The organism is Bradyrhizobium sp. SZCCHNR1017 (assembly GCF_032381375.1).
GTDB lineage: Bacteria > Pseudomonadota > Alphaproteobacteria > Rhizobiales > Xanthobacteraceae > Bradyrhizobium.
Window position 1 is genome coordinate 275,369 of the sequence record NZ_JAUHIR010000008.1, and the last position, 57,543, is coordinate 332,911.

52 protein-coding genes (2 of these 52 only partly in view) are annotated in these 57,543 nt (G+C 65.4%); 18 read left to right on the forward strand and 34 right to left on the reverse strand.

Translation table 11 applies throughout. The features are described from left to right. A protein-coding gene (eat, locus tag QW863_RS21365) for an ethanolamine permease (protein WP_315717307.1) crosses the window boundary here: on the forward strand, positions 1–997 show its 3' portion. It extends 410 nt beyond the left edge of the window; only the last 997 of its 1,407 coding nucleotides appear in the window; its start codon lies off the left edge, out of view; the stop codon is at positions 995–997. 149 nt (positions 998–1,146) lie between these two features. Next, positions 1,147–2,208, forward strand: coding sequence for an AraC family transcriptional regulator (locus QW863_RS21370; RefSeq protein ID WP_315717308.1), 1,062 nt, complete (start codon positions 1,147–1,149; stop codon positions 2,206–2,208). A gap of 16 nt (positions 2,209–2,224) precedes the next feature. On the opposite strand, the gene QW863_RS21375 is transcribed toward QW863_RS21370, so the two are convergent. The 3 genes from QW863_RS21375 to QW863_RS21385 all read right to left on the reverse strand — a co-directional run bounded on the left by QW863_RS21375 (position 2,225) and on the right by QW863_RS21385 (position 4,979). Then, positions 2,225–3,397 carry a M20 aminoacylase family protein gene (locus tag QW863_RS21375; protein ID WP_315717310.1) on the reverse strand — a complete coding sequence of 391 codons (1,173 nt, stop codon included), beginning with the start codon at positions 3,395–3,397 and terminating at the stop codon, positions 2,225–2,227. Positions 3,398–3,475: 78 nt separating this feature from the next. Next, the gene (locus QW863_RS21380; protein ID WP_315717311.1) at positions 3,476–4,408 is read right to left on the reverse strand and encodes a glycosyltransferase family 2 protein; all 933 of its coding nucleotides are present in this window, start codon (positions 4,406–4,408) and stop codon (positions 3,476–3,478) included. A gap of 49 nt (positions 4,409–4,457) precedes the next feature. Beyond that, positions 4,458–4,979, reverse strand: a complete 522-nt coding sequence (locus QW863_RS21385; RefSeq protein WP_315717312.1) for an NUDIX domain-containing protein — start codon at positions 4,977–4,979, stop codon at positions 4,458–4,460. 127 nt (positions 4,980–5,106) lie between these two features. On the opposite strand from QW863_RS21385, the gene QW863_RS21390 reads away from it, so the two are divergent. After that, positions 5,107–5,991, forward strand: coding sequence for a metallophosphoesterase (locus QW863_RS21390; protein ID WP_315717313.1), 885 nt, complete (start codon positions 5,107–5,109; stop codon positions 5,989–5,991). A 15-nt stretch (positions 5,992–6,006) separates the two neighbouring features. Here QW863_RS21390 and QW863_RS21395 read toward each other — a convergent pair whose 3' ends face one another. Continuing rightward, the gene (locus QW863_RS21395) at positions 6,007–6,555 is read right to left on the reverse strand and encodes a hypothetical protein (protein ID WP_315717314.1); all 549 of its coding nucleotides are present in this window, start codon (positions 6,553–6,555) and stop codon (positions 6,007–6,009) included. 232 nt (positions 6,556–6,787) lie between these two features. Then, positions 6,788–6,994 (reverse strand): hypothetical protein, encoded by a 207-nt coding sequence (locus tag QW863_RS21400; protein WP_315717315.1) that lies wholly within the window; start codon positions 6,992–6,994, stop codon positions 6,788–6,790. Between the two features lie 194 nt (positions 6,995–7,188). On the opposite strand from QW863_RS21400, the gene QW863_RS21405 reads away from it, so the two are divergent. Then, positions 7,189–8,634 (forward strand): short-chain fatty acyl-CoA regulator family protein, encoded by a 1,446-nt coding sequence (locus QW863_RS21405; RefSeq protein ID WP_315717316.1) that lies wholly within the window; start codon positions 7,189–7,191, stop codon positions 8,632–8,634. A 921-nt stretch (positions 8,635–9,555) separates the two neighbouring features. Here the strand turns inward: QW863_RS21405 and arsA are convergent. Continuing rightward, on the reverse strand, positions 9,556–11,325 hold the full coding sequence (gene arsA / locus QW863_RS21410; RefSeq protein WP_315717317.1) for an arsenical pump-driving ATPase: 1,770 nt from the start codon (positions 11,323–11,325) through the stop codon (positions 9,556–9,558). A 588-nt stretch (positions 11,326–11,913) separates the two neighbouring features. Here arsA and QW863_RS21415 point away from each other — a divergent pair. Both QW863_RS21415 and mdoH read left to right on the forward strand, forming a co-directional pair. Continuing rightward, positions 11,914–13,419, forward strand: coding sequence for a glucan biosynthesis protein G (locus QW863_RS21415; protein WP_316167427.1), 1,506 nt, complete (start codon positions 11,914–11,916; stop codon positions 13,417–13,419). Continuing rightward, positions 13,407–15,536: a glucans biosynthesis glucosyltransferase MdoH gene (mdoH, locus tag QW863_RS21420; protein ID WP_315717319.1), complete on the forward strand. Its 2,130-nt coding sequence runs from the start codon at positions 13,407–13,409 to the stop codon at positions 15,534–15,536. The genes QW863_RS21415 and mdoH overlap by 13 nt, the downstream gene beginning before the upstream one ends. Before the next feature lie 18 nt (positions 15,537–15,554). Here mdoH and QW863_RS21425 read toward each other — a convergent pair whose 3' ends face one another. Further along, the gene (locus tag QW863_RS21425; protein ID WP_315717320.1) at positions 15,555–16,853 is read right to left on the reverse strand and encodes a TadE/TadG family type IV pilus assembly protein; all 1,299 of its coding nucleotides are present in this window, start codon (positions 16,851–16,853) and stop codon (positions 15,555–15,557) included. A gap of 348 nt (positions 16,854–17,201) precedes the next feature. On the opposite strand from QW863_RS21425, the gene QW863_RS21430 reads away from it, so the two are divergent. From QW863_RS21430 to QW863_RS21440, 3 genes are all read left to right on the forward strand, one after another. Then, positions 17,202–17,609: a hypothetical protein gene (locus tag QW863_RS21430; protein ID WP_315717321.1), complete on the forward strand. Its 408-nt coding sequence runs from the start codon at positions 17,202–17,204 to the stop codon at positions 17,607–17,609. A gap of 110 nt (positions 17,610–17,719) precedes the next feature. Beyond that, on the forward strand, positions 17,720–18,895 hold the full coding sequence (locus tag QW863_RS21435) for a zinc-dependent alcohol dehydrogenase (RefSeq protein WP_315717322.1): 1,176 nt from the start codon (positions 17,720–17,722) through the stop codon (positions 18,893–18,895). 13 nt (positions 18,896–18,908) lie between these two features. Then, complete coding sequence (locus tag QW863_RS21440; RefSeq protein ID WP_315717323.1) at positions 18,909–19,448, forward strand: hypothetical protein; 540 nt, start codon at positions 18,909–18,911, stop codon at positions 19,446–19,448. 26 nt (positions 19,449–19,474) lie between these two features. On the opposite strand, the gene QW863_RS21445 is transcribed toward QW863_RS21440, so the two are convergent. Next, positions 19,475–20,305, reverse strand: a complete 831-nt coding sequence (locus QW863_RS21445; protein ID WP_315717324.1) for a hypothetical protein — start codon at positions 20,303–20,305, stop codon at positions 19,475–19,477. A gap of 367 nt (positions 20,306–20,672) precedes the next feature. Here QW863_RS21445 and pgm point away from each other — a divergent pair, with 367 nt between their 5' ends. From pgm to QW863_RS21465, 4 genes are all read left to right on the forward strand, one after another. Next, positions 20,673–22,313: a phosphoglucomutase (alpha-D-glucose-1,6-bisphosphate-dependent) gene (gene pgm / locus QW863_RS21450; RefSeq protein ID WP_315717325.1), complete on the forward strand. Its 1,641-nt coding sequence runs from the start codon at positions 20,673–20,675 to the stop codon at positions 22,311–22,313. Between the two features lie 217 nt (positions 22,314–22,530). Then, the gene (locus tag QW863_RS21455; RefSeq protein WP_315717372.1) at positions 22,531–23,766 is read left to right on the forward strand and encodes a lytic murein transglycosylase; all 1,236 of its coding nucleotides are present in this window, start codon (positions 22,531–22,533) and stop codon (positions 23,764–23,766) included. 438 nt (positions 23,767–24,204) lie between these two features. Next, complete coding sequence (locus tag QW863_RS21460) at positions 24,205–24,708, forward strand: DUF1993 domain-containing protein (protein ID WP_315717326.1); 504 nt, start codon at positions 24,205–24,207, stop codon at positions 24,706–24,708. Positions 24,709–24,866: 158 nt separating this feature from the next. Next, positions 24,867–25,964, forward strand: a complete 1,098-nt coding sequence (locus tag QW863_RS21465; RefSeq protein ID WP_315717327.1) for an alkene reductase — start codon at positions 24,867–24,869, stop codon at positions 25,962–25,964. Between the two features lie 174 nt (positions 25,965–26,138). On the opposite strand, the gene QW863_RS21470 is transcribed toward QW863_RS21465, so the two are convergent. Further along, entirely contained in the window at positions 26,139–26,555 is a 417-nt protein-coding gene (locus tag QW863_RS21470; protein ID WP_315717373.1) for a hypothetical protein, read from the reverse strand. Positions 26,556–27,071: 516 nt separating this feature from the next. Beyond that, entirely contained in the window at positions 27,072–29,444 is a 2,373-nt protein-coding gene (locus QW863_RS21475) for a TonB-dependent receptor (RefSeq protein WP_315717328.1), read from the reverse strand. A gap of 312 nt (positions 29,445–29,756) precedes the next feature. Here QW863_RS21475 and QW863_RS21480 point away from each other — a divergent pair, with 312 nt between their 5' ends. After that, complete coding sequence (locus QW863_RS21480) at positions 29,757–30,392, forward strand: response regulator transcription factor (protein ID WP_315717329.1); 636 nt, start codon at positions 29,757–29,759, stop codon at positions 30,390–30,392. A 126-nt stretch (positions 30,393–30,518) separates the two neighbouring features. Here the strand turns inward: QW863_RS21480 and QW863_RS21485 are convergent, their stop codons facing one another. Next, positions 30,519–30,875, reverse strand: coding sequence for an EF-hand domain-containing protein (locus tag QW863_RS21485; protein WP_315717374.1), 357 nt, complete (start codon positions 30,873–30,875; stop codon positions 30,519–30,521). A 957-nt stretch (positions 30,876–31,832) separates the two neighbouring features. On the opposite strand from QW863_RS21485, the gene QW863_RS21490 reads away from it, so the two are divergent. Then, positions 31,833–32,675: a hypothetical protein gene (locus tag QW863_RS21490; RefSeq protein WP_315717330.1), complete on the forward strand. Its 843-nt coding sequence runs from the start codon at positions 31,833–31,835 to the stop codon at positions 32,673–32,675. Positions 32,676–32,724: 49 nt separating this feature from the next. Further along, on the forward strand, positions 32,725–33,066 hold the full coding sequence (locus tag QW863_RS21495; RefSeq protein WP_315717331.1) for a hypothetical protein: 342 nt from the start codon (positions 32,725–32,727) through the stop codon (positions 33,064–33,066). 43 nt (positions 33,067–33,109) lie between these two features. On the opposite strand, the gene QW863_RS21500 is transcribed toward QW863_RS21495, so the two are convergent. The 19 genes from QW863_RS21500 to QW863_RS21590 all read right to left on the reverse strand — a co-directional run bounded on the left by QW863_RS21500 (position 33,110) and on the right by QW863_RS21590 (position 53,402). Next, complete coding sequence (locus tag QW863_RS21500; RefSeq protein ID WP_315717332.1) at positions 33,110–34,030, reverse strand: TonB family protein; 921 nt, start codon at positions 34,028–34,030, stop codon at positions 33,110–33,112. Beyond that, a complete protein-coding gene (gene exbD / locus QW863_RS21505) occupies positions 34,027–34,452 on the reverse strand; it encodes a TonB system transport protein ExbD (RefSeq protein WP_315717334.1) in 426 nt (141 codons plus the stop codon). Before exbD ends, QW863_RS21500 begins: the two co-directional genes overlap by 4 nt. A gap of 3 nt (positions 34,453–34,455) precedes the next feature. Beyond that, entirely contained in the window at positions 34,456–35,232 is a 777-nt protein-coding gene (gene exbB / locus QW863_RS21510; RefSeq protein WP_315717335.1) for a tonB-system energizer ExbB, read from the reverse strand. 336 nt (positions 35,233–35,568) lie between these two features. Further along, positions 35,569–37,311: an ABC transporter substrate-binding protein gene (locus QW863_RS21515; RefSeq protein ID WP_315717375.1), complete on the reverse strand. Its 1,743-nt coding sequence runs from the start codon at positions 37,309–37,311 to the stop codon at positions 35,569–35,571. A gap of 123 nt (positions 37,312–37,434) precedes the next feature. After that, on the reverse strand, positions 37,435–37,764 hold the full coding sequence (locus tag QW863_RS21520) for a DUF2160 domain-containing protein (protein ID WP_315717336.1): 330 nt from the start codon (positions 37,762–37,764) through the stop codon (positions 37,435–37,437). 187 nt (positions 37,765–37,951) lie between these two features. Continuing rightward, positions 37,952–38,758, reverse strand: coding sequence for a carbohydrate ABC transporter permease (locus QW863_RS21525; protein WP_315717337.1), 807 nt, complete (start codon positions 38,756–38,758; stop codon positions 37,952–37,954). Continuing rightward, positions 38,758–39,660: a sugar ABC transporter permease gene (locus tag QW863_RS21530; RefSeq protein WP_315717338.1), complete on the reverse strand. Its 903-nt coding sequence runs from the start codon at positions 39,658–39,660 to the stop codon at positions 38,758–38,760. Before QW863_RS21530 ends, QW863_RS21525 begins: the two co-directional genes overlap by 1 nt. 3 nt (positions 39,661–39,663) lie before the next feature. Continuing rightward, entirely contained in the window at positions 39,664–40,746 is a 1,083-nt protein-coding gene (locus QW863_RS21535; RefSeq protein WP_315717339.1) for an ABC transporter ATP-binding protein, read from the reverse strand. A gap of 12 nt (positions 40,747–40,758) precedes the next feature. Then, positions 40,759–41,841: an ABC transporter ATP-binding protein gene (locus QW863_RS21540; RefSeq protein ID WP_315717340.1), complete on the reverse strand. Its 1,083-nt coding sequence runs from the start codon at positions 41,839–41,841 to the stop codon at positions 40,759–40,761. Beyond that, on the reverse strand, positions 41,838–43,391 hold the full coding sequence (glpD, locus tag QW863_RS21545) for a glycerol-3-phosphate dehydrogenase (protein ID WP_315717341.1): 1,554 nt from the start codon (positions 43,389–43,391) through the stop codon (positions 41,838–41,840). Before glpD ends, QW863_RS21540 begins: the two co-directional genes overlap by 4 nt. Positions 43,392–43,544: 153 nt before the next feature. Beyond that, a complete protein-coding gene (locus QW863_RS21550; protein ID WP_315717342.1) occupies positions 43,545–44,378 on the reverse strand; it encodes a DeoR/GlpR family DNA-binding transcription regulator in 834 nt (277 codons plus the stop codon). Positions 44,379–44,522: 144 nt separating this feature from the next. Next, positions 44,523–44,714, reverse strand: a complete 192-nt coding sequence (locus QW863_RS21555) for a hypothetical protein (RefSeq protein ID WP_315717343.1) — start codon at positions 44,712–44,714, stop codon at positions 44,523–44,525. Positions 44,715–44,873: 159 nt separating this feature from the next. Then, the gene (locus tag QW863_RS21560; RefSeq protein ID WP_315717344.1) at positions 44,874–45,116 is read right to left on the reverse strand and encodes a hypothetical protein; all 243 of its coding nucleotides are present in this window, start codon (positions 45,114–45,116) and stop codon (positions 44,874–44,876) included. Between the two features lie 403 nt (positions 45,117–45,519). Continuing rightward, positions 45,520–45,948, reverse strand: a complete 429-nt coding sequence (locus tag QW863_RS21565) for an acyl-CoA thioesterase (RefSeq protein ID WP_315717345.1) — start codon at positions 45,946–45,948, stop codon at positions 45,520–45,522. A 46-nt stretch (positions 45,949–45,994) separates the two neighbouring features. Beyond that, complete coding sequence (locus QW863_RS21570) at positions 45,995–46,618, reverse strand: flavin reductase family protein (RefSeq protein WP_315717346.1); 624 nt, start codon at positions 46,616–46,618, stop codon at positions 45,995–45,997. 65 nt (positions 46,619–46,683) lie between these two features. After that, positions 46,684–47,295, reverse strand: coding sequence for a TetR/AcrR family transcriptional regulator (locus QW863_RS21575; protein WP_315717347.1), 612 nt, complete (start codon positions 47,293–47,295; stop codon positions 46,684–46,686). Between the two features lie 21 nt (positions 47,296–47,316). Continuing rightward, positions 47,317–50,457 carry an efflux RND transporter permease subunit gene (locus QW863_RS21580; protein WP_315717348.1) on the reverse strand — a complete coding sequence of 1,047 codons (3,141 nt, stop codon included), beginning with the start codon at positions 50,455–50,457 and terminating at the stop codon, positions 47,317–47,319. A gap of 266 nt (positions 50,458–50,723) precedes the next feature. Next, complete coding sequence (locus QW863_RS21585) at positions 50,724–51,830, reverse strand: efflux RND transporter periplasmic adaptor subunit (protein WP_315717349.1); 1,107 nt, start codon at positions 51,828–51,830, stop codon at positions 50,724–50,726. 225 nt (positions 51,831–52,055) lie between these two features. Beyond that, on the reverse strand, positions 52,056–53,402 hold the full coding sequence (locus QW863_RS21590) for an MFS transporter (RefSeq protein ID WP_315717350.1): 1,347 nt from the start codon (positions 53,400–53,402) through the stop codon (positions 52,056–52,058). A gap of 35 nt (positions 53,403–53,437) precedes the next feature. On the opposite strand from QW863_RS21590, the gene QW863_RS21595 reads away from it, so the two are divergent. Further along, positions 53,438–53,626 carry a hypothetical protein gene (locus tag QW863_RS21595; RefSeq protein ID WP_315717351.1) on the forward strand — a complete coding sequence of 63 codons (189 nt, stop codon included), beginning with the start codon at positions 53,438–53,440 and terminating at the stop codon, positions 53,624–53,626. 36 nt (positions 53,627–53,662) lie between these two features. Here the strand turns inward: QW863_RS21595 and QW863_RS21600 are convergent, their stop codons facing one another. The 4 genes from QW863_RS21600 to QW863_RS21615 form a co-directional block, all read right to left on the reverse strand. Further along, positions 53,663–54,625, reverse strand: coding sequence for an alpha/beta hydrolase (locus tag QW863_RS21600; protein WP_315717352.1), 963 nt, complete (start codon positions 54,623–54,625; stop codon positions 53,663–53,665). 48 nt (positions 54,626–54,673) lie between these two features. Then, positions 54,674–55,231: a TetR/AcrR family transcriptional regulator gene (locus QW863_RS21605; protein ID WP_315717353.1), complete on the reverse strand. Its 558-nt coding sequence runs from the start codon at positions 55,229–55,231 to the stop codon at positions 54,674–54,676. Between the two features lie 125 nt (positions 55,232–55,356). Then, entirely contained in the window at positions 55,357–56,529 is a 1,173-nt protein-coding gene (locus QW863_RS21610; RefSeq protein ID WP_315717354.1) for a winged helix-turn-helix domain-containing protein, read from the reverse strand. A 74-nt stretch (positions 56,530–56,603) separates the two neighbouring features. Next, positions 56,604–56,834 carry a hypothetical protein gene (locus QW863_RS21615; protein WP_315717355.1) on the reverse strand — a complete coding sequence of 77 codons (231 nt, stop codon included), beginning with the start codon at positions 56,832–56,834 and terminating at the stop codon, positions 56,604–56,606. 385 nt (positions 56,835–57,219) lie between these two features. On the opposite strand from QW863_RS21615, the gene QW863_RS21620 reads away from it, so the two are divergent. After that, positions 57,220–57,543, forward strand: the beginning of a protein-coding gene (locus QW863_RS21620) for an OmpA family protein (RefSeq protein WP_315717358.1). It continues 327 nt past the right edge of the window; the window shows 324 of its 651 coding nt (coding positions 1–324); the start codon lies at positions 57,220–57,222; its stop codon lies beyond the right edge, outside the window.

Sequence of the window (57,543 nt, forward strand, 5' to 3'; positions counted from 1 at the left end):
GGCCCTCAACATCGCCGGCGTATCGATCGCCGCGACGTTCGAGCTGTTCGTCACGGTCCTGGCGATTGCCGAGCTCCTGGTGTTCATGGGCGTCGTGTCGCCCGGTTTCTCCTTCGCCAACTTCGCCGCCAACGGCTGGGCCGGTGAGAATTCGTTCTCGCTGACGAGCATCGGCGGCATCGTCGCGGCGATCCCCTTCGCAATCTGGTTCTTCCTGGCGATCGAAGGTGCGGCCATGGCCGCGGAGGAGACCAAGAATCCGACCAAGACGATTCCGCTCGCCTACATCGCCGGGATTCTGACGCTCGTCGTGCTCGCCTTCGGCACCATGATCATGGCCGGCGGCGTCGGCGACTGGTCGAAGCTCGCCAACATCAACGATCCGCTGCCGCAGGCGATGAAGATCGTGGTCGGCGAAAACTCCGGCTGGCTGCACATGCTGGTGTGGATCGGCCTGTTCGGACTGATCGCCTCGTTCCACGGCATCATCATGGGCTACTCGCGGCAGATCTTCGCGCTGTCGCGCGCCGGCTTCCTGCCGGCCAAGCTCGCCGCGCTGCACCCGACCTGCCGCACGCCGCATTGGGCGATCTTGGCCGGCGGCGTGATCGGCATCGCCGCGATCTACTCCGACGAGCTCATCCAGTTCGCCGGGCAGACGCTGACGGCGAACATCGTCACCATGAGCGTGTTCGGCGCGCTCGTGATGTACATCATGAGCATGGCCGCGCTGTTCCGCCTGCGCGCCACCGAGCCCAACCTCATCAGGCCGTTCAAGGCGCCGCTCTATCCCGTGCTTCCGGCCGTGGCGCTGGTGTGTGCGACGCTCTCGCTGCTCACGATGATTTGGTTCAACCTGCAGGTGTTCGCGGCCTTCGTGGTGCTGTTCGCCGTCGGTCTGCTGCTCTATCGTCTGACGGCCGGCAAGCGCGGCAACGCGGCGAGTGACAACCTGCTCGACATCGCCTTGACCGAGGCCCGCGCCATGGCCGACTGATCCGCGAGGACTCGCGAGATCCAGGATCAAGGCAAGCCCTCCGCGTCCCTGCGCGGGGGGCTCTATCGATAGCCCGCTTCGGCAGGCACGTGACTTGCATAACTACGAGGTGTCAACCGACGGCGTACGTCCTCAAAGGCGAGGATTTCATGGCACAGCCTCCCGCAGCCGAACACCAGCATCCGCGCGACCGCAGCCGGAACATTCTGGCCGCTGCTGCGACCGGTGTCGCCGATTTCATCGCCCTGACGGGAGGCCGCCCCGAGGCGGTGTTCGAACGGGTGGGCATCGATGCCGAATGCCTCGGCCAGACCCGCCGCGCGCTCGACCTCGCCGACTACGTCGCGATGATGGAAGATGCCGCGCAGGAGACCGGTAACGACAATTTCGGACTGTGGTTCGGCCAGCGCTACCAGCCGCAGATGCTCGGCCTGATCGGCGAGATCGCACTCGCGGCGCCGACGCTGGGCTCTGCGATCGAGCATCTTGCGCTGTGGTTTCCCTGGCATCAGCAGGCGACCGAAACCCGTCTCACGCGCCATGACGGTTTGCTCCGGCTGGAATATCGCATTCTCGACGGCTCGATCGTCGATCGCCGGCAGGACGCCGAATTGACCATGGGCATGTTCGCGAACGTCTTCCGCGCCTGCCTGCCATCGGGCTGGGCGCCCGACATGGTGCTGTTCGAACATGCCCGGCCGGCTGCCTGGCGCGATCATGAGGCAGCCTTCGATGCCGACGTCGGCTGGTCACAAGGCACGAATGCGCTGGTGTTTCGCGACCGCGGCCTGGACCGCGCCATGCCCCAGGCCAATCTGTCTCGCCTGCAGCGGCTGACGACAGATCTTGCCGGTGTCGCCGGCTCCTGCGGCACGCCCGCGTTCCTCGATCTGGTCCGTGGCGAAATCCGGCGGCGGTTGTCGGCCGGCGCGCTTCATCTCGAGGAGGTCGCCGAGGCGCTGTCGACCACGTCGTGGACGTTGCAGCGCCGGCTTGCCGAGTTCGGCGCCACCTTCTCCGACCTCGTCGAGGTGACGCGGCTCGACCTCGCCCGCCACTATCTGCGCCAAGCGCATCTGCCGCTCGGCGACGTCGCCTTCCTGCTCGGCTATTCCGAGGCGTCCGCATTCTCCCGTGCGTTCTCGCGCTGGAGCGGCTGCAGCCCGCGGCAGTGGCGCCAACGGTCATTGCAGGCGACCGCTCGCAGCTAGCGCCACGCCGCCGGCATCAATCGGCCGGCATCGTCTTCTCGACCAGCCGCACCCAATAGGACGCGCCGTGGCCGAGAATGTTGTCGTTGAAGCGATAGGCCGGGTGGTGGCAATCCTTGCCGTCGCCCATGCCGAGGAAGACGAAGGCGCCGGGACGGGCCTGCAGCATGAAGGCGAAATCCTCGGCCCCCATCAGCGGCGGCGCATTGTCGACCACCCGCTCCGCGCCGACAACGTCGCGAGCGACGTCAGCGGCGACGCCGGTCTCGCGCGCATGGTTCATCGTGATCGGGTAGAGCCGCGTGTATTTCGTCGTCGCCTCACCGCCATAGGTGCGGGCGATGCCGTCGGCGACCTCGGCAATGCGGCGCTCCACCAGGTCCTGCACCTCGGGATCGAGCGTGCGCACGGTGCCCTTCAATTCGACGGTCTCCGGAATGACGTTCATCGCCTTGCCGGCCTCGACGACGCAGATCGAGATGACCGCCGACTTGATCGGATCGACGTTGCGCGACACGATCGACTGCAGCGCCGTGATGATGTGCGCGGCGATCAGCACGCTGTCGACCGCCTTGTGAACGCCGGCGCCGGCATGACCGCCCTTGCCGCGGACGGTGATCTCGAGCTGGTCCGATGATGCCAGCATCGGACCCGGCCGCAGCGCGAACACGCCTTCGGGCACGCCCGGCGCATTGTGCAGACCGTAGACCTCCTGGATGCCCCAGCGGGTCATCAATCCATCGTCGACCATCGCCTTGCCGCCGGCGCCGCCCTCCTCGGCGGGCTGGAAGATCACGATCGCGGTGCCGTCGAAATTGCGCGTGTCGGCGAGATGCTTGGCGGCACCCAGCAGCATCGCGGTATGGCCGTCATGGCCGCAGGCATGCATCAGGCCCGGCGTCTTCGACGCATAGGGCACGCCCGAGGCTTCCTCGATCGGCAGCGCGTCCATGTCGGCGCGCAGGCCGATGGTGCGACCTGAACTGGTCCGACGGCCGCGGATGACACCGACCACGCCGGTGCGCCCGATGCCCGTCACCACCTCGTCACAACCGAATTCGCGCAAGCGCTCGGCGACGATGCCGGCGGTGCGGTGCACCTCGTACATCAACTCCGGATGTTCATGGAAATCATGGCGCCAGGCGGCCATGTCGTCGGCGAGCGCGGCGATGCTGTTGAGGATGGGCATGGAGGCGGTGTTCTCGTTCAGGACATTGACGCCCGAACCATGACCGGAACGGCGGACGGACACAAGCTTCCGCCTGCATCAGCCCTCGATCGGGGCGTGTGACAGGTAGGCCAGCAGCTTCATCTCGCGGCGGCCGCGGGTGACGGTGTCGAGCACCAGGCCCGACGAGGCCGACAGCAACGCCATGATCATCAGGCCCATCGACAACACGGCGGTCGGCAGCCGCGGCACCAGTCCAGTCTCGATATAGGTGACGAAGATGGGAATCGCGAAGCCGATCGAGACCAGCGCGAGGAAGATGCCGATCGCGCTGAAGAAGCGCAGCGGCTTTTCCGAACGATAGAGCTTCAGGATCGTGCCGAGGATGCGGAAGCCGTCGCGCCAGGTGTTTAGCTTGGAGACGGACCCTTCGGGCCGCGCGTAGTATGGCGTCGCGAGCTCAGCGACCGGCAGCGCCAGCTCCAGCGCATGCACGGTCAGCTCGGTCTCGATCTCGAAGCCGTCGGAGAGCACCGGGAAGGATTTGACGAAACGGCGCGAGAATACGCGGTAGCCGGACAGGATGTCCTTGAAGGCCTGGCCGAACACCTCGGCGAGGAAGCTCGTCAGCATCCAGTTGCCGGTGCGATGGCCCATGCGGTAGGCGGCCTGCTCCTGGTCGACGCGCAGACCCACCACCATGTCGAGCCGCTCGCTCACGAGACGCGCAACCATGCCGGGCGCGCTCGGCGCGTCATAGGTCGCGTCACCATCGACCAGCACGTAGATGTCAGCATCGACATCGGCGAACATGCGCCGGACGACGTGACCCTTGCCCTGCCGCCGCTCAGAGCGCACCTCGGCGCCGGCCGCGCGCGCGACCTCGATGGTGCGGTCCTTGGAATTGTTGTCATAGACGTAGACGGTGGCCGTCGGCAGCGCCTGCTTGAAATCGCGGACCACGGTGGCGACCGCGGCCTCCTCATTGTAGCAGGGCACCAGCACGGCGATCCGCATCGAAGGTGATATCATCGACCCCTCTCCCACGGGACGGGAGACTGCCCTCATTCGGTGCAGAAATTCATAATGATCCGGCGGCAACGTGCTGTTCCGGCCGCCAGGTGGGAATGATCTTAACGCCGTCTAGCACCTCGCGCAGGCGGGACAGCGTGCCGAGCGTGGTTCCCTCCGGCAGCGCGTCGCGGGCGAAGAAGCCGGTCTCCACGATCTCGAGGTTCGGCTCCGGCGGCCGGTCCTGCGTGAACCTTTTGATAACGAAGACGGCGACGTGGTCGCGCGGCGAGACGTGGCCGTTGAGGAAGATGCCGTGCAGCTCCGGCTCGCCTTCGAGCGCGATCCGGCCCTCCTCGAACAGCTCCCGCGTCAGTGCCTCGATGAACGTCTCGCCGACCTCGACGCCGCCGCCCGGCAGGTGCCAACCCGAGACATAGCCGTGCCGGACCAGGAACACGCGGTTCTCGGCATCCAGCACCACGCCGCGGACGCCGAGCGTCATGCCGCGGGCGAAGCGCCAATAGAGGTGGAAGCCGCGCCGGAGCGCGGGCTCGAGCCGGATCCGCAGCCGGCTCAGATATGTCGTCATCGCTGTCGTCGTCCTGGTTGTTCTTGCGCTCGCTGGCAGGGCTTGTCATGAGAGCCGGGCACCACGAGGGATAGCACGAGATGACATCTGGGCGCGCTTGCATCCGCCATCGGCACCGAGGGGCATAATGGCTGCCTTCACGCTCGCCCATCTGTCCGACCCGCATCTCGCGCCACAGCACAAGCCGCGCCTGTCGGAGCTCGCCGGCAAGCGCGCGCTCGGCTATCTCAACTGGACGCGCAATCGCTACAAGTACCATCGCCGCGACATCCTCGATCTGCTGATCTCCGACCTGCACACGCAGATGCCGGACCAGATCGCCGTCACCGGCGATCTGGTCAATTTCGCGCTGGAATCCGAATTCCCCATCGCCCAGGCCTGGCTCCGGACGGTGGGGCCGCCGGACAGGGTCACCGCGATTCCCGGCAATCACGACGCCTATGTGCGCTCGACCCGGCTGCGCTTCGCCGAGAGCTTTGCCGACTATTTCGGCGGCGATGCCGAGGGACCGGCCACGTTTCCGTCGCTGCGCCGACGCGGGCCGCTCGCGCTGATCAGCCTGTCCTCTGCCGTGCCTTCGGCGCCGTTCATGGCGACGGGACGGCTCGGCCGCGCACAGCTCTCCGCGCTGGAGCAGATGCTCGAATCGCTGGCGCACGAGCAGCTGTTCCGCGTGCTGCTGGTGCATCATCCGCTGCGCTCGACCCACCGGATGAAGCGGCTGACCGACGCCGGGAAGCTGGTCGGCCTGCTCGCCCGCCACGGCGTCGAGCTGATCCTGCACGGCCACGACCACGTGCATTCGACGATCTGGATCGACGGCCCGGAGCGCAAGATCCCGGTCGTCGGCGTGCCCTCGGCCTCCTCGATCGCACATGGCCACTATCCGGCCGCGGCCTACAACATGTTTGCCATCAGCAGCGACGGCAATCACTGGCGCTGCGACATGACCGTGCGCGCGGTCAACGAGGCGCTGCGCGTGCGCGAGATCCGCGAGGTCCGCCTGCTTTGAGTCGCGGCCAGGCCGTCAGATCTGCTGCAGGCTCGCATAGAATGCGACCCCGAACAGCGACAGCGCGCCGAGCACGAAGCCGAGCACGAACGGCCAGATCCCACCGCGCCGGCGCGGCGCCTCGGCGATCGTCCTCGCCTGAGCCCGCGCGACGCTGAAGGCGCGCTCGCGCTCGACCATGCGGCGGGCGACGTAGTCGGTGACGGCTTTCACGATCGCAGCGATGTCGTGCGACTCGGCGAGCACGATGCGGCCGTTGCGGGTGTCCTGCACAAAGCGGTACTGCCGCTTGTCGCGTCCCATCACGACATGGGCGACGACGTCGATCCACAGCCGCGGCGTCTCACCCTGGCTGATGCCGCGATCGAACAGATCGAGCTGACTCGGGATCTCCGCGAACAGCGGGTCGAGCGCATCGTTGAGGATCTCCAGCCGCGCCACCTCGGCGTCGCGCAGGTCGACCACCACGCCTGTTCGGTCTGCGGCCTCGATCCGGGCCTGGCGCAGCGCTTCGCGCAGGCGCACGGGGCGGGAGTCTGTGCTGCTATCGGCGGCCTCGGACATCGCTCACGCTTTCACGGTTCGGCCCTGGTTTCGCCAGGTTCCCACCGTGTTAACCTAGCAGTAACCCAGTATTCTGCAATCCCCTTTCATCTTCAATGGGTTATAAGCACGCCGTCGTAACCACAAACGGACGTGGGCGGCCCCCTCCGGAATGACCCGGCTGAGACCGCCCCGTCCTTGGGCTCTTCCTCGAGCTTATTCAAATACCCGGCAATGCATTCCTTATCGGCGGTCAGGCCGCCGGAGCGCGCTGCGGCTCCTCGACGATCGAGAAGCGGACGCCAGCCTTGTGGCGGTTCTCCTCGGACACCTCGCGCCAGCAGTCCTCGGCTTCCTTGCGCGACTTGAACGGACCCTTCACCTGGGCCGAGCCTTCCACCAGCTTGTGGAAATTCATCGAGCCGAACTCGCCGCCGATCACCCAGAAATTGCTGCTCATGAGACTCTCCTTGAACCGTCACAACTTTGACAGTGCATTGCGAATTGCGTGACAGGAGATAAACGCGAATCCGGCTGTTTCGTATAGAGCCCTTGTTTTCGAATGGTGATGTCATGTAACATCATCACTTGTCATAAATGTCATTTTGTAAAATTTGTCACAATCCAGGGCTGGCTACCCCCAAGGAGATCAAGATGCCCGGCGAATCCGGAAAGAAGCTGTTCGTCGGCCCGCGCTTCCGGCGCATCCGCCAGCAATTGGGGCTGTCGCAGACCCAGCTCGCCGAGGGCCTCGGCATCTCGCCGAGCTATGTCAACCTGATCGAGCGCAACCAGCGCCCGGTGTCTGCCCAGATCCTGCTGCGGCTGGCCGAAACCTACGACCTCGACCTGCGCGACCTCGCCAGCGCCGACGAGGACCGCTTCTTCGCCGAGCTCAACGAGATCTTCTCCGATCCGCTTTTCCGCCAGATCGAGCTGCCCAAGCAGGAGCTGCGCGATCTCGCCGAGCTCTGCCCCGGCGTCACCCACGCGCTGCAGCGGCTGTACGCGGCCTACACCGAGGCGCGCCGCGGCGAGACGCTGGTGGCGGCGCAGATGGCCGACCGCAACGAGGGCGCCCGTTTCGAGGCCAACCCGATCGAGCGGGTGCGCGACCTGATCGAAGCCAACCGCAACTATTTCGCCGAGCTCGAGCAGCAGGCCGAAAGCCTGCGCGACGCGCTCGACGTGCCGGCCGAAGGGCTCTATGCGGCGCTCGCCGCCCGTCTGCGCGAAAAGCATTCGGTGCAGACGCGGGTCATGCCGGTCGACGTCATGCGCGAGACCTTGCGCCGTTACGACCGCCATCGCCGCCAGCTCCTGATCTCCGAACTGGTCGACGGGCCCGGACGCACCTTCCAGCTCGCGGTGCAGCTCGGCATGGCCGAATGCCTGCCGCAGTTCGAACTCATCATCGGCCGCGCCGGCGCCATCGACGACACCGCGCGCCGGCTCTACCGCATGACGCTCGCGAGCTACTTCGCCGCCGCCGTCATGATGCCCTATGCGCCGTTCCTCACTGCTGCGGAGGCGCTGAGCTACGACATCAACGTGCTGGCGCAGCGCTTCAACACCGGCTTCGAACAGGTCTGCCACCGCCTCACGACCCTGTCGCGCCCGAACGCCCGCGGCATCCCGTTCTTCATGCTGCGCGTCGACAATGCCGGCAACGTCTCCAAGCGCTTCTCGTCGGGTACCTTCCCGTTCTCCAAGTTCGGCGGCACCTGCCCGCTGTGGAACGTGCATTCGACCTTCGACACGCCCGACCGCCTCCTCAAGCAGATCATCGAGCTGCCCGATGGTTCGCGCTATTTCTCGATCGCCCAGATGGTCCGCCGCCCGGTCGCGCCGCATCCGCTGCCGCAGCCACGCTTCGCCATTGGCCTCGGCTGCGAGATCAGGCATGCGTCGCGCCTCGTCTACGCCGCCGGCATGGATCTGGAGAAAACCGAGGGCACTCCGATCGGCGTCAACTGCCGGCTCTGCGAACGCGAAAACTGCGCCCAGCGCGCCGAGCCGCCGATCACGCGCACGCTGATCCTGGATGAGACGACGCGGCGCGTCAGCTCGTTCGCGTTCAGCAATGCAAGGGAGCTGTAGAGCCAACGCTCTCCTCCGCGTCATTCCGGGGCTTGCGCGAGCCGCGCCCCGGAATGACACCGAGTTTGCAGCTCCTCTCTCTGCGTCATTGCGAGCGAAGCGAAGCAATCCAGAGTCGCGCGCTGAGCCCTGGATTGCTTCGGCGCAAGGGCGCCTCGCAATGACGTGGAGAGACATAAGATCACCTTCTCGCGGCGCATCGGCGCCCGAGCTTTGCTGTTCGTTTGCCCCCTTGAATACAGAGGGCGCAGGGAAGACCGGGAGCTCGCCGCCCCCATGGCCCCCGTGCGAAAGAAATGCACGGGGCAGGAACCACAGGTTCGGCTGGGACATCCCGGCCTTCCCTGCGCGATGGCTTTACGGCTTACTCCGTGCTCTCCCCAGGGACCGGCTGTCTTGCCCCTGTCATCAGCGCCATCGTCGGCGCGAACTTGATCTCAGCACCGGGAGATCAGGACCACACGGCTTGATCGTGCGCATCAAACCGTTCGTCGGCACGATCGCTCGCGCTGCGGTTCGATACGCCCATCGCATCCCGCACCCCACGTTCGTGACGACCGCGATACGCCCCTCAGATCGAGGCGGGACGAGCGGAGTGAACATCAAATTCTGAAAAATGGAAACAAGAATATTTTTGCCGATGGGACTGGACACGAGTGATCCAGCTGAACTGGCTGACGAAATCAGTCCATCGGCGCACATAGAATTGACAGCTCGACAGGCCATGAGAGGAGAGCGCGCGCCGCGAATCCAACAAAACTGAGCGGCCGATTTGCCCGACGGGCGGGCGGGGATTTTCGCCGTCGCTGCGTCGCAACGACCGCAACAAACTCGGCCCCTGATCTCGCCATATCCTGCGATCGGGCAATGAAGACGTGATCCCGATAGGGGGAGACCAGATCGCGATCGAGCTGAACGTGATCAAGAACTCGGCATCGATAACGTCTCCAGCTCCTCGATGCCGATGGGAGGCTTGCTTCGCCACGCCATGATGAAAGCGCGCTTGGCCAAGCCGTCCTGAACACGAGCGATCTGCATCCGCTCTCTGGCAATCCGCGCCCGCAGCAGGGGATCGCGAGTTCCGGAGGCGGCGAGGCATTTGTTGATCACCCAACCGAACGGCTCGATGCCGGCGCGCCGCAGGTCCTCCTGGAGAGCGGCGGCCTCCGAAACGGGCGTCGTTTCCGGCAGGGTCACCAGGATGATCTGCGTGTAGGTGGAATCCTGCAACCGCATCAGCGGCGTGATCACCCGGCCGGCACCGCCCGGCTCCAATTGGCTCGTCAACTGGCGATGATAGGCCCCGGTCGCATCGAGTAGGAGCAGGGTATGACCGGTCGGCGCCGTATCGAGCACCACAAAGGCGCTCCGAGCCTCCGCAACCACGTGCGAGAAGGCATGGAAAACGGCGACTTCCTCCGTGCAGGGCGAAGCCAGGTCCTCAAGCAGGAGCGCCTTGCCCTGCTCATCCAGGTCGCGGCCGCGGCTCGCTAGTATTTTCGCGACATAGCGCTCCGTCTCGCGCCGAGGATCGATCCGGTCCACCGTCAGCCCTGGGCTCGCGGCGTCAACGACATCCGTGACGTGGGCCGCTGGATCGGTCGTGCTGAGGTGGACGGCATGCCCGCGCCTCGCGAGGCCGACAGCGATGGCAGCCGCAATCGTCGTCTTCCCGACGCCGCCCTTACCCATGACCATGATGAGGCCGCGATTGCGGTGAGCGATGTCATCGACCAGACGGTCGAGTCCCTGCACGTCAACCGGCACTCCAACTTGTTCGCCAGTCGACGTCTCAAGCCGTGGACCGGACGACGACAACACTGCCCTGAGCGCCGCGAGACCCACAATGTCGAACCCAACCAGTGGGATTTCGTCCCGCGGCAGCTTACGCAGCGAGTCCGGCATCGAGGCGAGAGCCTCATCCTGATCCCGCTCGAGTGAACTTGCGACCGCGTCAGTAGGGTCAGTGGCGTGAAAGCGTCCGTTCACGGCGAGCGTCTGATTGGTGAGATTGAGCCCATCAAGTTCGCTCGACGTTCGCGCCGCCTCCCGGATTGCGCTCCGGTCGGCGCGGGTCACCAGGACCACGGTCGTCCGCCTCGGATCGCTCAGCGCCTGAAGCGCTTGTCGAAAACGATCCTCCTGCATCTTCAAACCGGAATGCGGGCCGAGGCAGGAGGCGCCGCGGCTGTTGTCCTTCAGAAAACCGGTCCAAGCCTTCGGCAGGCTCAGGAGCCGCAGGGTGTGGCCGGTCGGGGCCGTATCGAAGATGATATGGTCGTAACCCGCTCTGTCTCCGTCGAGCAATCCGACGAACTCGTCGAATGCGGCAATCTCGGTGGTGCATGCGCCGGAAAGCTGCTCGCGTATGGTCGATCTCTCCTGATCGGTCACCGTGGGCTCGAGCTGTTCAAGCACGCGAGCTCGGTAGCTCTCGGCTGCGGTCTCAGGGTCGATATTCATCGCGAAGAGCCCTGCCGCGTTCGGCACCGGCACTGGACTGTCAGTTAGTTCAACTTCCAACATCTCGTCGAGGTTCGACGCAGGATCGGTGCTGACCAGAAGGACACGCAACCCACGGTCCGCGAGACTGATGGCGGTCGCACAAGCGAGCGACGTCTTGCCCACACCGCCCTTGCCAGTGAAAAAGAGAAATGGCGTCGGAGCGTTCAGCGCACGCAATCGAAGCATTCAAATCCCTTCCAAGTGATTGTGTGCGACATTGCCGACCCGGGAGCCAATACGATTTTTGTCGCCGACGTTCGTTCGATCCTGTGCATAACCCTGGAATGCCCGACTGACTTTGACGTCCTTTCGGGTGACCAGTCATCCTCCCCGCCTGGATCGGCTGCTGCAGACCAATCGACTGGTAGAGCCTCGGCCGGATTCCTTAATTGCGATAAGTCAACAATCGTGCCGCGGAGCGCAACAGTCGTCGGCATTGCGGCAGCTGCTGTCTGCGATTCCACGACGTGGAAGACCGGCGGCCCGGCCCCGGATGCAGCCCCAAGCCTTCCAGCGTAAGCCACGAGAAGCGAAATTGCCGTGGCTGGCGAGCAGGTCGAATGTTCACGTCTCGGCTCCAAGTTTGTCACGCAGGTCCGTCGCTCACGTTGCGTTCAGAACGGCGCGCCCATGATCTGCACGCGCCGGCGGGATCGCCGGTGGCGCGTTCAGCAGGAAGGGACTCCAAAGCAGCCCCCTCTCGTTGACTTCCGATGGAACCCGACGCCTTCAGAAATGTTGCTCCGCAGTTCCATGCAGCAAAGCGAGAATAAGTTGAATCGCCGTCAGTTCATTCAATCTGCGGCTGCGATCCCGGTCGCCGCATCCTTGACGCGGAGCGCATCAGCCGCGCCGCCTGCGGCGCAGCCGTTCAATGCGGCCTATGTGCGCGACCTCGCGCGCAATCTCGCCGCCAAGCCCTACGCTGCGCCGGATGACAAGCTGCCGGACGCGCTGGCGAAGCTGAACTACGACGCCTACCGCTCGATTCGGTTCTTGCCGGACCATGCGCTGTGGCGCAGTGAGAACCTGCCGTTCCAGGCGCAGTTCTTCCATCGCGGCTCGATCTACAAGGACCGGGTCGAGATCTATGAGGTTGCGGACGGCAAAGCCAGCCCCGTGGCCTATCGACCCGAGGACTTTGCATTCGGTCAGCAAGTCCCGGCCTTCCCGGCGGCCGATCTCGGCTTTGCCGGCTTCCGCGTCCACGCGCCGATGAACCGGCCGGACTACTACGACGAGGTCTGTGTGTTCCTCGGCGCGAGCTATTTTCGCGCCGTCGCCAAGGGCGAGATTTACGGACTGTCGGCGCGCGGGCTCTCGATCGACACCGGCGAGGCCAAGGGCGAGGAGTTTCCGGTGTTCAAGGCGTTCTGGCTGGAGAAGCCGACGCAAGGCGCCACCGCAATGGTGGTGCATGCGCTGCTCGACAGCAAGAGCGCGACGGGCTCCTACCGGTTCACGATCCGCCCTGGCGAGACCACCGTATTCGACGTCGAGGCATCGCTGTATCCGCGCGTCGAGATCGCTCACGCCGGACTGGCGCCGATGACCAGCATGTTCTTCTTCGGACCCAACGACCGCAACGACGTCGACGATTTCCGCCCCGCCGTGCACGATTCCGACGGGCTTGCGATGTTCAACGGCAAGGGCGAGCAGTTGTGGCGCCCCCTGAGCAATCCGCGCGACCTGCAGGTCAGCGTGTTCAACGACCTCAATCCGCGCGGCTTCGGCCTGATGCAGCGGGAACGGACATACACCGCCTATCAGGATCTCGAATCGCATTTCGAACGGCGGCCGAGCCTGTGGATCGAGCCGATCGGCGACTGGGGTGACGGCGCGGTGGTGCTGTTCGAGATCCCCACCAACCAGGAAATCCACGACAACATCGCCGCCTTCTGGCGGCCGAAGACGCCGCTCGCGGCCAAGGGCGAGCACAACATGACCTATCGCCTGCATTGGGGGCCCGATGTGCCGAAGCCGAATACGCTGGCGCGCTTCACGCGCACTGGCGTGGCCACCCGCGGCGAAGGCCGGCTGTTCGTTCTCGAGCTCCAAGGCGACGCCTTGAAGAGCCTCGATCCGAACATCGTCAAGGGCGTGGTCAGCGCGGCGAAATCCGAGGTGACGAACATCGTCGCGCAGCCGAACCCGGAGACGCAAGGTTGGCGGCTCAGCTTCCAATGCGCGGTCGGCGATGCGCCGGTCGAGCTCAGGGCCGAACTGGTTGCCAACGACAAGCCCGTATCCGAAACCTGGGTCTATCGATGGACGCCATGACCGCAGCGCAGCCGCGTCCGACCTATGAGGCTAGCGACGCGAGCTTTCTCCCGGCCGAGGCGCCGCTCGCGATGGTGCCGTCGCCACTCAATCATGCCGCGCCCGGCCGACGTGCCATCACGAGCGGCGGCCGCATCGCATTCCGGCGCGCTCTCATCTTCGCCGGCACCGCGGCGCTGACGCTGGCGGGCTGCTACAAGATGTACGAGGTCGTCGAGGTCGGTGGCGTGACCGTGCTGGAAGGCATGGTACTCGTGCTGTTCTCGATCCTGCTCGCGTGGATCGCCTTTGCCTTCGTTTGCGCGCTGGCCGGCTTCTGCGCCCTGCTGGGGCGGCGGCGCGATACGATCGCGATCGACATCGACGGTCCCCTGCCCTCTTTGTCCGGCCGCACAGCCATGCTGCTGCCGACCTACAATGAGGATCCGGACGCGGTGATGGTGCGGCTGCGCGCCATGATCGAATCGGTCGCCGGGACGGGACAGGCCGAGCGCTTCGACTGGTTTCTGCTCAGCGACACCACCGATCCCGACATCTGGATCGGCGAAGAGGCTGCGTTCGTCGATCTGCGCCAATCCTGCGGCACAGATCGGGTGTTCTACCGCCACCGGGCCGACAATGTCGCCCGCAAGTCCGGCAACATCGCCGACTGGGTGCAGCGCTTCGGCGCGGCCTACGACTATATGATCATTCTTGATGCCGACAGCCTGATGAGCGGCGCGACCGTGGTCCGGCTGGCCCATGCCATGGAGAACGCGCCGCAGGCGGCGCTGATCCAGACCCTGCCCGTGATCGTCAACGGCACCAGCCTGTTCGCGCGGCTGCAGCAGTTCGCGAGCCGGCTGTACGGCCCGATGATCGCGGCCGGCAATGCGTGGTGGTACGGCGCGGAAGGCAATTACTGGGGCCACAATGCGATCATCCGGGTCGCGGCCTTCGCGCAAGACGCGGCGCTGCCCGAGCTCCCCGGGCGCAAGCCGTTCGGCGGACATATCCTGAGCCACGATTTCATCGAGGCCGCCCTGATGCGCCGCGCCGGCTGGGGAATCTACATGACGGTCGATCTCGACGGCAGCTTCGAGGAGGTGCCGCCGTCGCTGATCGATCACGCCGCGCGCGACCGGCGCTGGTGCCAGGGCAATCTGCAGCATCTCGCCGTGCTGCCGGCGCGCGGCCTGCACTGGGTGTCGCGGCTGCACCTGCTGATCGGCATCGGCGCCTATGTCACCGCGCCGTTGTGGTTTGCCTTTCTCGTGCTCGGCATCCTCATCTCGCTGCAGGCCAACTTCGTCAGGCCCGAATATTTCCCCAAGGGCTTTGCGCTGTTTCCGACCTGGCCGGCTCAGGACCCGGTGCTCGCCGCCCAGGTCTTCGCGGCGACGCTCGGCCTGCTCATGGTGCCGAAGCTGCTCGCCTGCCTCGTCACGTTGTTCACGCCGACGCGACGCCGAGGCTTTGGCGGCGGGTTGCGCCTCTGCGTCGCCGTGCTGGCGGAAACGCTGCTCGCGGCCCTGATCGCGCCTTCGATGATGATCTTCCAGTCGATCGCCGTGATCGAAATCCTGATGGGGCGCGACGCCGGCTGGCAGGTGCAGCGCCGCAGCGACGGCGGCGTGAGCCGGCAGGAGATCCTTCGCAAATTCGCGCTGCCGACGGTATGCGGCCTGGTCATGGCGGCGAGCGCCTATGCTGTCTCCGTCCCCCTGCTGGCCTGGATGTCGCCGGTCATCGCCGGCCTCGTGCTGTCGATTCCGATCGGTCTGCTCACGGGCGGCCGCAGCACCGGCGCGCGCCTGTTCACGACGCCCGAGGATCGCGCTCCGCCGCCGGTGCTGGTCCGCGCCAAGCAGCTTGCGGAGAATCTGCGGCCGGATCGCCGGGCGGCGCTGGTCGAACTGCGCCAGAACGCCGGTCTCTGCCGCCAGCACGTTGCGTCCCTGCCGCCGCCTCGGCGTCGCGAGCCGGGCGACATCGACGTCGACCTCGCCACCGCCAAAGCGCGGATCGCGGGGGCCGGCTCGTTCACGCAGGCGATCCGCTTCCTGTCGCGCCGTGAGATCCTGGCCGTGCTCAGGGATGGCGCGACGCTGGAGCAGCTCGTCGCACTTCCCGCATGAGCGCCTGGACGACCTGCCCTATTTGGTCAGATGCGCCGATGCGATCGCCTGCTGGAACAGCGCGGTAAGCGCTGCGCCGATGCTGCCGCTCGAATCGACCTCGTAGTAGTAGCCCGGGCTGGCGCACGATTTCATGATGCCGCTGATCGAATCCCGCCATGGCGCGATATAGGTCGTGTACCAGCTGTTGTTGGTGATCGCGAGATAGGTGGTGTAGAGCACGGCGATCTTGATGCCACGAGCCTTCAACGCATCGCAGGTCGTCGTGTTCAGCGGTTCCTGGCAGCGGCCGCCCGAGAGAACTGTCTTGCTGCAGGTGGTCGGATAGGAATAGTCGGCGACGCCATCGGAGACGAAGAACAGCCATTTCTGCGGGCTGGTCGACGAGCCATCGCCCTGGGTCGGGATGACGCCGTTCATCGCGGACATCGCACCGTCGAAATCGCTGCACATGTCGTTGTTGTAGCCGCTGTAGGGGATCGTCATCAGGTCGAGCGAACCGACCGACGATTTCACCGAGGACATGCTCGAGGACAGGCTGGCGATGGTCGTCAGGCCGAGCGAGCCGCAGTCGCTGCCCAGGCTGTACACCGCCATGCGGTACTGGTTGCTGACGACCTGGCTGGCGGTCGCCGTGTCCGTGAGCGACTGCGTCGCGCTCCGGACGACGTCGATGCGCATCGTCACGCCCTTCTTCTTGGCGATGGAATAATAACTGTTGGTCTGCAGCGTCTTCTTCGAGCTGGACGTATAGGTGTCGTGGCAGGCGAAGGCGCACTTGTCGGACGTCGCATTCTGCAGCGTCGTCATGTCGGCCGTGGTCGCGCCGAGACCCTGCGACGGCGAGTTGTCGAGCAGAACGTAAAAGTCCATGTAGGTCGGGAACGAGGCCGAAGCCGACGACGAGGCCGAGACCGTCATGGTCGGGTAGCCGAACATGTGCATGAAGGCCGTCTTGACCACCACGGTGGCGCTGCCGGTCACGGTCCGCGCGGTGACGCTATCGCTGATATCGATGTTCAGCGAGTCCGCCGCCAGATTGTGCGCCGACATCTGGCCGTTGAACATGTTGGTCGCCGCCGTCTTGGCGTCCGACGCGGCGCCGCGCATGGCGGTGTAGCCGGTCGCGGCCAGCATCGCGGCGTCCATCGAAGCCGACAGCTTCGCCTTGGCGCGCACGGCCATCGAATAGTCGATCGCCGAGCCGACGAAGGCGAGGATCGGGAGCAAAGCAAGCGCGAAGATGATCGCGATGTTGCCGCTCTGGTCGCGACGGAACCGCGACAATAGCCTGAGGTATCTATTTCCGGCCAGCACGGCCACACTCCAACGAACACGGTGATGTTGCCGGGAATGTTGCGGATCAAGCGTTGCATTGGAATTGATGGAATTGCCGAGAATTGGTTACGTTGCGTTTCCGATTGTCGTAAGCGGCCTTTCTGCGGTGCCGTTGCACCACTCGGAGCGACATGACCGCCATGCGGACGCTTTTTTTTGGCGGGCCCCGGCATCGAATGCCGGACGGATCTCATCGGCCCGCCGCCCCTGATCGGCGCGGCACCCCTCCTCTGGTACCCCGATTGCAAAGCGGCGGCACCGATTGCATAGTCCGCGCGGTTTGCAGCGCCGGGGCGCGCTGATTCTCTGGGGGAGTTGGGGACGACGATGGCGGATGCCGATCTTGATGCCGTGATCCGGCAACTGGCCAAGCAGCAGAACAAGGCCATTCTGGCAGCGGCGAAGAAGCGCAAGGACCGCTTCAACGGCATGGCCGTCAAGGCCAAGGACAAGGACGCCAAGGAGCGCTTCAAGCTGCTCGCCCGCGAGGCGGTCGAGCAGGCCAATGCCGCTGCCCGACGGCTCCTGATCTCCGCCGACAACGTCGCCGACAGCTACGCTCGCGCGATGCGCCAGGCCGCCGCCGCGGAGCTGCCCAGGAAGCCGGAGACCAAGCAGCCGGAGAAGAAGGCCGACGGTGCGGCGGCCAAGCCGCAAGGCGGCAAACAGGCTGGCAAGGCTGCCAGGAGGGATCCTGCGAGGCCCGCGCCGAAGAAGGCCGCCCGGAAGGCCTGAGCCGGCCATCGAGCGCGGGACGCCGCGCCACTCCGGAAAATTCCGCGCTCGATAGCAACCATCGCCGCGCCCTTCGACTTGCCTCCGCAACATTCTGTCCGGAGGACCGTATGAAGGCGCTGGTTTGGCATGGCAAAGAGGACATTCGCTGCAACACCGTCAGCGATCCCGAGATCGAGCATGACCGGGATGCCATCATCAAGGTGACGAGCTGCGCGATCTGCGGCTCCGACCTGCATCTGTTCCACAACTACATCCCGGCGATGATGCCCGGCGATATCATGGGCCACGAGACCATGGGCGAGGTCGTCGAGGTCGGTTCCGGCGTCAACGGCAAGCTCAAGAAGGGCGACCGCATCGTCGTTCCCTTCACCATCATCTGCGGCGAATGCGAGCAGTGCCGGCGCGGCAATTTCTCGGTTTGTGAGACCACCAACCGCAACAAGCATCTCGCCGAGAAGGTGTTCGGACACACCACCGCGGGCCTGTTCGGCTACACGCATCTCACCGGCGGCTATCCGGGAGGCCAGGCCGAATACCTGCGCGTGCCGTTCGCCGACGCCACGCACATCAAGGTTCCCGACGGCATGACGGACGAGCAGGCGCTGTTTCTCAGCGACATCTTCCCGACCGGATGGCAGGCAGCCGCGCAATGCGACATCGAGCCGGACGATACGGTCGCTGTGTGGGGCTGCGGCCCGGTGGGACAGATGGCGATCCGCAGCGCCATCCTGCTCGGCGCCTCCCAGGTGATTGCGATCGACCGCATTCCGGAGCGGCTGGCGATGGCCGAGGCCGGCGGCACCATCCCCATCAATTTCGACAAGGAGAGCGTGGTCGGGCGGCTGAACGAGCTGACCGACAACAAGGGCCCGGAGAAGTGCATCGATTGCGTCGGCTTCGAGAGCCACGTCACCCTTGCGCAGCCCGACAGCGTGATCGATCGCGCCAAGCAGATGTTCATGCTCGAGAACGACCGGCCGCACGTGCTGCGCGAGATCATCTATGTCTGCCGTCCCGGCGGCATCGTCTCGATCCCCGGCGTCTACAGCGGGCTGTCCGACATGGTGCCAATGGGCGCGCTGATGAACAAGGGCCTGACGATCCGCACCGGCCAGACCCACGTCAACCGCTGGACGGACGACCTCGTGCAGCGCATCGAGGATGGCCAGATCGACCCGTCCTTCGTCATCACCCACACCGTGCCGCTCGCGCAGGGACCTGAGATGTACCGCGCCTTCCGCGACAAGCAGGACAGCTGCGTCAAGGTCGTGCTGAAGCCATAAGGGATCGCATCGCATGTTTCATTTCTCGAATCTCGTGAGATCCAAGGGCGACCCCAAGATCATCTCGACCGGCCCCAGCTCGCTGACGCCGGCCGATCGTCTGGCCCGCGGGCTCGGCTGGTTCAGCATCGTGCTCGGCACGCTGGAGCTGCTGGCGCCGCACCGCGTCACGCATGCGCTCGGCATGGAGGGCCGCGAGGGACTGGTGCGGGCCTATGGCGTGCGCGAGCTGTTCGCCGGCGTGCTCACGCTGTCGGTGGAGAAGCGGGCCGGCCTGCTGAGCCGCGTCGCCGGCGACGGGCTGGACATGCTGACGCTGGCCGGTGAGCTCAGGCCGAGCAATCCGCGCGCGGGCAGCGTGCTGGCGGCGCTGGTCATGGTCGGAGGCATCACGGCGCTGGACTACATGTGCGCCCAGGACGTCAAGAGGCAGCACGATCCGCGGCGCGGCCGCAAGCGCCTCTATAGCGACCGCAGCGGCTTTCCCAGGGGAATCGCGGCCGTGAAGGGCGCGGCGCTGCCGCGGCCGTCGCGCAGCACCGCCGCGACCTAGCCGGCCTGTGACAAAGCGTCCTGAAGCTACGGCTTCAGGACGACAGAGAACAGGCGAAAGCCCGCGACCTTCGGAAACGCCTCCGCGGCCTCCGGCGAGACCAGGGCCACCACGGCCGCGCTCACCTCGCCATTGTTCAACCGGGTGATCGCGGTGGCCTGCCCTTCCAGCAGCAGCACCTCCGTCGCACCGGCCGCATTCATGGCCGCGGTGATCTTCGCGTTGGACTTGGCGTAGCGCTCGTCGATCGCGATCACCTTGCCGCTGAGATCGCCCAATCCGCGCACGGTGGGACGCGCCAGCAGCACCGCGACGAGATGACTGTCGGCGGGCCCCTCTGGGACACGCAGCGCGGTCATCCGCTCGGCCAGCTCGGCCGCCACCGTCACCGCAGCCACCATGACGTCGCTCTGGACCTTGGCCGGATTCGGCATATCCGTCGTGACGGAGGGGGTCTTGATCACCGGCGCGGGCGGGCCGTCAGCCGGCGCGACCGGATCGGGCCGCGGCGTGCGCGCCGGCGCCGCGAGCGGCTTTTCGATCGGCTTGTCAATCGCCTTTTCAATCGGCTTTTCAATCGTCTTGGCGGTGGCGATTGGCGACTTGACCCGGCGCTTTGCGGCGCGGGCGTGCTTGTGCTGCAGAGTCGCGCGGCGCGCGACCGCGGCTGCAGGCTTGTGGATCGTGTCGGCAGGCTCCAATGATTGCGGCGACTGGTCGGCGACGGGACCGTCCACGCAGGGCCTTCCGCTCAGATCGACGCAAGGCGAGGCCACCTGCGGCGTCACCTGGTGGCTGCAGCCGGCCAGGGCCAAGGTTGAAACGACGGCCAACGCGCCGAGACAAAGCGCTCTCACTTTTCCGCTCCTGACGACTCTCCCGCGCACGAGACGCGCCTCTGCTCCGGCCTGCTATTTCAACGGCCATCCGTTAAACTCAGGCTTAAGCGCCGGTCCCGGCACGCGGACTCAGTGAGGCGTGGTTAATGTCGCGCGCACAAGGCGGCGACATTGGCCGGCCTCGGCCGCGAGAATCCGGCATTCCCTCAGCGGATATCAAATAGACTTCACGCCGCCGCGGGGGGCGTGCACGAATTCCGTTGATCGGATCACCGCGCGCCGCCATGTTGCGGCAGGTTCGTCGCGACGCCCCGCGTTCCCTGCGCCCGCCGCGGCGGAACGAAGCGCCGCCGCAGATGTTTCTCGAACTTGCGAAGGATGCTCCATGGCCAAGACAGACCCCGCAGCCGGCAAGCCGATCGCCAATGCCGCGCTCGCCAACATTCCGCGGCTGATCACGGCCTATTATGCGCTGAAGCCCGACCCGCACGAGCCGACCCAGCGCGTCGCTTTCGGCACGTCGGGGCATCGCGGCTCGTCGTTGAAGACCGGCTTCAACGAGAACCACATTCTCGCCACCAGCCAGGCGCTCTGCGACTACCGCCGCCAGCAGGGCCTCGACGGCCCCCTCTTCGTCGGCATCGACACCCACGCGCTGGCCGAGCCGGCGCTTGCCAGCGCGCTCGAAGTGTTCGGCGCCAATGGCGTCGAGGTGATGGTCGACAAGGACGGCGGCTACACGCCGACGCCGGTGATCTCGCACGCCATCATCTCCTACAACAAGGGCCGCACGGCGCATCTCGCCGACGGCGTCGTCATCACGCCGTCGCACAATCCGCCGGAGGATGGCGGCTACAAATACAATCCGCCGCATGGCGGCCCCGCCGACACCGACGCGACGGCCGAGATCGAGCGGCAGGCCAATGTGTATCTGGCCAACGACCTCGATGGCGTATCGCGCATCAGCTACAGCCAGGCCAAGCAGCGCGGCTCGTTGCACGCTTACGACTACATCACGCCCTACGTCGCCGATCTCGCCAACACCGTCGATCTCGACGCCGTCAAGGCGGCCGGGATCAAGATCGGCATCGATCCGCTCGGCGGCGCGGCGATCGCCTACTGGGCGCCGATCATCGAGCGCTACGGTCTCAACGCTGAAATCGTCAACGACGTCGTCGATCCCACCTTCCGCTTCATGACCGCGGACTGGGACGGCAAGATCCGCATGGACTGCTCCTCGCCCTACGCGATGGCGAGCCTGATCGGCATGCGCGAGCGCTTCGACGTCGCGTTTGCCAACGACACCGACGCCGACCGCCATGGTATCGTCACCCGCTCGGGCGGGCTGATGAATCCCAACCACTATCTGGCGACGGCGATCTCCTACCTGTTCGCTCACCGGCCCGGTTGGCGAAGCGATGCCGCGATCGGCAAGACCATCGTGTCGAGCTCGATGATCGACCGCGTCGCGCGCAAGCTCGGCCGCAAGCTCGTCGAAACCCCCGTCGGCTTCAAATGGTTCGTCGAGGGCCTCGGCTCCGGCAGCTTCGGCTTCGCCGGCGAGGAGAGCGCAGGCGCCTCGTTCCTGAAGCGCGACGGCACGGTGTGGACCACCGACAAGGACGGCCTGATCCTCGGGCTGCTCGCGGCCGAGATCATGGCCAGGCGCGGCCGTGACCCGAGCGAGCTCTACAAGGAGCTGACGGCCGAGCTCGGCGCGCCGGTCTATGAGCGCATCGACGTGCCGGCGAGCCCGCCGGCAAAGGCGGCGCTGAAGGCGCTGACGCCGGAAATGCTGAACCTGAAGGAGCTCGCCGGCGATCCCGTTCGCATGGTGCATACGAAGGCTCCGGGCAACGGCCAGTCGTTCGGCGGCATCAAGGTCGAGACCGACTACGGCTGGTTCGCGGCGCGCCCCTCCGGCACCGAGGACGTCAACAAGCTCTATGCCGAGAGTTTTCGCGACGCCGAGCATCTCAAGCGGATCCAGAGCGAGGCCCAGGCGGCGCTGGCGAAGGTGGGATGAAAGGGCGAGTAGCGAATAGGGTTCTTGCCGTTTCCCATTCGCCATTCGCTGTTCGCCCCTGCCCCTTCCCTCCCGCCCCCCGCATCGGATATCGATGGCTGGACAACGACCTGACAGCCATCGGTGAGACCGGATGCGAAGCTCTTCGACTGCCTTGCGCGTCACCTTCAGCGCGCTCGCAACCTCGTTCACGCTGGTTGTCAGCGCCGCGGCGCAAATGGCGCCGGAGGCGGCCGCACCACGTCCGAAGCCGGCGCCATCGATGCGCGCCGCGGCCTGCCATAACGGCCAGAGCTTCGACCGGTTTCTCGCCGAGCTGAAGCAACGCGCCATTGCCGAAGGCGTGTCGCAGCGCGCGATCGCGGCCGCCTCGCCGTACCTCACCTACAACCAGGGCATCGTCAATCGCGACCGCGGCCAGCGGGTGTTCGGCCAACTGTTCACCGAGTTCGCCGGCCGGATGGCCGCGCCCTACCGGATGCAGAACGGCCAGCAGCACATCCGGATGCATGCGGCAGCGTTCGCGCGCGCTGAGAAGGAGTATGGCGTGCCCCCGGCGGTCATCGCCGCGTTCTGGGGCCTGGAGAGCGATTTCGGCGCCAACATGGGCAATTTGCCGGTGCTGCCGTCGCTGGTGTCGCTGGCCTATGATTGCCGCCGCAGCGAGCGCTTCCAGAATGAGACCATCGCCGCGCTGAAGGTCATCGACCGCGGCGATCTCGCGCCGGAGGAGATGATCGGCTCATGGGCCGGCGAGCTCGGTCAGACGCAGTTCCTGCCGACCCACTACGTCACCTATGCCGTCGACTATGACGGCGATGGCCGCCGCGACCTCTTGCGCAGCGCGCCCGACGTGATCGGCTCGACCGCGAACTACATCGCGACCGGACTGAAATGGCGCCGCGGCGAGCCGTGGCTGGAGGAGATCCGCGTGCCCCAGGCGTTTCCGTGGGAGCAGGCCGATCTCACCGTCAAGGCGCCGCGCAGCAAATGGGCCGGCCTCGGCGTGACCTATGCCGACGGCCGACCGCTGCCGAACGATGCGCTCGAAGCCTCGGTGCTGCTGCCGATGGGCCGCAACGGCCCGGCGTTCCTGGCCTATGCCAATTTCGCCGCCTACACCGAGTGGAACAATTCGCTAATCTATTCGACCACCGCGGCCTATCTCGCCACCCGCATCGCCGGCGCGGCGCCGATGCGCAAAGCCAGCGGCCCAGTCGCGCAACTGCCGTTCAACGAGATCAAGGAGCTGCAGCAGCTCCTGGTAAAGGCCGGTTTCGACGTCGGCAAGGTCGACGGCGTGCTCGGCCAGCAGAGCCGCATCGCGGTCAAAACGATGCAGTTGCGGCTCGGGCTGCCGGCCGATTCCTGGCCGACGGCGGAACTGCTCGTACGCATGCGGGGCACGCCGCGGGCGCAGGCGGCGCCGGCTTCAGCGACAGCGACACGGTAGGTGAGCCGACATCATCGCGCGGCGCTCCTCGTCTCTCGATTGCAGATGACTTATTGTCCGACTTCATGCGACCGTGTCGTCCGCTCTTCGCTATTCCAATTTATCACCTTGGAATTGGACGGCCAGATGATCGCTCAGGACAAAAGCGCGAGCAGACGGACAATTGAAGCCCAATTTGGCTTGTAGCGCCGATCTTCATCCTGACCCTGTTCGGCCACCCAGGCTCGTCGTTCTCCACGACCTCGATCCGGCATTTCGGCCACGGCTTGGGGAAATCCTCCAGGGGACGCGTCCACAATCGCCGTGACCTCAGCGTGAACGACTGGAATGCACGGCGACCGCAAAAACCAGAAAGATGCAGTTGCATTCTCTTGGACGCCGCCCCATCTCCGAGGGCGCGCGCTTTCGTCGCGACGTCTCCTGCCAAAAGAGAGCATCATGTCCTTTTACGATTCGACCGTGCCGGCCTACCTCCAGATCCTCGGCAGCCTGTCCGGCCTGCTCAGCAAGGCCGAGGCCCATTGCGAAGCCAAAAAGATCGCCCCCGAGGTGCTGCTCGGCGCACGGCTGTATCCGGACATGCTGCCGCTCTCCAAGCAGATCCAGCTCGCCTGCGACTTCGCCGCCAAGGGCTGCGCGCGGCTTTCCCATAGCGAGGTCCCGAGCACGCCCGACACCGAGACGACGTTCGCCGAGCTTCGCCAGCGGCTTGCCAGAACCATCGATTACCTGAAGACGTTCCAGCCGGCGCAGTTCGAAGGGGCCGATAGCCGCGACGTCACCTTTCCAAGCGGGCCCAACACCACGCTGACCCTGAAGGGGCAGGACTTCGTCAACCGCGTCTCGTTTCCGAACTTCTATTTCCACGCCGCGATCGCCCACGGCATCCTCCGCCACAACGGCGTCGAAATCGGCAAGCGGGACTTCCTGGGCGTCGCCTGATCCCTTTCGTCTATTGCGACAGGCTATCCAACGGATGGCCCGTTGCGGCCGCTCCATCGCGCGGCACGTCTGCGCCGGACGGATACCTCGCGGCATTGCGCTGTTCGCGGCAATGCACAACTGACCACGATCCCCTCCCCTCTCCTGGAAAGATCCCGATGAGTGCATCCAAACTGTTCGCGCCATATCAGCTCGGTCCGGTCACCCTCGCCAATCGCGTCGTGATGGCGCCGTTGACCCGCAACCGCGCGGTGGACGGCCTCGCGCCGGGTCCGCTGACGGCCGAATATTACAGCCAGCGCGCCTCCGCCGGCCTCCTGATCTCCGAGGCCAGCCAGGTCTCGCAGCAGGGCCAGGGCTACCAGGACACGCCTGGCATCTACTCCAAGGAGCAGATCGCCGGCTGGCGCAAGGTGACCGACGCGGTGCATGCCAAGGGCGGGCGCATCTTCATCCAGCTCTGGCATGTCGGCCGTATCTCCCATGTCTCGCTGCAGCCGAATGGCGGTGCGCCGGTCGCGCCCTCGGCGATCGCGGCCAAGACCAAGACCTTCGTCGGCGGCGCGTTCACCGACGTCTCGACGCCACGTGCGCTCGAGCTCGCGGAAATTCCCGGCATCGTCGCGGCGTTCAAGCAGGCAGCGCTGAATGCGATCGAGGCCGGCTTCGACGGCGTCGAGATCCATGGCGCCAACGGCTATCTGCTCGACCAGTTCGCCAAGGACGGCGCCAACAAGCGCACCGACGCCTATGGCGGGTCGATCGAGAACCGCGCAAAGCTGATGCTCGAGGTTGCCAAGGCCGTGTCGGAGGCGATCGGCGCCGACAGGACCGGCATTCGGCTATCTCCGGTGACGCCGGCCAACGACATCTCGGATTCCAATCCGCAGGCGCTGTTCGACTACATCGTCGACCAGCTCGCGGCGCTGAATCTGGTCTACATCCACGTGATCGAGGGGGCGACCGGCGGCCCGCGCGACGTTGCGCCGTTCGACTACGCGTCGCTGCGCAAGCGCTTCAAGGGCACCTACATCGCCAACAACGGCTATGACCTCGCGCTCGCGAACAAACAGCTCGATGCCAACGCGGCCGACCTGATCGCCTTCGGCCGGCCGTTCATCGCCAACCCGGATCTGGTCGAGCGGCTCAAGGTCAGCGCGCCGCTCAACGAGCTCGACCGCGCCACCCTCTATGGCGGCGGCGAGAAGGGCTACACCGACTATCCGACGCTGAAGGCGGCGCAAGCGGCGGAGTAGTCGCCATCACGTAGGGTTGGCACAGCAGCCGCTCGCAGGGCGGCCGCGTGCCCACCATGCCTCCGCGAGAGCGGAGGGAGCGGTGGGCACGGCGCACGAGAGGCCGCGCCTGTCGCAACATCTCGCTTCGCGCCTTTGCCCACCCTGCGCTTCTGCGATCCGGCACATCCCCACCTACATCATGCTGCCGGGCAGGAAGCACCGCACATCGATGCGCAGGCCCGTATTCAGCTCGCGATAATACACGGGCCATACCATCGTCCGGCCGGCGCGATTGGGCTCGGTCACCACGGCCTCCTCCGGAACGACCCACCATTGGCCTTCAATGCGAACACGGTAGCGGCCATCCTTCGTGTCCCAATCCGTGTCCGAGAGCGCGGTGCCATCCGCATCCGAGCAGCACGGCCCCTTGCCCGAACGCAAACTCTCGAACCAGCCCTTGAGCGGAGAATTGGCGTAACGCCCATCGAGATCGCGCGCCGCCGCATCGCCAAGCAGCAGAGAATGCGCCCCCAGACTGCCAGCGAGAAGCACGACAGAGATTGTCGCTCGTATCCAAGGAGGCACGTGGGGCCGGTGAACGGCATCCATCGATGACGCGATGATCGATACAAGGCTTGAAGATCTACGGCTCATGTGCACCACCTCGCTGCTCGATACGATGCGCAATAGCTGGTCGGGTTCTGTGGCGGAAGTTCGTAGTTGGCGGAAGCCGTCAGCAACTAATCGCGATGCTTCGTAAATTCCACAGGCGCACAGCGATCTCGTTCACGAGGTCAGCGGGATAATTGCCCAAAATCCATCGTGAGCAGACTCATCGACGATTCATACCGGTTGCGTAGGGTGAGCAAAGCAGCTGCCCGCAGGGCGGTCACGTGCCCGCCGTGCATCCGCGCAAGCGGAAGGAATGGTGGGCACGGCGCGCGGTGGAGTTGAGCTCGTGACATGCAGTATCGCACACGCGCCTTTGCCCACCCTACGGCAGCGGAGACACGTCACGCTTTTAGTCAAGCAACAAGAAGGCCGGGATTTCTCCCGGCCTTCCTGCCACGGTGGGGGCTGCCGTGGCGCGGCGCGGATGCGCCTATGGTCGTCAGGATGCGAAGCTCAGAACTTCGCCCGGATGCCGGCATAGGCCGCGAGCGGCATCCCCGGAACCATGCTACGCGGATCGTTCAGCGCGAACGCCGTTCCGCCACCGGCGGTGTTGAAGCCGGCGGGGTCGAACACGGTACCTGCCGAGTAATAGCGCTGATTGAACAGGTTCTGGATCAGGCCGAACACCTCGACGTTCTTGGTCACCTGATAAGATGTGTTGACGTTCACGACCCAATAGGCCGGGACCTTCGGGTAGACGTTGGTGTCGTCGTGCAGCAGGTACTGGCTGCCGACATAGTTGACGCTCGCCCCGACCTTCCAGGCGTCGGTCACGGCATATTCTGCGCCGAGCTTCAGGCGGTGCGCCGGAATGCCGGGAATGTGGTTGCCGGAGACGACGCCGACCGGCACCCGCAGGAACGGATCGTTGACGTCGAAGGCGCTGCGGAAGGTGGCGTCGATGAAGGTGTAGTTGGCGTAGGCGGTCCACCGGTTCCAGGCCAGGTCGAGCTTGGCCTCGACACCCTGGCGCAGCGTGGTGCCGGCGTTCTTGAAATAGCCGCGCACCGGGTTGGCCGGGTCGACGACTTGGATGATGTCGTCGGAATTCTCGGTACGAAACAGGCTGAGGCCCCAGCGCAGCCGCCAGCCATCATCGACCGCCGATTTGATCGGGGCCTTGCGGTAGGCCGGCAGATCGGCGGCGTAGGCCGAGCGGCCGCCGGAAATCTCGCCGCGCAGGCCGCCTTCGACGGTGCGCGACACCACCTGCTTGAGCGGCGGATCGGCGATCAGGAAGTTGTCGATCAGGCAGGGATTGGCCGGATCGGAGCAGCCGAGCTCGAGCGGCGTCGGCGCGCGGTTGGCTTCGGAGTATCCGGCATAGGCGGTCATGTCAGGCGTGATCTTGTAGGTCAGGCCGATCACCGGGTTGAAGCGCTGGAAATTGTTGTTGCTGTTCAGCAGCGGCGCGAAGCCGGTCTGGTCGCGCAGGTTGATCTGCGCCCAGTTGAAACGGCCGCCGGCGGTCAAGGCGAGCTGCGAGGTGATGTCGAAGGTGTTGGTCGCGTAGACGCCGAGATAGGTGTTCTTGGCATTCAGGTTGACCGGGGCGAGGCCGGCATTGGGCTGGTCGATGTAGACGCCGAGGCCGGTGACGAACAGGTTGTTGTCGATGGTGCCGAGCTCGGATGTGGCCTGGAAGTTGGTATTGCCGTGATCGACGCTGGCGCCGACGACGAAGTGGTTGTCATGGCCGAAGAGCTGCGTCGTTGAGGTCGCCTGCAGCGAGCCGCCATAGCTGTCGGTCTTGACGGTATTGCGGTCGATCTGGCCGAGCGCCGCATCGGCGGCCAGCGTGTTGGCGGTTGGGCCGTTGCGGTTGATGTCCCACGGGGTCCCCGCGGCGTCCTCAAGGACGAACACGCCGCCCCCGTCCCGCACTTCGGTGCTATTGCCATCGACGCGCGCGGATTTGTAGTTGCGGTAATAGCCGTTGGCCTGGATCGACAGCGTGTCGGTCGGCGTCCACTTTGCGCTCGCCTGCACCATCTGCATCTGCAGATGCAGCGACTGGGGCCAGGTATAGACGCTGGACCAGCGCTGGTTCAGCATCTCGATCGGTGTCGCGGCGACCGAGCCGAGCTTGTTGTCGGCACCGGTGAAGGAGAGATGGAATTCGGTGTTGTCGCCGCGCGCGCCGAAATCGGCATACATGCGCCGGATCTGCGAGGCCGACGAGTAGTCGCGCCAGCCGCGGTCATAGGCGCCTTCCGCCGCGATATAGGCCGAGTAGGTGCCGTTGTTCCAGCCGTATTGAGCGCCCGACTGGATCCGGCCGAACGAGCCGCCGAACAACTGCGCTTCCCCGCCCTGGTAGTTGAAGCCGTTCTTCATCTCGATCGACAGCGCACCGCCGGTGGCGTTGAGGCCGAACAGCGGATTGTTCGGCATCAGGGTCATGCGTGCGATCGCCATTTCCGGGATCAGGTCCCAGTTCACGACGTCGCCGAAGGCCTCATTGATGCGGGTGCCGTTCTGGTAGACGGCGATGCCCTGCGGCGTCCCGAGCACCGGCGAGGCAGTCTGACCGCGATAATTCAAGTCGCGCTGGAACGCGTTCCCGGTCTGGTCGCTGAGGGAGACCCCGGGCACCGATTGCAGGATGCTGTCGAGCAGCGTCGGCGCGCGGCTGTGGTCGAGCTCCCGCGCCCCGATGGTTTCGACATTGGAAGGAATCTTGTCCTTCGCGATCTCGCTGCCCTGAACGGGCGAGACGCCGACCACCTCGATGGTCTGCAGGGTTTGCTGCGCGAACGCAGCCGCAGGCAGCAACGCACAGGTCGCGAGAAGCGCGCTCTTCAGCGCCGACAGTCTGGTCAAGACGTCCCCCAGTTTCTTGTCGACCGGTTCCGGCAACAGCCCACGCCCCTGAGCCTTTACCCGCACCAGAACTGGCCGATTTACCCGTCTACGAACGTTAACATTCGTAAACAGCCCTCCAGTTCGTCGCAACGGGCAATATTCTTCGGCCCCTAGGGACAATCTTCCCGGATCCGGAAAGTGGCGATCGATTCGCCGAGCTATCTCCCAGCCTCGGCCGCACTGTTGCACCCGATCCTGGTTTGCAAGGGAACTCACATGGTAGAGAAAGCATCGGCGCCGTCGGCGCCCTAAGGGCAAGACCTTCATCGGATGTATCGCGTTCTGCTCGTCGATGACCACCCGGTCGTGATCACGGCCTGCCGCTGGCTGCTGAACGAAGCCGGGATCCGCGCGCTGTCCGAGGCACACGATGCCGACAGCGGGTACCAGGCCTATGTTCGTGACCGGCCGGATGTCGCGATCGTCGATCTGCGCCTGCCCGGGCAGGAGCTCGGCGGCATCAATCTGATCGAACGCATGCGGTCGCACGATCCCCGCGCCCGGATCCTGGTCTTCAGCATGCATGCCGATCCGCGCATCGTCCGCTCGGCGATCGACGCCGGCGCCAGCGGCTATCTGCTGAAGGACGCGCCGCCGCACGAGCTGCCCAAGGCGTTGGAGCAGGTTCGAGCCGGCGGCACCTATCTCGATCCGCAGCTCGCCACCCGCATCGCCCTGCTCCGCGCTGACCCGGACGGCATGGCAGCCCCTGCGCTGACCCCGCGCGAGCGCCAGGCCCTTGCGCTGCTGGCCCAGGCGAAATCCTATCAGGCGATCGCCGACCATCTCGGCATCAGCTACAAGACCGTCATCAACCTGACCTACCGGCTGCGTCAGAAGCTCGGGGCCCGCAGCCTGCCCGACCTGGTTCGTCTCGCAGTGGAAATGTCCCGCCCAAGCCTGTGAGGGCCAATCGCCTTCCTGCTGGCCCGCCACGAGCATCCGCCTGAAAGACGAGGGCCTGCGACGGTCTCCCGTCACAGGCCCTCGAGCTCATGTCTATGTCGCGTCGGTCCAGTGCGGACCGATGTCTCACTTCAGCAGCTTGGCCACCGACTTCAGCTCTTTGGAATCGAGCGTGCCGTCACCGTCCGGATCGGCCGCCTTGAAGCGGCCTTCCACCAGCGCGAGATACTCGTCCTTGGTCAGCGTGCCGTCATTGTCTGGATCAGCGGCCTTGAGATCCTTGGCCGAAACGCGGCCGCGCAGCTCCTTGGCGTCGAGCGTGCCGTCGTGGTCGCGATCGAGACGATCGAACAGCGCGCCGGCGGCCGTGCGGACCTCGTTCATGTCGGCGGTGCCGTCCTTGTCGGGGTCGATCGAGGTCAGCAGCTTGGAACGGGCCGGTGCACTGACAGCGATCGTCGACGTGCCGACGATCGCGGCCATGCCGACGGCAGCGGCCGTCATCATCAGTTTCCAATTCATCGAATTGATCCTTTGTCTCCGCCGTCCGAGGGGCGGCGATGAAGCGCACGAAAACAACGTATGCGAGCGTCGGCGGTTTCACCGGCAACGCGCCGCACATCGCTTTGACCTATGGGAGGCCTTGTCATTTCGCAAGTGCAAGAACGCGACGCCCGGGAAATTCCCTCAAGAGCGTCGGGACTAGAACCTCGGTCCGTGCAGAAAATATCTCCCCGGACGGTCACGACGCGGACCGCTATCGTGGTCGAAGACACCTCCTCCTGCCTCGGCCCGAGCATTGGCGACGTGGCGTCCGCGCTTGGCGACATGCCTTGCGGTTCTGGCACCGCTCCCCGATGACGCCTGTCGGACTTGCCCAACCTGATCTCTCTTGCCGGCCTGGGTTTGATTCCACCAGGCTTCCAGCTGGTCCCGCAGCGGCTCCTCCGCGAAGGCGCGTCCATCCGGCAGCAGCGTGGACAGAAGCAGTGTGAGCACCAGTCCAAGCCGCATCGGCCGAGCGGACAAGCGGCGATGATGACCGGGTGTGTGAAGCACGGGCGTGTCCATTCTCTGGCTGATCCGGCGATCAGCAATGCATGCTGCAACACATGTTTTCCTCGCTCTATGACCTCAATGTGTTTGCAGCACGCCACATTCATCACCGCGTTGAGATTCACTCGCGAAATGGCCGCCATATTGTCCCGGTCAAAATGTCCCGTTCGACTTGCCAAAACATCCCTATTCCTCATCGAAACAGCAAGGGCCGGAGCAATTGCGGCATTCGACGACTGATCGTTTCCCGATCGCGTCATCTTTCAGCCGACAGGCCCGCATGTTTTCGCCCAGCCGACTCGTTAGCTCATTAGTTGAAGGGAGCGCGGGGACATGCAGCCGAACGGCATCGCCAGGAGTACAAAAAGACGATCGCGATTGTACATGGCTGCCGGTGCTCTCGTGCTCGCGCCGTTCGGTGCAGCGGCCGAGGAGATCCAGGGCAATGACCCCGCCTCGCCCGGACATTTCCAGGTCGAACAGCGCTTCGGCTATCTGACAACCTTCAATCCGCAACAGAACGGCGGACGCCGCGTGCCGCAGCGTGCGGTCACCGGCGAGACCGAGATCGGCTACTCGCCAACCGAATGGTACGAGATCGCGTTGACCTCGCCTTACGCCTTTGCCCGCACCAATGTGCCGATGGCGCTGGGCAACGTGATGGACAATGGCGTGCCCGGCTATTCATTCCAGTCCGGCGGCGTCACCATTCGCCAGACCTTCATCCAGGGCGACCGGCTCGAGCGCACCGTCTTCCTCGGCCTGGTGTCACGCACCATCCTGGCGCCGCAGGGCGGCCTGACGCCGGACCTGTGGGTCGCCAACAAGGCCGGCGCCGGCCAGCCCGGCGCGCCGCGCTTCGTGCAGGAGGCGACGCCGCGGGTGGCGCAGATGTTCACGCCGATCATCGGCGTCAACCTGCCCAACGACTATCAGCTCATCTTCAACGCGAACATGACCTTCGGCATCGACGGCGCCGGCTCGGCCTTCGAGCCCTCGGTGCGCTTCGTCAAGCGCCTCAGCGATCGCTGGACCGTCGGTATCGAGCATTTCTCCAATCTCGGACCGTTCGGCTACATCCTGCCCTGGAATCAGCAGATGCAGACGCTCTACGCAGTCGCCGACACCCGCTTCAAGGGCTTCGAATTCAGCTTCGGCGTCGGCTACGGCCTGACCAACGCCTCGCGCGGCCTTGCCGTCAAGACCAGCATCGGCAAGGATTTCTGACCCCGCGCGCCCTCATCCCATGACCAATCATAAGAAAAGGACACTCGTCATGCGTCGCCTCGTCACCGCCTGCGCGCTTCTCATGCTGGCCGGCTCCGCCGCGTCCGCCGAGGACGGCCCGCGCTTCCTCAACCGCACCGGCCAGACCATCGTGAAAATGTACCTGGCGGCCGCCGGCACCAAAACCTGGGGCGCCGACCAGTGCAAGAACGACGACGAGGGCGAGGTCGACCACAATGAGCGCATGACGCTGGTCGGCGTGAAGTCCGGCCGCTACGACATCAAGCTGTCCGAAAAGGGCGGCCGCACCTGCGTCGCCAAGAACATCGAACTCAAGGAAGGCGCGCAGTTCGTCGTGCGCGATACGGATCTGACCGAGTGCAGCAAATAAGCGGCACGCGGCGGCACCGATATCGCCCTGGATGGCGCCGCGCTCAGCGCGGCCTCAGATGGAGAGGGACCGTGCGCGAGACCTGCGCCTGAGCCATCGCCGGCGGAAAGCGCGGGAACGGCGCGGCGCGTTCGATGATGCCCATCGCCGCGCGGTCCAGCGCCGGCGAGCCCGAGCTTCCAGCGAGCCGCCGCGACAGCAGCCGGCCGTTACGATCGATCACGACGTTCAGCATGACGGTGCCGCTCGCGCCATTGCCGTCGGAGGGATAGGTCGCGGCGCGGCGGATCTGCGCCACCACCTCGGCGTTCCAACTGGCCTGGCCCTCGCGCGCCCCGACGCTGTCCTCGCCGGGATTGGGCGCCGACGCGACACGTGAAGGCCGGGCCGCCGGCGCCGCAGCCGGCTTCGGCGGTGCGGGCTTCCTCTCGGCCCTCTCCTTCGTTTCCTTCTTCTCCACCGGCTTGCGCTCGACACGCTCGGGCACGGGAACGGGCTTCGGCTCCGGCGGTTTCGCCTCGATCGGTTTCGGTGGTGGCGGCGGCGGCAAGACGACATCGTCTGCACGCGGCGGCTCGGGCGCGAGGGCGACCTGTGGCGCGGGCTCCGGCGAGGGAACGACATCCGGCACCGGCTCCGGCTCGGAGGGAGCCGGGACAGGCTCAGCGACGGCCTCGCGCGCGACCGGGTCGTCCTTCACCGGCTCATCCTTTGGCGGCTCCACCGGCGGCGGCTCGGACGCCGGCGCATCCTGCGCCGTCGGCGCCGGCTCGCTCACCACCGCCGGGGTGAACACGACGTCGAAGGCCGGCGCCTGGGCACGCCCCTGCGGCGCGGGACGCAGCAGCAGATAGCCGACGGCGAGCCCGACGTGCAGCCCGCCCACCACCAGCGCGGCGATGGTCCACAGCGTCCGCTCCCGGCGCTGCTCGTGTTCGAACGGATCGAGCGTCAGAACGCTCACTGCGCGCCCCGGTCTTCCAGGGCAACGAGCGCGACCTTGGTGTAGCCGGCGCGGCGCAACGTGTTCATCAGCGCCATCACCTCGCCATAGGGCAGCGTCTGATCGGCGCGCAGCAGCACGCGCTGCTCGTGATCGGACTTGGTGGCGGCATCGAGCGAAGCGGCGATGTCGGCCTGCGCCACGCTCTGGTCGCCAACGGCGAGCGAGCGGTCGGCCTTGAAGGTGACGAAGACCGGCGTCTCCGCGCGCGGCTGCGGCTCGGCCGAGATCGCCGGCAGGTTGACCGGGACGTCGACCGTGGCGAGCGGTGCCGCCACCATGAAGATGATCAGGAGCACCAGCATGACGTCGATGAACGGCGTCACGTTGATGTCGTGCGTCTCCTCGAAGTCGTCGGGGCGCCGGGCAAGCTTGACGGCCATGGCTCACTCCGCCGGATTGGCGATCGACAGCAGCGGCGCGTCGACCGCGCGGATGGCGCTGCGCCGCACCTCTGTGGGCCCCGCGTGCTGCCGGTCGAGATCACGGCTGAGCAGGCGCATGACCGCCACCGATGCATCGGCGATGACGGCGCGATAGCCGCCGGTGGCACGCGCGAACAGGTTGTAGATCACGACCGCGGGAATCGCCGCGGCGAGGCCGAAGGCGGTGGCGAGCAGCGCCTCCGCGATGCCCGGCGCCACCACCGCGAGGTTGGTCGTATGCGCATGCGAGATGCCGATGAAGCTGTTCATGATGCCCCAGACCGTGCCGAACAGGCCGACGAACGGCCCGACCGCGCCGACCGTGGCGAGAATGCCGATGCCGCGGCCGATGCGCGCCACCGCCGCCGCCTCGATCCGCTCGAACTGCCAGGAGACACGCTCCTTGATGCCATCGGCGGGGAGGCCACGCGACTTGTCGATTTCGTCATCGGCGACGGCCAGCAGCCGTCCGACCACACCGTCGTCGGCGGAAATGCGTCCCGTCGCATCCGACAGCGCGCGCGCGGCCAGCGCGATGCCGAGCGCGCTGCGCGAGGTGCGCAGTGCCGCGCGGAGCTGGATCGTCTTCACCACCAGAACGGTCCAGGTTGCGACTGAAGCCAGCGCCAGCCCGATCATCACCGACTTCACGACGATGTCGGCCTGCATGAACATGGTCCAGGGCGACAACGCCTCCGGCAGCGTGCTCGCGATATTGGCGATGTGCGCCTGATCCATGGCCGTACTCCCTAGGTGGCCCCGTGGGTTGGCGATCACGATCCCGGCGTGGATCGCATGAGGCCATGCCGGATCGTGTCGAGGCCTTGTTGTTTCGTGTCGTTGGGGCAAAGTCACGGCGAAGATCGCGACAATCCCGATCGTCAAAGAGTGCCGCCTGTCCCCACCGGCTTCAAGGCACTTGCTGCGTGGAAGTTGTCCCCGGCGACACGGGAATAATTCCCGAATGGAACGGGAAGCCCCTCACCTCTGGGCCAAAAGAAAAGGCCGGGATTGCTCCCGGCCTTCGTGATGGGATCGCCCGGTCGAGCCGGGCGATGACTTCAGAGCGTTGGCTCACTTCGCCTCGGCGCGCTTCGGCGGGGTGGCCGGCCACGACTTGATCAGGGTGTCGTAGTCGATCGTCTCGCCCTTCGGCTTCTCGTTCGCGAGCTTGCGCTGCGGAGCGATGTTGCCGTCCTTGGCCGACTTGTTGAACCAGAACTCGGCCGATTCCTTTTTATTCAGCTTCGGACCGCACTCGCCCTGGACCTTGGACTTCTCCAGACGCTCGAGGACGGAGTCCTGAGCGGCCGCGAGCGCGTCCATCGCCTGCTGCGGGGTCTTCGCACCGGACGACGCATCGCCGATGTTCTGCCACCACAGCTGCGCCAGCTTCGGATAGTCGGGCACGTTGTTGCCGGTCGGGGTCCACTGCACGCGCGCGGGCGAGCGGTAGAACTCGATCAGGCCGCCGAGCTTCGGCGCACGCTCGGTGAACGACTTGTCCCAGATGTCGGATTCACGGATGAAGGTGAGGCCGACATGGCTCTTCTTCAGCGACACCGTCTTGGAGACGATGAACTGCAGGTACAGCCAGGCGGCCTTGCGGCGATCCGGCGGGGTCGACTTCAAGAGCGTCGCAGAACCGGCGTCCTGGTAGCCGAGCTTCATGCCCTCCTTCCAGTACGCGCCATGCGGCGACGGGGCCATGCGCCACTTCGGCGTGCCGTCCGCATTCACGACCGGCAGGCCGGGCTTCACCATGTCGGCGGTGAAGGCGGTGTACCAGAAGATCTGCTGAGCGACGTTGCCCTGCGCCGGGACCGGACCGGCCTCGGAGAAGGTCATGCCCTGCGCCTGCGGCGGCGCATACTTCTTCATCCAGTCGAGATACTTCGCGATCGAGTAGACGGCCGCCGGGCCGTTGGTGTCACCGCCGCGCTCGATCGACGAGCCGACCGGACGGCAACCTTCCATGCGGATGCCCCATTCGTCGACCGGCAGGCCGTTCGGGATGCCCTTGTCGCCGTTGCCGGCCATCGACAGCCAAGCGTCGGTGAAGCGCCAGCCGAGCGAGGGATCCTTCTTGCCATAGTCCATGTGGCCATAGACCTTGACGCCGTTGATCTCCTTGATGTCGTTGGTGAAGAACTCGGCGATGTCCTCATAGGCCGACCAGTTCACGGGCACGCCGAGGTCGTAGCCATACTTGGCCTTGAACTTGGCCTTGTAGTCCGGATTGGTGAACCAGTCGTAGCGGAACCAATACAGGTTCGCGAACTGCTGGTCGGGCAGCTGGTAGAGCTTGCCGTCCGGAGCGGTCGTGAACGACTTGCCGATGAAGTCGTTGACGTCGAGCATCGGATCGGTGACGTCCTTGCCCTCGCCCTTCATGTAGTCCGACAGCGCGATCGTCTGGCCGTAGCGGAAGTGGGTGCCGATCAGGTCGGAGTCGTTGATCCAGCCGTCATAGACGTTCTTGCCGGACTGCATCTGGGTCTGCAGCTTCTCGACGACGTCACCTTCCTGGATGATGTCGTGCTTGAGCTTGATGCCGGTGATTTCGCTGAACGCCTTGGCGAGAGTCTTCGACTCGTATTCGTGAGTCGTGATGGTCTCTGAGACGACGTTGATCTCCATGCCCTTGAAGGGCTCGGCGGCCTTCGCGAACCACTCGAGCTCCTTCTTCTGCTCTTCCTTCGACAGCGTCGAAGGCTGGAATTCGCTGTCGATCCACTTCTGGATCGTGGCGTCGTCCGCACGTGCCGGCACGGACAGCGTCATAGTGGCGGCGAACAGCGCAGCAGCGCTGGTCATCGCGAGATAGCTCGCCTTGGTCAGGTGATGCTTCCTAGGTTTCAAGTGTCGCATGCTTTCCTCCTTGAGCGACAGACGTATCCAGGTCCGGGTTGTCCCCGGATCTGCCCCTTTTCACCTGCGTCAGACGGTGCGGAAGATCGCAACGGCTGATGCAAGCGAAATTGCGGTCGCGAGCCACAGGCTCGAAACCTCAAACCCTTCCTCGCCGATCGGCAAGGTCGCAATCGTGTCGGTGCCGACCAGACCGATCCATACGAGATGAATGACGGCGGCCGAGATCAGCGAGATGAACAGCCGGTCGCCGCGCGTGGTCGGGATGCGCAGCACGCCGACCCGCTCGGCCTCCGGGTAGCGCGCGGCGAGCACGATCATGACGCCGAGCGTGCATGCGAGCGCAGCAAAGAAGATCGCGGTCGGCAAGGTCCATGCCATCCATGCGATGCTGTTCATGGCTATCGGCTCCAGGCGGTAATGGGCCCCCTCCCCCGCTTGCGGGGGAGGGTTGGGGTGGGGGCGCCGCGCGTCGGAGCGCCCGAGAGGAGAGATGCCCCCACCCGTATCGCATCTGACGATGCGATACGGCCTCCCCCGCAAGCGGAGGAGGCGGAACGGAGGCCGTGGCAACAAGCGTGCGTCATCACACCCGTCCCAGCGCGAAGCCGCGCGCGATGTAGTTGCGGACGAACCAGATGACGAGCGCGCCGGGGATGATCGTGAGCACGCCGGCAGCCGCGAGCAGACCCCAATCCATGCCGGACGCCGAGACCGTGCGCGTCATCACCGCCGAGATCGGCTTGGCGTCGACGGAGGTCAGCGTGCGCGCGAGCAGCAGTTCGACCCAGGAGAACATGAAGCAGAAGAAGGCGGCGACGCCGATGCCGCTCGCGATCAGCGGCACCAGGATCTTCACGAAGAAGCGCGGAAACGAGTAGCCGTCGAGGAACGCCGTCTCGTCGATCTCGCGCGGCACCGACGACACGAAGCCTTCGAGGATCCAGACCGCGAGCGGGATATTGAAGATGCAATGCGCCAGCGCCACCGCCCAGGGCGTATCGAACAGGCCGATCGCCGAATACAGATTGAAGAACGGCAGCGCGTAGACCGCAGCCGGCGCCATGCGGTTCGACAGCAGCCAGAAGAACAGGTGCTTGTCGCCAAGGAAGCGGTACCGCGAGAATGCATAGGCCGCCGGCAGCGCCACGAGAATCGAGATCACCGTGTTGATGATCACGTATTTCAGCGAGTTGATGTAGCCGGAATACCAGCTCTCGTCGGTGAAGATGCGCATGTAGTTGGCCAGCGTCGGCTGATGCGGCCACAAGTTCATCGTGGTGACGATCTCGTTGTTGGTCTTGAAGCTCATGTTGACGAGCCAGTAGATCGGCAACAGCAGGAAGACCAGGAACAGCGAGATGATGATCCGACGGCCCGGAATGGTGTTCATCACGCGCCCCCTTTCACCGGCCGCCGCTCGGCGCCGGCATTGGTCATGATGGTGTAGAACACCCAGCAGACGATCAGGATGATCAGATTGTAGACCAGCGACAGGGCAGCCGCCTTGCCGAGATCGAACTGGCCGAGCGCGATCTTGACGAGCTCGATCGAGATGAAGGTCGTCGAATTGCCCGGCCCGCCGCCTGTGACGACGAACGGCTCGGTGTAGATCATGAAGCTGTCCATGAAGCGCAGCAGCACGGCGATCAGCAGCACGCGATGCATCTTGGGCAGCTGGATCGCGGTGAACACCGCCCAGCGCGAGGCGCCGTCGATCTGCGCAGCCTGGTAATAGGCGTCGGGGATCGACTTCAGGCCGGCATAGCACAGCAGCGCTACCAGGCTGGTCCAGTGCCAGACGTCCATCAAGATGACCGTGAACCAGGCGTCGGCGTCGTTCGAGACGTAATTGTAGTCCAGGCCGATGGCGTTGAGCGTGTAGCCGAGCAGGCCGATGTCGGAGCGGCCGAAGATCTGCCAGATCGTGCCGACCACGTTCCACGGAATCAGAAGCGGCAGCGCCAGCACGACGAGGCAGAACGCCACGGTCCATCCGCCCCGCGGCATCGACAGCGCCACGACGATTCCGAGCGGAACCTCGATGGCCAGGATCGCGAGCGAGAAGATCAGGTTGCGCCCGAGCGAGGCGAGGAAGCGGCCGCCGAGATCGGTCGAGGGATCGAGCAGCTCCTTGAACCAGCCGACGCCATTCCAGAAGAACTGGTTGTTGCCGAACGTGTCCTGCATCGAATAGTTCACCACCGTCATCAGCGGCAGGACAGCGGAGAACGCCACCAGCAGGAACACCGGCAGCACCAGGAACCAGGCCTTGTTGTTGATGGTCTTGTCCATCACTCAGGCTCCCTCGACGAGACGGCTGTCGGCATAGACGTGGACATAGGCTGGATCGAACTTCAGCCCGATCGCCGAGCCCTGCGGCGAGAAGCCGGCCGGCAGGCGCGCGGCGAACTTGACGTCGCCGACGCGAACGCGGGCGAAACGGATGCGGCCGAGATCGTCGACGCGTTCGATATTGGCGTCGAGCAGGCCCGGTCCGGGTTGAGCGACATCGACGAATTCCGGGCGGACGCCGATCTCGATCTTGGCGCCGGCCGGCAGCGCGTCGTAGCTGCGCGACAGCGTCAGGGTGTGGCCATCGATGCGGGCCTCGCGTCCCTTCACCTCGGCGGAGAGGATGTTCATGCCGGGCGAGCCGATGAAGTAGCCGACGAAGGTATGCGCCGGCTTGTCGAACAATTCCGCGGGCGTGCCGCTCTGCACCACGCGGCCGTCATGCATGACGACGACGGTGTCGGCGAAGGTCAGCGCCTCGGTCTGGTCGTGGGTGACGTAGATCATCGTCAGGTCGAGCTCGCGATGCAGCGCCTTCAGCTTGGAGCGCAGCTGCCATTTCAGCTCGGGATCGATCACGGTCAGCGGCTCGTCGAACAACACGGCGGCGACGTCGGAGCGCACCAGGCCGCGGCCGAGCGAGATCTTCTGCTTGGCGTCGGCGGTGAGCCGCGTCGCCTTGCGATGGAGGTCCGGCGTCAGGTCCAAGAGCCGCGCGATCTCGGCGACGCGCTTGTCGATCTCCGCTTTCGGCACGCCGCGGTTCTTGAGCGGAAAGGCGAGGTTCTCGCCGACCGTCATCGTGTCGTAGATCACCGGAAACTGGAACACCTGCGCGATGTTGCGCTCGCGGGTCGAGGCTTTGGTGATGTCGGTGCCGTCGAACAGGATCTTGCCGTGCGAGGGCGTCAGAATGCCGGAGATCAGGTTGAGCAGCGTGGTCTTGCCGCAGCCGGACGGGCCGAGCAGCGCATAGGCGCCGCCCTGGCGCCAGGTCATCGTCACCGGCTTCAGCGCGTAGCTCTCGATATCGCCGCTGTTGCCGTTGTAGGCGTGGGCGAGATCGACGAGGTCAATGCGGGCCATGCGGCATCTCCCTCAGATCGCCGGCGCGGCGACCAGGCGGTCGCCGGCGTCGAACACGAACACATTGGACGGATCGAGCACCGCGTCGAGGATCTCGCCGGGCTCGTATTCATGGACGCCGTGCAGCACGGAGACCCAGTTCATGCCGTCGCGCGTCAGATGCACGAAGCTCTCCGATCCCGTGATCTCGGTGACCGAGACGATCGCAGGAAAGGCATGGCGGCCGTGGCTGCCGTCGCCTTTGCCAAGCCCGAGCTGATGCGGGCGGAAGCCGACGCGGTAGGCGCCATCGGGCAGATCAGCATAGAGGCCTACCGCCGGCGCCTTGACCCCGCCGGCGTACTCCACGCTCTCGCCGCGCTTCTGGATCTCGACCGTATTCATCGGCGGGTCCGAGAACACCTGGCCGACACGCAAGGTGTCGGGTCGGCGATACACGGCCGCAGTATCGCCGGCCTGCAGCGCCTGCCCTTCCCACATGCAGATGGTGCGGCCGCCGAGCAGCAGCGCCTCCGACGGCTCGGTGGTGGCGTAGACGAAGATTGCGCCGGATGCCTCGAAGATGCGCGGCAGCTCGGTGCGCAGCTCCTCGCGCAGCTTGTAGTCGAGATTGGCGAGCGGCTCGTCCAGCAGCACGAGGTCCGCACCCTTCACCAGGGCGCGCGCGATCGCGGTGCGCTGCTGCTGGCCGCCGGAGAGCTGCAGCGGCGTACGCTTCAGATAGGGCTCGAGCCGGAGCAGCCGGGCTGCTTCCGCCACGCGCTTCTCGATCTCCTGGCGCGACTTGCCTTGCACGCGCAACGGCGAAGCGATGTTCTCATAGACCGAGAGCGAGGGATAGTTGATGAACTGCTGATAGACCATCGCGACCGAGCGCTGCCGCACGTCGGCGCCGGTGACGTCCTTGCCGTCGACCAGCACCCGCCCCGTGGTCGGCCGGTCGAGGCCGGCGAGCAGCCGCATGATCGAGGTCTTGCCGGACAGCGTCGGCCCGAGCAGCACGCTCAGCGTACCGCGCTGCAACGTCAGCGAGACGTCGCGAATGGTGGTCACGCCGTCGACAATTCGGGAGACGTGATCGAGCGTCACGCTCATGCGCGCCCTCCCGCCTCACGCGCCGGCACGGCGGAGCGCTCGCGATTGGCTGTGATCCACGCATCGAGCGCGGCGATCTCAGCCGCCGACATCCGCAACCCCAGCTTCGATCGCCGCCACACGATGTCCTCGGCCGTCAACGCCCACTCGTTCGTCATCAGGTACCTGACTTCACGCTCCGTCAAGGTGCCACCGAAATCCTGGCCGAGATCGGCCAAAGATGTCGCACCGGCGAGCATGGCCGCAGCCCGCGTGCCATAGGCATGAGCGATCCGCTTCGCATGTGCATCCGACAGGAACGGATAGGTCTTGCGGAGATCCGCAATCAACGGCGCAACGGCCGAAACCTTCATGTCGCCGCCGGGCAGCGACGCCTTGCCGGTCCATCCCTCCTCCGCCTTGCCCCCTTTCACATAGGGCGCGAGACGCTCCAGCGCCTCTTCCGACAGGCGCCGGTAGGTGGTGATCTTGCCGCCATAGATCGACAGCAGCGGCAAGCCGCCGGGCGTATCGAGCTCGAACACGTAGTCGCGGGTCGCCGCCTTGGCCTCGCTGGCGCCGTCGTCATAGAGTGGCCGCACGCCGGAATAGCTCCACACAACGTCGGCCGGCGTCACCGGCTTGGCGAGATATTCCCCGAGCGCGGCGCAGAGATAGGCGATCTCCTCGTCGGTCGCCTTCACCTTGGCCGGATCACCCTGATAGTCGCGATCGGTGGTGCCGATCAGCGTGAAATCCTGCTGATAGGGAATGGCGAAGATGATACGGCCGTCGGCGTTCTGGAAGATGTAGGCGCGATCGTGATCGTAGAGCTTGCGCACCACGATGTGCGAGCCCTGCACCAGCCGCACCTTGGCCTTGGCATTGACGCCGGCGCCGGTCGCCAGCACCTGCTCGACCCAGGGACCGGCGGCATTGACCAGCGCGCGCGCCTTGATGGTCTCGCGCTCGCCGGTCTGCGTGTTATCGGTCGTGACCAGCCAATGGCCGCCATCCTGACGGATCTCGGTCGCACGCGTGCGGGTGCGGATGACGGCGCCGCGATCGGCAGCATCCCGCGCGGTCAGCACGACCAGACGCGCATCGTCGACGAAGCAGTCGGAATATTCGAAGCCCTTGCTGTAGCGCCCGGGGATCAAGGGGCGGCCGACCTCGTCGCTGCGCAGGTTCACCGACCGCGTCGGCGGCAGCAGCTTGCGGCCGCCGAGATGGTCATAGAGGAACAGGCCGAGGCGCAGCAGCCAGGCCGGGCGCAGCCCCGAATGATGCGGCAGCACGAAGCGCAGCGGACGGATGATGTGGGGCGCGATCTGCCACAGGACTTCGCGCTCGATCAGCGCCTCGCGGACCAGCCGGAACTCGTAATATTCGAGATAGCGCAGGCCGCCATGCACGAGCTTGGTCGACCAGGACGAGGTTCCGCTCGCCAGATCATTCATTTCACAAAGGAAAACGGAATTTCCGCGTCCGGCGGCATCGCGCGCGATGCCGCAACCGTTCACGCCGCCTCCGATAATGGCGAGGTCGTAGATCCGCTCCAACAGACGCATCCCCCGGCAATCGCCTTGACTGCGGCGATTTCACTTTCAGTTTCGAGTTAAACACAAACGAAAGTGAAAGCAAATCGAAATTCGCATGTTGGGCCGCGGTTGGGCAAAACCTGCCCAAACCGGGATCAAGGAGCCTGCAAGAGTGGCGGAAAGTCAGGCGCGGCGGAGCACGGCGGACCCCGCCGTTTCGGTTGCCTCTACGGCGTCGTCGGCCTCGTCGGCGGACATCGCCGAGACCACCTCGATGCCGCGGCTATGGCAGAGGCTGGCCAGTCCGTCCGGCAGCGGCCGGTCGGTGACGAAGGTCTGGATCTGGCTGAGATGGGCGATGCGCACCGGCGCGCTGCGGTGGAGCTTGGTGGAATCGGCCACCAGCATCACGCTGCGGGCATTGGCGATGATCGCCTGCGCCACCTGGACCTCGCGATAGTCGAAGTCGAGCAGCGCGCCTTCCTCGTCGATCGCGGATGCGCCGATGATCGCATAGTCGACCTTGAACTGGCCGATCAGCTGCGTCGCGGTCGATCCGATCACGCCGCCGTCTGAGCGCCGCACCGTGCCGCCGGCCACGATCACCTCGATGCGCGGATGCGGATAGAGCAGCATCGCGACGTTGAGATTGTTGGTGATGACGAGCAGGTCCTGGTGCGACGACAGCGCGCTCGCCACCTCCTCCGTCGTGGTGCCGATATTGATGAACAGCGAGGAGCCGTTCGGAATCCGCGCGGCTGCGACCGCACCGATCGCCTTCTTCTCCTCGGCAGCGACGAAGCGCCGCGCCTCGTAGGCGAGATTCTCGACCCCGGAGGCGATGATGGCCCCGCCATGGATGCGCGTCAGCGCGCGCTGCTCGCACAGATCGTTGAGGTCCTTGCGGATGGTCTGGGCCGAGACTTCGAAGCGGCGCGCGAGATCCTCCACCATGACGCGGCCGGAGGCGCGCGCGATGTTGAGGATGTCGGTCTGGCGTTGAGAGAGGACGGCCATGGCAAGCTTTCGGGGACAAGCTGCACCATGGTGATGCTGATCGAGTCAAGCGTCAATCGGCAAGCACTGGGCGCATCGCAGCAATCGCCTGAAACGTCGCGCGCGGTCTGGTCCGGCCGACGTCCACCGCGTGCGCCCGTCTGCTCAGGCGGCTGCGCTCAGCTCGCCGGTCACGAGCCGAATCGCGGCGCGTTCGGCTTCGCGGGCATTGCGAAACACCTGGCCCTCGAGGGCATTGAAGCGATGGGACGCCGCGAAGAAGCGGAAGCCGCCGCGATCACGGACGACGATCCCCGCCGCCTGGGAGCTGACCTCGATGATGTAGGTGTCGGACATTGCGCAATCCCGTCGTTCATTCCGGGGCGTATAACCGAGCTCCATGACGAATGTTCCGTGCAGGGAGCCACCGGCCATTCCGATGTGAATGCCAACAGGAAATTGTGTGGATGTTATGTTGGCTGCGCTGCACGCACTCACGCCGTGACCCATGTCGAATCAGTGCGGATCATCCGGCACGAGCGTCACCTTGCGCAGCGACGCATCGGCTCCGCCGAGACGGTGTTGATGCTGACCGAGCAACTGATAGATCGTACGCAGATCCCTCAACACCTCGACGTGATGTTCACGAAACGCGCTGAGCTGATTCTCGTAGACGCAAATCCTGCGCTCGGCGTGGAGAAGCCGCTGCTGCAGCTTCTTCAGGACCTGCAAGGTCAGTTTCTCGTCAACGTCCGACATGGACTTCCTCCCACCCTGTTCGCGCAACACGCCCCCGCCGTTTCCTCTGTGCCGGCAATTTTTTCCGGCTGGCATTTTTTGCCTTGTGGATCGAAAACGAACTGCCGTCAGCGCTGCTCGTCCGAATGTGTCACTCGAAGCACGCAATACGGCAGAGACGCGGCAACGCGCAGCCAAGCAACCAGAACTTGCAATTATCGTAAAGACGCTCGCCCTGTGGACAAGGCGCATCTCGCGCGAGAGTGATCGCGGCAGACGCCGAGCGCGCATGCTCGGCCTTCGCGTCTCCGTCCCGCCCGACCCAAACAAACGCGTATCGCCGGATCGCGGTTCCTTATGCCGAGCGAGCGACATATGCGGCGGATTAACAGAGGTTACTTGCGCCGACAGACCGCGAATGTGATCAGGCTGTGACGGAGCCGTCGCGCCGGATCGGCTGCGGCCGGCCATCGTCGTCGATCGACACGTAGGTGAAGTTGCCGTCGGTGACGAGGATCGGCTGCTCCTCCTTCCGGCGCAGCACCCAGGCTTCGAGACGCACCGTCATCGAGGTGCGGCCGACGCGGACGAGATGCGCATAGACCGAAACGAGATCGCCGACATACACCGCCTTGCGGAAGTTCATCGCCTCGATCGCGACCGTCACCGTGCGCGACTTCGCGACCTTGGCGGCGTACACGCCGCCGCCGACGTCCATCTGGCTGAGCAGCCAGCCGCCGAAGATGTCGCCATTGGCATTGGTGTCGGCCGGCATCGCCAGGGTGCGTATGCAGAGATCGCCGCGGGGCTCGGTCGGCGCGGACAGCGCGGCATGGACGGTCGCTTCGGTCACGTCGGGTGGTCTCCAATTGCAGCAGCGTTCAAGAGGCGCAAGTCCGTCAGTCCGGCCTCGCCATTTCGAACATCGCCTCCTGCATGATCTCGAAATAGTCGCCGCGACGCCCGGCACGGACGATCGGATGCGCCAGCGCCGTCTGGTAGACGCCATCCTTGATCAGCGTCTTGTCGATATGCACGCCGACCACCTCGCCGAGCGTCAGCCAGGCCTGCGCCTTGGCACCGTCGGCGCCCTGCAGCTGGATGATCTGCGTCACCTTGCACTCGAACGCGACAGGGCTTTCGCCGACGCGCGGCACGTTGACGAACTTGCAAGCTACCGGCGTCACGCCCGCAAGCTTGAACTCGTCGACCTCGCGCGCGACATGCGCGGCGGTCGCATTCATCTGCGTCGCCAGGCCGCGCGTCACCAGGTTCCAGACGAACTCGCCGGTGTCCTGGATGTTGGCGACCGAGTCCTTCCACTGCGTCGAGGAGAAGCCGATGATCGGCGGCGTGTAGTTGAAGGCGTTGAAAAAGCTGTACGGCGCAAGGTTGACGTGACCGTCCGGATCACGCGACGAGATCCAGCCGATCGGACGCGGCGCGACGATGGCGTTGAAGGGATCGTGGCGCAGGCCGTGGCCGTTCTTCGGTTCGTAGAAATGCAGATCCCGTTCGGTCACGCCGTCGTCCCTTCCGTCATTGCGGGGAGCGCAAGCGACGAAGCTTCGCTCGAATGACGGCGAACTTAGCTTGCAGCGCGCCTGGAACCAAGGCCTGACAGCACGAAATCGATCATCTCGTCGATCGTCGGGCCCGGCTTGGTCGCGCATTGCGCGATCATCTGCGGATGGAAGAAGCGCATCATCGCGGTCGTCGCACATTTTGCCGCCAGCGGCAGATCGGTGACCGCGAATTCGCCGGACGCCGCGCCCTGCCCGATCACCCGGCCGATGATCTCGGTGATCAGCAGCATGTGCGCCTCGCAGACGTCCCAGCTCTCCTCCATCGCCACCGCGACCATCTCGTGCAGCTTGCTGTCGCCGACATAGCGCTCGGTGTTCATGCGATGGATCGTGCCGAGCAGCTCGCGCAGCCGCGGCGCCGCCGGGCCGGGCCGCTCCGCGATCATGATGGCGGCCGCCTCGACCTGGGCCATCAGCGTGTGGGCGACCCCCCGGTGGATCGCCTTCTTGGAGTCGAAGAACCGGTAGACATTCGCCGGGCTCATACGGAGCTCCTTGGCGATGTCGGCGACGGTCGTCTTCTGGTAGCCGATCTGTCGAAACAGGCGCTCAGCAACGACGAGAATGCGCTCGTGCGTATCGGATTCGATATGGTCGGAAACCAGGGTCATCATGCCTGCGATCTTGTTGGTCCTTCATTCGGCGGCCTCGGCCAGAGGAAGCGCGGGCCTCGGCACGTCAGTGTGCTGCGCTGCGGAATGATCCGCGTCTTTCGCTCCGCGCTCGTCCAGACTCTTGCGGAACCATAGGGCATACAATCCAGGCAAGTACAGCAGCGTCAGGAAGGTTGCAACGAACAACCCGCCCATGATGGTGATCGCCATCGGGCCCCAGAACGCCGAGCGCGACAGCGGGATCATGGCGAGGATCGCGGCGAGCGCGGTCAGCACCACGGGGCGGGCACGGCGCACCGTGGCCTCGATGATCGCCTCCTTGCGGGTCAGGCCATGGGCAACGTCGGTCTCGATCTGATCGACCAGGATCACCGCGTTGCGCATGATCATGCCGGCGAGCGCGATCAGGCCGAGCAGCGCCACGAAGCCGAACGGCGCGTTGGCGACATTGAGCCCGAGCGAGGCGCCGACGATGCCGAGCGGCGCGGTCAGGAACACCAGGATCAGCCGTGAGAAGCTCTGCAGCTGGATCATCAGCAGGGTCAGCATCACGATGACCATCAGCGGAAACAGCACGAAGATCGAGGCATTGCCCTTGGCGGATTCCTCGAACGCGCCGCCTGCCTCGATCCGGTAGGCGGGCGCGAGGTGGTTGCGGATATCCTGCAGCTTCGGCGAGATCTGGTTGGTGACATCCGGCGCCTGGACGCCATCCGCCACGTCGGCGCGCACCGTGATCGCCATGTCGCGGTTGCGACGCCACAGGATCGGCTCCTCGTGGGAATACTCGATCTTGGCGATCTGCTGCAGCGGCACGGCCACGCCGTTCTTCGAGGTGATGGTGAGGTCGCCGACATGGGCGAGATCCAGCCGTTCGGACGGCGCGGCACGCGCGACGACGCCGACCTTCTCGATGCCGTCGCGGATGGTCGTGACCTGCACGCCGGAGATCAGCATCGCCAGCGACTGCGACACGTCCTGCGGGGTCAGGCCGAGCGCGCGGGCACGATCCTGGTCGACGACCAGCTTGAGGTAGGGCGACTGCTCGTTCCAGTCGAGCTGCGGATCCCTGACATTCGGATTCTGGCGCATGACGTCGCGCACCTGATGGGCGATCTCGCGCACCTTCGCCGCATCCGGGCCAATGACGCGGAACTGGACGGGGAAGCCGACCGGCGGACCGAAATTGAAGCGATCGACGCGGACGCGCGCTTCGTTCAGCTCGCCATTCGCAGCCGCGGTCTCGATCTTGGCCTTGATGCGCTCGCGCGCGGCCACGTCCTTGGCGACGATCACGATCTCGGCGAAGGCCTCGTTCGGAAGTTGCGGGTTGAGGCCGAGCCAGAACCGCGGCGAGCCCTGCCCGACATAGGCGGTGTAGGTCTCGATGTCCTTGTCGTCCTTGAGCAGCTTCTCTGCTGATTTGGCAGCCTTCTCGGTGACACCGAATGCGGTGCCCTCCGGCAGCCGCAACTGCAGGAACAGCTCGGGGCGTTCCGACAGCGGGAAGAACTGCTGCTGGACGTGGCCGAAGGCCACGATCGATGCCGCGAACACGCCGACCGTCGCAGCGACTGTGGTGATGCGGTGATCGACGCACCAGCGGATCACGCGGCGCAGGCCGCGATACATGCGCGTATCGTAGATCGCGTGCTCATCATGGTCGTGATGAACCTTGATGTCGGGCAGCAGCTTGACGCCGATATAGGGCGTGAAGATCACCGCGACGAACCACGACGCGACCAGCGCGATGGCGACGATCCAGAAGATGCTGCCTGCATATTCGCCGACCGCCGAATTGGCAAAGCCGATCGGCAGGAAGCCGGCGGCCGTGACCAGGGTGCCGGTCAGCATCGGGAACGCGGTGGATTCCCAGGCAAACGACGCGGCGCGCATCCGGTCCCAGCCCTGCTCCATCTTCACCACCATCATCTCGACCGCGATGATGGCATCGTCGACCAGCAGGCCGAGCGCGATGATGAGGGCGCCGAGCGAGATGCGGTGCAGGTTGAGCCCCATGATGTTCATGACGATGAAGACGAGTCCGAGCACCAGCGGCACCGACAGCGCCACCACGATGCCGGTGCGCCATCCCAGCGCCAGGAACGAGACGAACAGCACGATCACCAGCGCCTCGACGAACGAGTGCACGAACTCGCTGACGGCGTGCTCGACCACCTTGGGCTGGTCTGCGATCTGCTCGATCTCGATGCCCTGCGGCACCGCCTTCATGAAATCGTCGGCGGCGGCGTGCACCTCCTTGCCGAGCTCCAGGATGTTGGCCTCCTTGGCCGTGACCACGCCGATGCCGAGCGCGGGCTTGCCCTCCTGCCGCACCTTGAAGCTCGGCGGATCGACGTAGCCGTGGGTGACGGTCGCGATGTCGCCGAGCCGGAACACGCGTCCGTTGCTTTCGACCGGCGTCTCCGCCACCGCCTTGGCGCCGTCGAGCGCGCCGGTGACGCGCAGCGGCACGCGCTGCGACGAGGTCTCGACCGTGCCGGCCGGGGTCACATTGTTCTGCTTGGCCAACGAATCGAACAGGGCCTGCGGTGTGATGCCGAGCGTGGCGAGCTTGGCATGGCTGAACTCCACATAGATGCGCTCGTCCTGGGTGCCGTAGAGATTGACCTTGGTGACGCCGGTGACCTTGAGCAGGCGCTGACGCAGGCCTTCGGCGGTCTTCTTCAATTGCGCATAATCGGCGCCGTCGCCGGTCATCATGAACAGGATGGAATCGACGTCGGAGAACTCGTCATTGACGAACGGCCCGACGATGCCCGACGGCAGCGACGACTGCACGTCGTCGAGCTTCTTGCGGATCAGGTAGAACAGATGCGGCACCTCTGCCGGCGGCGTCGAATCGCGGAAGGTCACCTGCATCGCGGTGAAGGCCGGCTTCGAATAGGTCTGCACCTTCTCGAAGTAAGGCAGCTCCTGCAGCTTCTTCTCGATGGGGTCGGCGACCTGGCTCTGCATCTCGGCCGCCGTCGCGCCCGGCCACATCACCGAGACGTTGACGACCTTGACGGTGAAGAACGGATCTTCGGCACGGCCGAGCTTCTGATAGGAGAAGAAGCCGGCGACGCCGAGCGCGATGATCAGGAACAGCACCAGCGGCGGATGATTGACCGCCCAGGCCGACAGGTTGAACCGCTTCATGGGTGCTCTCCGATGATCCGATATCGCTATTCCAGGCCATTCTCAGTGATCGTCATTGCGAGCGAAGCGACTTGTCCGCCATAGCCCGAAGGGCGACGGTGGAAGCAATCCAGGAATCCTTCCGTGGAAACAGTCTGGATTGCTTCGTCGCTTCGCTCCTCGCAATGACAACCATTACTTTCGTCATTCCGGGGCGATGCGAAGCATCGAACCCGGAATCTCGAGGTTCCGGGTTCGCACTGCGTGCGCCCGGAACGACAGGAGAACTAGAACGTCAGCGCTGACACGACCCGCACCTTCTGGGCGGGATCGATCTTCTGCACGCCGAGCGCCACGACCTTGTCGCCCTCGTCGACGCCTGACGTGACGAGCACATCCTTGCTGTCATAGGCCTTCACCTTCACCGGCTTCAGCGTCACCTCGCCCTTGTCGTTGACGACATAGAGCGACGGATCGCGGCCCTCGCTGAACAGCGCCGACAGCGGCAGCCGCGCGACGCGCGTGGTGGCGGGATCGGCGAGCGTCAAGGTCGCGGTCATACCGAGCGAGACGGCTTCGCCGGCGTCCGGCAGCGAGAACTTGGCGAGATAGGTGCGCGTCGCGGAATCGGCGGTGGGCGCGATCTCGCGCAGCTTCGCCGCATATTTCTTGTCGGCTTCCGACCACAGCGTGACGTAGGCGCTACCGGTCTTGGCGCGTTCGAGCAGGGTCTCCGGGATCGCGACCACCGCCTCCTTCTCTGCGAAACGCGCGACACGGATCGCCGCCTGGCCGGCGGCAACGACCACGCCTGGCTCGATCATGCTCGCGGTGACGACACCGCGCGCGTCCGCAACCAGCGTCGCGTAGGACAGCGAGTTGCGGGTCAGCTCGACCGAGCGTTCGGCACGGTTGAGCCGTGCCCTCGCCTCGTCGGCGGACGCCCTGGCCTGGTCCATCTGAGCATCGGTGGTCCAGCCCTTGGCCCGCAGCTCCTTGGCTCGGGTCTCGGCGGCGGACGCCTGCGCAAGCACGCCGGTGGCGGCGCGGAATTCGGCTTCGGCCTGCTCGGCCTGGAGCTTCAGGTCGACCTCGTCGAGCGTGGCGAGCGGCTCGCCGACATCGACGGTCTGGCCGACCTCGACCAGGCGCTTGGCGACCTTGCCGGCGACGCGGAAGCCGATATCGGCCTCGATGCGCGGCCTGATGGTGCCGACGAAGCTGCGTTCAGGCGTCTCGGCCTCGTAATGCACGGGGGCGACCAGCACCGGCCGGATCGGCTCGGCTTTCTGGGCGACGGTTTCATTGCACCCGGCCAGGGCGACGGCCATGGTGGCCAGCGCAAGACCAGTCAACAGCTTGGAATAGCTCGCGAAAATCAGGCGGATCAACATGGGGCACCCTCGCTGCAGTTGCGAGGAAGTGTCGAATGTTGAGTGACGATTGTCAATATTCGTCAGTGATCATGACTTCGTGAACATCTGGACATGTTGCCGCAGGTGCTCATTGGCGCGGCAGGCAGGCTCTGAACTGCGTCAATGCCCACCCCCGCCGTCCTTTCGGGGCCGTGCCGGACAACGGTCGAAAGCCGAATGCCGATCACAGCATGCACGTGGGACTCACTCCGCCGGCGCCTGGTCCGCGAATTCGACCTTGCTCTCATGGCCGCCGAAGAACGCGAGCAGCCCGGCGATCAGCGGCAGCACCGACAGCGCGAGCAGGCCGTGGGTGGTGGAGCCGGTCGTGTCCTTGATCCAGCCGACCAGATAGGGGCCGCCGAAGCCGGCGAGATTGCCGATCGAGTTGATCAGCGCGATGGCGCCGGCCGCGGCCGTACCCGACAGCCACGCCGTCGGCAGCGTCCAGAACACGCCGAAGACACAGAACACGCCGATCGCCGCGACCGTCAGCGCAACCATGGTGAGCGTGGGATCGCCGATCACGCTCGATGCGGCCAGCGCCACCGCGATCAGGATCAGCGGCGCGCCGACATGGATCACGCGCTCGCGCGTCGCATCGGAATGCCGCGCCCACAGGATCATCGCGACGGTGCCGAACGCATAGGGGATCGCGGTGACGAAGCCGGTCTGCACATTGGTCAGTCCGAATGCCTTGACGATCTGCGGCAGCCAGAACTGCATGCCGTAGAGCGCGCCGACGAAGCCGAAATAGATCAGGCTGAGCACGATCACCTTGGGCGACGACAGCGCCTCGCCGAGCGTCATGTGTCCGGCGGCCTGCTTCGCCGCAGTCTCGGCCTCGAGCTTCGCCGCGAGCCAGGCCTTCTGCTCCGTGGACAGCCAGGTCGCATGCTCCGGCCGGTCGGTCAAATAGAACCAGGTGACGACGCCGAGGATGACCGAGGGGATGCCCTCGATGATGAACAGCCACTGCCAGCCCTGCAGCCCCATCAGGCCGTGCATGCCGAGCAGCAGGCCGGAGACCGGCGCGCCGATCACGGTCGAAATCGGCACGGCAACTGCGAAGGCGGCGAGGAAGCGCGCGCGATACTGCGCGGGATACCAGTAAGTGAGATAGAGGATGATGCCGGGAAAGAATCCGGCCTCGGCGACGCCGAGCAGGAAGCGCAGCGTGTAGAAGCTCCAGGGGCCCGAGACCACGGCCATCAGCGCCGAGATGATCCCCCAGGTCACCATGATGCGCGCGATCCAGCGGCTGGCGCCGAACCTCTCCAGCGCCAGATTGCTCGGCACCTCGAAGATGAAATAGCCGATGAAGAAGATGCCCGCGCCCCAGGCGAACACCAGCGGCGAGAATTTCAGCTCCGCATTCATGGTCAGCGCGGCGAAGCCGAGATTGACGCGATCCAGATAGGAGAAGAAATAGGCGAGCACCAGAAAGGGAATCAGCCGCCAGGAGATCGCGCGGATGGTCGCGGCCTCGATGTCGGAGCGGCCAGGTGCGGCCGAACTGGTGGCGGACGGACTGGTGGCGGACGCACTCATCGATCTCCTCCCGGGAGCTTTCTGGACATTGATAGTTGAAGGCGGTGTTGAGCATCGGTCGTGGCAAGTCAATCGGAAAACCTGACATCCCACAGCCCGTCGGCGCATCGCGGGGGCGCGGCGCGCGCATGACGCCCTCCTCGCCCGAGATGCTCATCCGCGTCGTCGGCATCCTGCTCGGCATCTGGATCGACCGGATCGCGATGCGGCCTGCTTGGGCATAGGCCTGCCAACGGCAAGCCGCGATATCAACCAACAGCTCAGATCGGCCCCGCGCCGGCGCGGCCGAAGAAGGCCTTCAGCTCCTCCGCCAGGATGGCAGGCTGCTCTTCCGGAATGTAGTGGCCGCACGCGGAGATGGTGATGCCCTCGACGTGATCGGCGACCTCCCTGAGCGGCACGGCCATGTCCACGATCGATCCCTGGTCGGCACCGACGGCCAGCACCGGCGGCTTCAGCTTGCCCCTTTGTTTCAGCTCGCGGTTCTGAAGCGCGGACAGTGCGGCGGCACGATAATAAGCGAGCCCGGCGCGCAAGCCGCCGGCCTTGGTCAGCACGCGGGCGTATTCGTCGAGATCGCTTTCGGAGAACGCCTGGGGATCGGCCCCTTTGCGGCGCAGGAACCACGCGAGATAGTCGCGTTCGCGGCCATGGATCAGCATCTCCGGGAGATCCGCGACGGCGTGGAACGCGAAGTGCCAGGTGCGCCACGCGCGGTCGGGCGCGAACGGCAGCGCCTCGGGCAAGGTGACGCCGGGAATTCCGGCATCGAGCAGGGCCAGACTGCGCACCTCGGCTTCGAACAGGGCCGCATAGGGATAGGCCACCCACGCGCCGATATCATGGGCCACCAGATGATAGCTGGTGACGCCGAGCTGCTGCAGTAGGCGATGCACCGCCGTGGCCAGGGCCTGCGTATCGTAGCCTTCCGCTGGCCGGTCCGAGTCTCCCTGCCCGGGGAGATCCGGCGCGATGACCCGATAGCGCGACCCGAGCAGCGGCATGACCTTGCGCCAGGCAAACCAGCTTTCGGGGAAGCCTGCGAGCAGCACCACCACCTCGCCATCCGGCGGGCCACCGCTGACATAGTGCAGCCTGACACCCTCGACGGTCTCGAAGCGGTGGGTGAATCCCGGCAACGAGGGCTCGGCGCGACAGAACGGCCCAGCCGCGACCAGGCGGGACGGGCTTTGGGCAGAGATGGCGTTCATCAACTCGGGCACGATCATTCTCCTTATTATAGAACAAATGTTTCCTAATTTGGCACGATGTCACGCGAACAAGGTCGCGGCTTGATTTGCGACGCTCATCATCTCGCTCTTGGCACGCCCCGTCTTGCCGACCACCCGCAGCCCCTGGATTACGCAGAAAAGAGCGCCGGCCACGGCTTCCGCGTCGAGATTCGGCCGGATCGATCCGTCGGATTGTCCGAGCTTGATCAGATCGCACACCAGGCTCTCAACCCGGCGCATCGCCCCGCGGACCTTGGCGGCGGCCTCCGCATCCAAGGTGGCGAGCTCCGCCGCGCTGGTGACGACCATGCAACCGCGCCGGCCCTCGCCGTCACTGGCGGACTCGGCATAGAACTGCAGCAAGGCCCGCAGCTTGTCGCGGCCGCTGTGCTGCGCATCGAGACGTTCGCGCACCTGTCGGTCACGCCGCGCGATGTAGTAATCGAGTGTCGCGAGGAAGATCGCGCGCTTGTCCTGGAACGCCTTGTAGAGACTTCCCGTCGCGAGCTTCATCGCGACGCGTAGCTCGGCCAGCGATGCCGCGTGGTAGCCGCGCTCGCTGAAGACCACCAGCGCCCTGCTCAAGGCGGTATCCATGTCAAACTCGCGCGGCCGGCCAGGCCCACGGCGCTCGACGGCATCCTTCGGAGACTTCATCATGGCCGGATAATAGGAAACAATCATTCCCAATTCAAGCGAAAACGGACCCGTTGCTCCCGGCCTCAATCTCCAAGCTGAAACTTCTGGAACCGGTGCAGCTCATCCTCGATCACCCGCTTCAGCGCCTTGCGCCGCTCGCCACGCGCGGCCTTGCCCTGGCCGACCCAGCTCCATTTCTGCATCAGGAGCTTGCCGTTCTGGCGGTCGGTCTTGAGGTCGAGCGCGGCGACGATCTCGTCGCCGACCAGGACGGGCAGCGCGAAATAGCCGAACAGGCGCTTGTCCTTCGGGACATAGGCCTCGAAGCGATGATCATAGTCGAAGATCGCCTGCGTCCGCTTGCGCTGGATGATCAGCGGATCGAACGGCGACAGGATGTGCACGCGCGCCGGATCGATCTCGATCGGCGCCGCCAATGCAGCAGGCGTGATCCAGTGCTCCTGCTTGCCGGCGCCCTCCGCCGTCACCGGCAGCAGCTCGCCGCGCCGGACCCTGGCATCGATGACCCGGCGCACCGCGGCCTTGCTTGGCGCATTGAGATGGCAGAGCGAATCGAGGCTGACGACGCCTTGGGCGCGCAGGCCGCGGTCGAGCAGATAGGCTGCGATCTCGCGATCATTGGCGCCCTTCGGCAGCCGTTCCCAGCCGAAATGCCGGGTGGTGAGGTCGTAGGTCTTGAGCATGCCGTCGCGGCCCGACACCGTCAGCACGCCCTCATAGAAGCCGAGCTGCAGCGCGCGCTTCGACGGCTTGCGGCTGGCCCAGGCGTGGTCCTTCTCGCGCAGAACGTCGTCGTCGATGTCGCGGATCGTCAGCGCGCCGCCTTGGCGGATCAGCCGCATGACCTTGCGCGTATCCTCAGGCTTCACGGTCGTGAGCCAGCGATGGCCCTCGCGGCGGTGGCGACGCATCGCCGGGACGAAGTAGCGGAGGTCCTGCACCGGAATATAGGACAGCGCGTGGGTCCAATATTCGAAGACGGTCTTGTCGGTGCTCTGCGCCTGCCTGAGATCGGCGCGGCGATAGGCCGGAATGCGGCTGAACAGGATATGGTGATGGCAGCGCTCGATGACGTTGATGGTGTCGATCTGCACATAGCCGAGATGGGCTATGGCGGCGGCGACCGCCTCGGGGCCCGCGCCGAACGGCGCCTCGGCATCGAGCCGCTGCGCGCGCAGCCAGATGCGGCGCGCCTGCGGCTTGGGGAGCGGGATGGGCGTGGAGACGGCGGGCATGCCGCGCAATGGTGCGAGATTCGCCCCCGCTCCCGCAACGGCAAATCAGGCCGGCGAGATCCCCTAGCGGAACCTCAAGGCTTGGACTTGTCCGGAATGCTGCCGGTGGCGATCTCGGCCTTGCAGCTGGCGCGGCCGGGATCCGGCGCACGGCACTTGTAGATGCGGCCGGTCAGGCGGTCGACCAGCCAGGCCGTATCCTCGGAGGGACTTTCCAGGCCGACATAGCGGTTGCCGACCGCAGTGATCAGCGTCGACAGCAGGATCGATGCCGCTATGATGCCAGCTCCGATCAGCGTCGACATGGAACCCACTGATCCCGTCTGATCCTGACCGCTTGCCCGATGGGACTGATAGTCGCGCCTGTGCGATGGGTTGAACACGGCTTTGCTTTTCTGTTCGCGTTTCTTTGACTACGAATCCACTCGCCGTTCGCGTCCCTCAGGTTTGCGATTTTTTCCCGGCGAGCGCTATCCGGTAGAACCGCATCTGGCCGATTTGTTGTTCGCGGACCGGCCACCTGCCGATCGCTTTGCGGCAGCGCGCGGCGCATCCCGCGGACCACTCGCTTCGCCCCTCAAGGGCCGCCCGGTCCGGCAACGTGACGTCGATCACATTTGATGCTTTGAACCCGTTCTATCGTTCACGCATCCAATGGCCATAGGGCATGACGACCCGAGGATAACGACGATGACCCCATATTTTGGACGCTTTGCAGTTCAGGCGGCGGCGTTCTCCGCCATGCTGGCGATCGGCGCAGGCACCGCGCTCGCCGGCGAGGCCGTGTCGGCCGACAAGATCCTCAACGCGCTGAAGCCGAAGGCCGTGACGCGCGGCATTTCGGTCGGACCGCAGGCGACCCCGCAGGCCGACGCGGCAGCGCAGGCGAAGCAAGCGGCCTTCATCGACAGCATGCGCAACCGCAAGACCCGCTCGCTGTCGCTCGGCGAGCGCGAGCAGATTGCCGAGATCGCGGCCACCAAGCCCAAGATCGATCTCGAGATCCAGTTCGAC

What these genes read in the sequence shown, in the direction of transcription:
- QW863_RS21480 (WP_315717329.1), top strand. Translation starts at nt 29,757, where the DNA reads ATGTATCGCGTTCTGCTCGTCGATGACCACCCGGTCGTGATCACGGCC.
- exbB (WP_315717335.1), bottom strand. Translation starts at nt 35,232, where the DNA reads ATGGATCAGGCGCACATCGCCAATATCGCGAGCACGCTGCCGGAGGCG.
- QW863_RS21585 (WP_315717349.1), bottom strand. Translation starts at nt 51,830, where the DNA reads ATGTTGATCCGCCTGATTTTCGCGAGCTATTCCAAGCTGTTGACTGGT.
- QW863_RS21380 (WP_315717311.1), bottom strand. Translation starts at nt 4,408, where the DNA reads ATGATATCACCTTCGATGCGGATCGCCGTGCTGGTGCCCTGCTACAAT.
- QW863_RS21400 (WP_315717315.1), bottom strand. Translation starts at nt 6,994, where the DNA reads ATGAGCAGCAATTTCTGGGTGATCGGCGGCGAGTTCGGCTCGATGAAT.
- QW863_RS21460 (WP_315717326.1), top strand. Translation starts at nt 24,205, where the DNA reads ATGTCCTTTTACGATTCGACCGTGCCGGCCTACCTCCAGATCCTCGGC.
- QW863_RS21470 (WP_315717373.1), bottom strand. Translation starts at nt 26,555, where the DNA reads ATGGATGCCGTTCACCGGCCCCACGTGCCTCCTTGGATACGAGCGACA.
- QW863_RS21495 (WP_315717331.1), top strand. Translation starts at nt 32,725, where the DNA reads ATGCGTCGCCTCGTCACCGCCTGCGCGCTTCTCATGCTGGCCGGCTCC.
- QW863_RS21520 (WP_315717336.1), bottom strand. Translation starts at nt 37,764, where the DNA reads ATGAACAGCATCGCATGGATGGCATGGACCTTGCCGACCGCGATCTTC.
- glpD (WP_315717341.1), bottom strand. Translation starts at nt 43,391, where the DNA reads ATGCGTCTGTTGGAGCGGATCTACGACCTCGCCATTATCGGAGGCGGC.
- QW863_RS21385 (WP_315717312.1), bottom strand. Translation starts at nt 4,979, where the DNA reads ATGACGACATATCTGAGCCGGCTGCGGATCCGGCTCGAGCCCGCGCTC.
- QW863_RS21605 (WP_315717353.1), bottom strand. Translation starts at nt 55,231, where the DNA reads ATGGATACCGCCTTGAGCAGGGCGCTGGTGGTCTTCAGCGAGCGCGGC.
- QW863_RS21395 (WP_315717314.1), bottom strand. Translation starts at nt 6,555, where the DNA reads ATGTCCGAGGCCGCCGATAGCAGCACAGACTCCCGCCCCGTGCGCCTG.
- QW863_RS21560 (WP_315717344.1), bottom strand. Translation starts at nt 45,116, where the DNA reads ATGTCGGACGTTGACGAGAAACTGACCTTGCAGGTCCTGAAGAAGCTG.
- QW863_RS21515 (WP_315717375.1), bottom strand. Translation starts at nt 37,311, where the DNA reads ATGACCAGCGCTGCTGCGCTGTTCGCCGCCACTATGACGCTGTCCGTG.
- QW863_RS21435 (WP_315717322.1), top strand. Translation starts at nt 17,720, where the DNA reads ATGAAGGCGCTGGTTTGGCATGGCAAAGAGGACATTCGCTGCAACACC.
- QW863_RS21555 (WP_315717343.1), bottom strand. Translation starts at nt 44,714, where the DNA reads ATGTCCGACACCTACATCATCGAGGTCAGCTCCCAGGCGGCGGGGATC.
- QW863_RS21490 (WP_315717330.1), top strand. Translation starts at nt 31,833, where the DNA reads ATGGCTGCCGGTGCTCTCGTGCTCGCGCCGTTCGGTGCAGCGGCCGAG.
- QW863_RS21550 (WP_315717342.1), bottom strand. Translation starts at nt 44,378, where the DNA reads ATGGCCGTCCTCTCTCAACGCCAGACCGACATCCTCAACATCGCGCGC.
- QW863_RS21580 (WP_315717348.1), bottom strand. Translation starts at nt 50,457, where the DNA reads ATGAAGCGGTTCAACCTGTCGGCCTGGGCGGTCAATCATCCGCCGCTG.
- QW863_RS21525 (WP_315717337.1), bottom strand. Translation starts at nt 38,758, where the DNA reads ATGAACACCATTCCGGGCCGTCGGATCATCATCTCGCTGTTCCTGGTC.
- QW863_RS21455 (WP_315717372.1), top strand. Translation starts at nt 22,531, where the DNA reads ATGGCGCCGGAGGCGGCCGCACCACGTCCGAAGCCGGCGCCATCGATG.
- QW863_RS21375 (WP_315717310.1), bottom strand. Translation starts at nt 3,397, where the DNA reads ATGCCCATCCTCAACAGCATCGCCGCGCTCGCCGACGACATGGCCGCC.
- QW863_RS21615 (WP_315717355.1), bottom strand. Translation starts at nt 56,834, where the DNA reads ATGTCGACGCTGATCGGAGCTGGCATCATAGCGGCATCGATCCTGCTG.
- mdoH (WP_315717319.1), top strand. Translation starts at nt 13,407, where the DNA reads ATGGACGCCATGACCGCAGCGCAGCCGCGTCCGACCTATGAGGCTAGC.
- QW863_RS21465 (WP_315717327.1), top strand. Translation starts at nt 24,867, where the DNA reads ATGAGTGCATCCAAACTGTTCGCGCCATATCAGCTCGGTCCGGTCACC.
- QW863_RS21590 (WP_315717350.1), bottom strand. Translation starts at nt 53,402, where the DNA reads ATGAGTGCGTCCGCCACCAGTCCGTCCGCCACCAGTTCGGCCGCACCT.
- exbD (WP_315717334.1), bottom strand. Translation starts at nt 34,452, where the DNA reads ATGGCCGTCAAGCTTGCCCGGCGCCCCGACGACTTCGAGGAGACGCAC.
- QW863_RS21430 (WP_315717321.1), top strand. Translation starts at nt 17,202, where the DNA reads ATGGCGGATGCCGATCTTGATGCCGTGATCCGGCAACTGGCCAAGCAG.
- QW863_RS21440 (WP_315717323.1), top strand. Translation starts at nt 18,909, where the DNA reads ATGTTTCATTTCTCGAATCTCGTGAGATCCAAGGGCGACCCCAAGATC.
- QW863_RS21370 (WP_315717308.1), top strand. Translation starts at nt 1,147, where the DNA reads ATGGCACAGCCTCCCGCAGCCGAACACCAGCATCCGCGCGACCGCAGC.
- QW863_RS21530 (WP_315717338.1), bottom strand. Translation starts at nt 39,660, where the DNA reads ATGGACAAGACCATCAACAACAAGGCCTGGTTCCTGGTGCTGCCGGTG.
- QW863_RS21610 (WP_315717354.1), bottom strand. Translation starts at nt 56,529, where the DNA reads ATGCCCGCCGTCTCCACGCCCATCCCGCTCCCCAAGCCGCAGGCGCGC.
- pgm (WP_315717325.1), top strand. Translation starts at nt 20,673, where the DNA reads ATGGCCAAGACAGACCCCGCAGCCGGCAAGCCGATCGCCAATGCCGCG.
- QW863_RS21575 (WP_315717347.1), bottom strand. Translation starts at nt 47,295, where the DNA reads ATGATGACCCTGGTTTCCGACCATATCGAATCCGATACGCACGAGCGC.
- QW863_RS21405 (WP_315717316.1), top strand. Translation starts at nt 7,189, where the DNA reads ATGCCCGGCGAATCCGGAAAGAAGCTGTTCGTCGGCCCGCGCTTCCGG.
- QW863_RS21540 (WP_315717340.1), bottom strand. Translation starts at nt 41,841, where the DNA reads ATGAGCGTGACGCTCGATCACGTCTCCCGAATTGTCGACGGCGTGACC.
- QW863_RS21535 (WP_315717339.1), bottom strand. Translation starts at nt 40,746, where the DNA reads ATGGCCCGCATTGACCTCGTCGATCTCGCCCACGCCTACAACGGCAAC.
- QW863_RS21390 (WP_315717313.1), top strand. Translation starts at nt 5,107, where the DNA reads ATGGCTGCCTTCACGCTCGCCCATCTGTCCGACCCGCATCTCGCGCCA.
- QW863_RS21485 (WP_315717374.1), bottom strand. Translation starts at nt 30,875, where the DNA reads ATGGCCGCGATCGTCGGCACGTCGACGATCGCTGTCAGTGCACCGGCC.
- arsA (WP_315717317.1), bottom strand. Translation starts at nt 11,325, where the DNA reads ATGCTTCGATTGCGTGCGCTGAACGCTCCGACGCCATTTCTCTTTTTC.